This window comes from Chryseobacterium indologenes (genome assembly GCA_016025055.1).
Classification (GTDB): domain Bacteria; phylum Bacteroidota; class Bacteroidia; order Flavobacteriales; family Weeksellaceae; genus Chryseobacterium; species Chryseobacterium indologenes.
The window spans coordinates 3460287-3517957 of sequence record CP065590.1; the positions used below are offsets into that span (position 1 = coordinate 3460287).

Below are 57671 nucleotides of genomic sequence, written 5' to 3' on the forward strand. Positions count from 1 at the left end.
TTGGATATTGTAACAATGGTCTATGCCGGGGGAATCAATAAAAATATCGTAGAAAAGCTTCAGCAGAAAAAATGCAATGCCATTGGCTTTTCCGGTGCAGACGGAAACCTGATCAAAGCTAAAAAAAGAGAACATCCTGAAATTGATTTCGGATTTGTAGGGGATATCAATAAAAAAAGTGTGAACAGGAAACTGGTTTCAAAACTTATCAAGCTGGATCTTGTGCCGGTATTTTCGGCCATAACACATGATAAAAAGGGTAATCTTTTCAATACCAATGCTGATACAATTGCCTCTGTAATGGCGCAGGCATTGTCTGAAAAATATGAAGTGGAATTATTGTACTGCTTTGATAAGGAAGGAGTGCTGGAAGACGTGAATGACCCTGAATCATTAATCAAAACGGTTTCTGAAGAAGAATTTACCGTATTAAAGGAAGAAGGAAAACTGCACAAAGGGATTTTACCCAAACTTGAAAATGCTCTTGGAGCGATAAAAAATAATGTAGATAAAGTGTTTCTGATTAAAGAAACAGAATTAAAAAACCATATAGAGAATCATCATGCAGGAACTGAAATCTGTTTATAATAAAGAAGAATTATTGAATAATGCGGTCGGATTGCTTAAAAATTTGATTGAGATTCCTTCATTCAGTAAAGATGAATTCAATACTTCGGTAGAAATTGAGAACTTTTTTAAAAAGCATCAGATTCCGACGAAGCGTTTTAAAAATAACATCTGGGCGGTGAATAAGAACTTTGACGTGTTCAAGCCGTCTGTCTTATTAAACACCCATCATGATACGGTAAAGCCAAATAAAGCGTACACCCTTGATCCGTTTGTACCCGTAGAAAAAGATGGAAAGTTGTATGGACTGGGAAGTAATGATGCAGGAGCTTCTCTGGTTTCTATGGCGCAGGTTTTTTTATATTTTTATCATAAAGAAGATTTACAATATAATTTAGTTATTGCTTTGACGGCAGAGGAGGAGATCTCAGGATTTGATGGAATCGAAGCTTTATTTCCGCAGCTACCCAATGTAGAACTCGCTATTGTAGGAGAACCCACGCAGATGAATCTGGCGATTGCAGAAAAAGGTCTTTTGGTGATTGATGGAGAAATGAAAGGTACTCCTTCTCATGCCGCTCATCCTAATGATGACAATTCGATTGTGAAATGCATGCAGGATTTGCAGAATATTTTAAACTTTAAATTTCCAAAAGTTTCGGAATATCTGGGTGAAGTTAAAATTACTTTATCAGGAATTCACGCAGGAGTCCAGCACAACGTTGTTCCTGAGTCATGTAATTTCACATTGGATGTAAGGGTAACGGATGAGTATTCCAACCAGGAAGCCTTTGAAATCATTCAGTCTCAAATGAAATCTACCCTTACGGCGAGGTCTTTCAGGCTGAATTCCTCAAAAATTGAAATGGATCACCCGTTTGTAAAAGCAGGTCTTGAAATCGGAAGGACAACTTATGGTTCGCCTACCTCCTCAGATCAGGCCATTATTCCATGTACATCGGTGAAAATAGGCCCCGGAGACAGTAGGCGCTCTCACACGGCGGATGAATTCATCTATATCAATGAAATAGAAGAAGGGATAGAAATCTATATCCGGATTTTAGAAAAAGTGTTATAAAGATATCAGAAACCGGACATCAGGTATCAGATGAGAATAAAAAGTCTGATGTCTGATATCTGGATTCTGGAGTCAACAATATGTTTTGACTACGCTCAGCAGGCAGTAAAGTTGATGTTTTTAATAAAGATTTATGCAAGAATTACCATTAGAAATGAGACTTTGAATAAGGAGATGTTTTTTTATAGTTAATAATAAGGATGCTTTGCTGAGCATGTCAAAACCAATTAATAAATCATATGTTATGAAAAAAATATGGCAGAAGGATGACCTTGCCACCAATATATTAGTCAATAACTTTACCGTAGGAAAAGATCTTGACTTCGACGAACGTTTAGCGAAATATGATGTTAAAGGTTCTATGGCCCATTGTAAAATGCTGTCAGAAACAGGGATTATTTCTCAGGAAGAATCCGAACAAATGTTATACGTTTTAAGTACAATCCTTGATACAATTGAAGATGGTAGTTTTGAAATTGATAAAGAAGCTGAGGATATCCATTCTCAGATAGAAGCAATTCTCATTGAAGAACTGGGAGATACAGGAAAGAAAATTCATACCGCAAGATCAAGAAATGACCAGGTTTTATTGGATATTAAATTGTATCTTCTGGATGAGATCCGTGAAATAACAGCATTGACAGATGAGTTTTTTCAGATTTTAATCAAATTGGCAGATCAGCATAAAAATGTTCTGCTTCCGGGATATACGCATTTGCAGATTGCCATGCCTTCGTCTTTCGGATTGTGGTTTGGAGCGTATGCAGAAGCTTTGTTAGACGATGTTGAAATGTTGTTTTCCACAAAGAATATTATCAACAAAAATCCATTAGGTTCAGCGGCAGGGTATGGTTCTTCTTTCCCGATTAACCGTGAAAGTACGACATACAACTTAGGTTTCCAGTCGATGAATTATAATTCGGTATATGCACAGATGACGCGTGGAAAATCAGAGAAATTACTTTCAATGGCAATGGCAACATTGGCAGGAACGCTGGGCAAATTTGCATATGATGTTTGTCTGTATTTAAATCAGAATTTTGACTTCATCAGTTTCCCTAAAGAATTTACCACGGGAAGCAGCATCATGCCTCATAAGAAAAATCCTGATATTTTTGAGCTGGTTCGTGCACGGTGCAATAGAATCCAGGCTCTACCGAATGAGCTTATTTTGCTGACCAATAATCTTCCTTCAGGATATCACAGAGACGTACAGTTAACCAAAGAAATTCTTTTCCCTGCCATCGACTCCTTAAAAGAATGTCTGGAAATTGTAAGCTATACTTTACCGAATATCCAGGTTAAAGACGGAATTCTTGAGGACGAAAAATATAAATATCTTTTCAGTGTAGAGAAGATTAATCAGGAAGTGAAAAATGGAAGTTCGTTCCGTGACGCTTATGTAAAAGTAGGGCAGGAGATCGAAAACAATGAATTTGAATTCGAACCCGGAAATCTTGATCACACCCACCAGGGAAGTTTAGGGAACCTTTGCCTGGATAAAATAGAATATCAGTTTAATAAACTGAAAAATAAATTATTGGGTTAGAATCTAAACCATTAAGATTATAGACATACTTGAGCCGGATCAGTAGAAGCTTAAAAAGTTTTTTTTAGCCCGCTGTCTTTTTCGTTGTGAAATAAATCCTTAATCTTAATAAATCTTAACGGCTTAAGGTATCTTAATGGTTGGATTTTATTCCGCTCTTTGACTTCAATGGTTGATTTTTAATACTGACTAAGGTTGAAAATTGAGATTAAATACTGCTAAAATTTATCGGAGATAAATCCTTTTGCACCTTCATGTATAAGAACAAATGGTCTAAAATGAAAAAATTACTCCAGATCAATTTTGAATTTAGTAGATTTTTTAACCTCATGAAGCACGATTGAACTGTGGTATTGCCCGATATTGGGAAGGTTTGAAATAACGTTCACCGCAAATTCATTGTAAGAATTAATGTCTTTGGCAATAATCTTCAACATATAATCGTACTCTCCGGAAAGACTGATGATTTCCTGTACCTCGTCATACTTTCCGATGTGCTTCTCAAAAGTCTCCAATACTTTCTTGGATTGCTCCTTAAGACGCACATTACAATAGACGACAATATTCAGACCCAGTTTTTCACGGTTTAAAAGACCTACGTATTTTTCAATGATCCCCTGCTTCTCCAGTTGTTTGATCCTTTCATACGTTGGAGTAAAGGTAAGACCTATCTTTTCTGATATTTCCTTTACTGATAAGGTAGAGTCTTCCTGAATAATGCTGAGAATCATTTTGTCTTTTAAATCCATAGAACTGATTTGAGTTGTAACAAAAATATTAATTTTAAATGAGAATAAGGAAATCCCGAAGTTTTTAATTTATTTTAAAATTAATTTTTGCACGTTCATAAATTTGTTGTATCTTTGCACCTAATGAATAAAAAAGCATTTATATCATTAGATTTACCGGGCGAAAGCGCCCTTTACGATATTTATTGTTATTAAGCGAAGATAGTTGTCTTCGCTTTTTTTATGCCCAAAAATAAGAATTATGTTTACGATTACAGAACTAAGCACCGAGAGAATCAACAGTATACTGACAGAAGCGCTGGCTTTTGCAAATGGTAAAACTGCCAAAATTGAAGGAGAAGTTTTTTGCTCAAACCTTTTCTTCGAAGACAGCACAAGAACGAAAACAAGTTTTGATCTTGCAGAAAGAAAACTGGGACTACAGGTTGTTCCTTTTGATGCCTCTCACAGTTCGGTAAACAAAGGAGAAAGCCTTTATGACACGGTGAAAACGATTGAAAGTATCGGAGTCAACTTAGTCGTGATCCGCGATAAGAAAGACAGATACTTTGAAGAATTAAAAAATATTAATATTCCCGTAATCAACGGAGGAGATGGAACGGGAAATCACCCTTCACAATGTATGCTGGATTTGCTGACCATCTATCAGGAATTCGGAACATTTGAAGGATTAAAGGTAGGAATTGTAGGAGACGTAAAACATAGCCGCGTAGCCAACTCTAATGCTGAAGCCTTAAGAAGACTGGGCGCTAAAGTATACTTCTCAGGACCGGAACAATGGTTTGACGAAGGAGCTCTGATCAACGGAACTTATATGTCAGTAGATGAATTGATCGGTGAAGTAGATGTTCTGATGCTGTTAAGAATCCAGCATGAAAGACATGATGCTGCCATGAGCTTTACCGCTTCAGAATATCATAAAAGATATGGCCTGACTAAAGAAAGGGAACACGTAATGAAAAAAGAAGCCATCATTATGCACCCGGCACCGATCAACAGAGGAGTGGAAATAGATTCAGACCTTGTAGAATGTGAAAGATCAAGAGTATTTAAACAAATGCAAAACGGAGTCTTCGCAAGAATGGCCATTTTAAAGGAGGCGTTAGAAAGCAAAGGTTATACTTTTAAATAAGATCCAAGTTAAAAGTAAAAAAGCAAAGAGCCTCGTAGAGGCGACCTGTTAATAGCCACAGGGTAAAACCCCTGGAAGATAATAAAGACAATAGTTGTGTAAGCCCTGTAAGGGCGACCTATTAATAACCATGGGTGAAACCCTTGGGAAAAAAGAAAAGTCTTGTAGGATCGACCTGTTAATAAAAAATAGAAAATCTAAATAGAAAAAATGAAGAAAAAATTAATACTGGAGTCCGGTGAAGTGTTTCATGGAGAAGGTTTCGGAGCAGATTTGGAAACTGCAGGAGAAGTAGTTTTCAATACCGGAATGACAGGGTATCAGGAATTGATTTCTGACCCGTCTTACTGTGGTCAGATAGTTTGTATGACCTATCCGCTGATCGGAAATTATGGTATTAACCGTGATGATTATGAAAGTATCGAGCCGGCAATCAAAGGGCTTATCGTAAAAGAATTGTGCGATCTTCCTTCCAATTTCCGTACTCAGATCACTTTAGATGAATTGTTTAAAAAGAAAAACCTTTCAGGAATTTCAGGAATAGACACAAGAAGGCTCACAAGAGTCCTTCGTAACCATGGAGTTGTGAAAGGAAAAATCGTGAATGCTGACGCTGATGAAGCAGCAGTTGCCACAGAACTGAAAGGAACAAGCTTCCCGACCAATCAGGTGGAAGAAGTTTCTACAAAAACACCTTATGCCAACCCAAACAGAGGTTTCAAAGTAGTGTTGGTAGACTTCGGGGCAAAACTGGGAATTATCAGAGAATTATCTCAAAGAAACTGTGATATCATCGTGGTTTCTCAGGATACTACAGCTGAAGAAATCTTATTGATGAACCCGGACGGAATCATGCTGTCAAACGGTCCTGGTGACCCGGAAGATGTACCACACGCTTTAGACATGATCAGAGGATTATTAGGAAAAGTTCCCATCTTCGGAATCTGTTTAGGACACCAGTTAATCGGTCTTGCTTGTGGAGCAAAAACATTTAAACTGAAATTCGGACACAGAGGAGGAAACCATCCTGTACTGGATTTAGAGAAAAATACAGTAGCCATCACTTCCCAAAACCACGGATATGCAGTAGATCAGGAAAGTCTGAAAGGAACAGACCTTATCGAAACGCACATCGCTTTGAACGACAGAACCAACGAAGGATTAAAACACAAAGTCCACCCTTGCTTCTCTGTTCAGTATCACCCGGAAGCGAGCCCTGGTCCTGAAGATGCAAACTACCTGTTTGATGAGTTCATTCAATTGATGGAGGATTTTAAAAAGTAAGATTCAAGAGTGGAGAACCAAGAACCAAGAGTCAAGACTTAAGATAAAAATATATGCACAACTTTGAAAATCTACTTTTCTGGCAGAAATCTATTGCATTGGCAAAAAATATATACATTATTTGTCAGGAGATCAGTAGTGATGAAAAGTATGGTTTAATCTCACAGATTAAAAGGTGTACTGTTTCTATTCCGTCTAATATTGCTGAAGGTTCTGGAAGAAATAGCAGTAAAGAGTTTAATCATTTTCTTGCTATTGCTTTAGGTTCTGCATTTGAACTACAAACTCAATTGATTTTGGTTAAAGAGTTAAATCTTTTACCAGAAGAAAAAGTAAACATCTTACTAAAGGAAGTTTCCGAAATTCAAAGAATGATTTATTCATTCAAAAATAAATTAAAATAAAGTCCGATAATCTTGGCTCCTGGCTCTAGAATCTTGACTCTAATAAAAAAAGAAAAATGGCAAAACGTACAGATATAAAAACAATTTTAGTAATCGGTTCAGGACCAATCATCATCGGTCAGGCAGCTGAATTTGATTACGCAGGAACGCAGGCTTGTCTGTCTTTGAAAGAAGAAGGCTACAAGGTAATTTTGATCAACTCAAACCCTGCAACAATCATGACAGATGTGGAAATCGCTGATAAAGTATATATCGAGCCGATTTCATTACAGTTTGTAAGCCACATCATCAGAAAAGAACGTCCGGATGCTTTACTTCCAACGCTTGGAGGGCAGACGGGTCTGAATATGGCAGTTGAGTTGGAAAAATCAGGGATCCTTGAAGAATGCAAAGTAGAAGTATTGGGAACAAAGCTTTCTGCCATCAACAGAGCAGAAGACAGAGATCTTTTCCGTGAGTTGATGAGAGAACTGAACGAACCGGTTCCTGAATCTGATATCGTAAACACAGTAGAAGGAGCTCTTGCCTTTGCAGATAATATCGGATATCCGGTGATTGTTCGTCCTGCCTTTACCATGGGAGGAACAGGAGGAGGTATCGCCTCTACTGAAGCTGAATTGAAAGAAATTGCAGAATTGGGTCTTAAGCATAGCCCGGTGACACAGTGTCTTATCGAAAAATCAATTGCAGGTTTCAAAGAAATTGAATACGAAGTAATGCGTGATGCAAACGACAACGCCATTGTAGTTTGTAACATGGAAAATATAGACCCGGTAGGAGTTCACACCGGAGACTCTATCGTAGTAGCACCTTCTCAGACTCTTTCAGACAGAGAGTATCAGTTGTTGAGAAATGCTTCTTTAAAAATCATCAGAGCCTTAGGTATTGAGGGAGGATGTAACGTACAGTTGGCTTTGGATCCACACTCATTCGACTATTATATCATTGAGGTAAACCCAAGAGTTTCCCGTTCATCTGCACTAGCGAGTAAAGCAACAGGATATCCGATTGCAAAGATCGCTGCAAAAATTGCGGTAGGATTAACGCTTGATGAAATCATGAACCCGGTAACAGGAAAAACATATGCATGCTTTGAGCCGGCCCTTGATTACGTGGTAACAAAATTCCCAAGATTCCCATTCGATAAATTCGAAACGGCAGACAGAAGACTTTCTACTCAGATGAAGGCGACAGGAGAAGTAATGGCGATCGGAAGAAACCTTGAAGAATCTCTACAGAAAGCGATCCGTTCATTAGAAACAGGAATCAAGCATTTAGGATTAAAAACCAAGCAAGCTCAGGCTCTTACTGCTGAAGAAATCGAAAGAAGAATCAGAGTATGTGATGATGAGAGATTATTCATCATCGGAGATGCTTTAAGAAGAGGATACGACTGGGAACAGATTGTAGAATGGAGTAAAATCGACAAATTCTTTATCTGGAAACTTAAAAAACTGGTTGATTTCGAAAAAGTAATCGCTGAAAATAAATTTGATAAAGAAACATTAATTGAAGCGAAGAGACTAGGTTTCGCAGATATCAATATCGCAGTTCTTTGGGATGTAAAAGAACGTGAGGTGTTCAATTTCAGAAAAGAAAACGGAGTAATGCCTGTTTACAAAATGGTAGACACCTGCGCCGCAGAATTTGAAAGTGAAACTCCATACTTCTACGGTACTTACGAAGAAGAAAATGAAAGTGTGGTTTCTGATAAAGAAAAGATCATCGTATTGGGTTCAGGACCTATCAGAATCGGACAAGGGGTGGAATTCGACTACGCTACTGTTCACTCTGTTTGGGCAATTAAAGAAATGGGGTACGAAGCGATCATCATCAACAACAACCCTGAAACAGTTTCTACAGACTTCTCAATCTCTGATAAACTATACTTCGAGCCTTTGACAGAAGAAGATGTAATGAACATTATCGAGCTTGAAAAACCAAAAGGAGTAGTCGTACAGTTTGGAGGACAGACTGCGATCAACCTTGCAGATAAATTAGCCTCTCACGGAGTACAGATCTTAGGAACTTCATTAGAAGACCTTGACAGAGCTGAAAACAGAGATAAATTTGAAAAAGCACTTCAGGAAATGGGAATTCCTCAACCAAAAGGAAGAACATCCACTTCAAAAGAAGAAGCCATTAAAATTGCCAACGAAATCGGATATCCGGTATTGGTACGTCCAAGTTACGTTCTGGGAGGTAGAGCAATGGAAATTGTATATGCAGAAGTAGAACTGGCTTACTATATGGAGCATGCAGTAGACGCAAGCCCTGAACACCCTGTTTTGGTCGACAAATACATGGTAGGAAAGGAAATCGAAGTAGATGCGATATGCGACGGTGAAACAGTGGTAATTCCAGGAATTATGGAACATATCGAAAGAGCGGGAGTTCACTCCGGAGACTCTATCGCGGTATATCCGCCACAGAATATCTCCCAAAGCGAAATCGACACTTTGGTAGACTATACAAAGAGATTGGCAAAAGGGCTGAATGTAATCGGATTAATGAACATCCAGTACGTTCTTTTCGAAGGAAATGTATATGTCATCGAAGTAAACCCACGTTCTTCAAGAACAGTTCCTTTCTTATCTAAAATCACTGAAGTTCCTATGGCTAACCTTGCTACAAAAGCAATTTTAGGACAAAAGCTGAAAGATCTTGGATACGAACACGGACTGGTACCCAACAAAGAAGGCGTATTTGTGAAAGTTCCTGTGTTCTCTTTCTCTAAACTAACGAAGGTTGACATCTCTTTAGGCCCAGAAATGAAATCTACAGGAGAGGTTATGGGGAAAGATACAACACTTGAAAAGGCCCTTTACAAAGGATTGGTAGCAGCAGGAAGAAAAGTTCCGATGCACGGATCGATCTTGTTCACAGTGGCAGACAAACATAAAGAAGAAGCAGCTGATCTGGCAGCAAGATTCCATGAAGTAGGATTCAGAATCTGGGCAACGGAAGGAACAGCAAAATTCTTCGAAGAAAAAGGAATTCCTTGCAAAATAGGATACAAAATCGGAGAAGAAGATGTAAATCTTATCGACCTGATCCAGAAAGGGAAAGTTCAGTACGTTGTAAATACTACCACAAAAGGTAAACAAGCTGAAAGAGACGGATTCCAGATCAGAAGAATGAGTGTGGAAAACGGTGTTCCTTGTTTAACATCAATGGATACAGTAGAAGCCATCCTGAAAGTAATCGAAAGCATGAGCTTCAAAATGGAGACGATGTAATTTCGAAAAATAAAAATTCCAAATCCCGTAAGTTTTTCTTGCGGGATTTTTTTATGTAAATAATTGAGATCTAAAGATTTTGTTTTGCTTAAAAGTTTTTAAATTAGTCAGGGAAATTCATTCAGGTTAACGAATGTTGAATTTAGTGTGTAGATTGATTTTCAGATTTAACAATACCATATCCAGGTTAAAACCTTTGAAAACAAAATATGCTTTCAGCCAAACTGAAAGTCGAGTTGATTGCTCACCTATCGAATAATTGTTGGTGTAATTCTCAATTACTTCTTTAAAGTAAAGTAATATGAACTTCAAAATGGAGACGATCTAAATGGACATTTTGGAAAATGCCGTTTCTAAATAAATTTCCAACTTAAACCTAACGGGTTTCGAAAATCTGTTAGGTTTAAGTCAATAAATACCACAAAAGGGTGATTGACCGGTAATCTTTTATCTAGTATTTTTGAACAGTTAAAGTTGCAATATATTTTAATAAACAGTGTCCTAATTACAATCGGAAGAGCCGAACACCGTATCAAAAAGTAGGCATCCAAAAAATAATTTTATGTGTAGTTGCGAAGTTGTATCTCAAAGTGGCAATTATTTTAATGTGAATTGTCAAGGCCCCAATGGAAACCGGTTTTATTCGGTTCAGGCATCTAATAAAATAGAAGCTTTACAGATTGCTCGGGATCTTTGTACCAATGAAGTTTCTGCAGAGCAGGTTACTGAAAGGATTTCTGATGTTGAGTCTGAAGGATTAAAAAAATACTCGGAAGATTTAAGTAACTTAACTGATGAATATAAACCATTATTTACCAATTGTATCATAAATAAAGAAGGTAAATGCGGGGATTATGGTTTTGGTAGTGTAGATTATCTCGTAAATTCCAGTGGAACACAAAAATATAGAGTTTTGGTACGAACAGTTGGTAACTATGGAAGTGTAGTACCCAAAGACGATGTCTATATTGTTGATCCATGGAGCCGAATTAAACTTGGTTGTGATCAAGTTCCTGGCTCAACTCCTACAATACGGCTAACCCGAATGATTGTCGGAGAAGTAGCTATATAAACTGTTGAGTAGTAAACATGCTAAGAGATTATCCAAACTAAGTTTTGATAAGAAGTCCCGTAAGTAAGATTTATGGGATTTTTTATTTGATTAAAAACAGTATTATTTTTTTGCTGAATTATTTATAAATTAGAGCGTTATAAACCAGCCCGGTAAAACTACTTAAAAACTGATAAAATTTCACCAAATTAAAAACAACCATGGCAGAATATTATGCAAAATCAAAAAACACTTTATCTTTTGAAGTCACGCGCAGCGAGCAATTAGTCGGCAAATTGTCTTACGAAAGCTGGTTTACATTCAATGCTGTTATAGAAATTGCAAATTCACAGTATCAGGTTGAGCCGAAGGGATTTTGGGGAACAACAATTGAATTAAAGGAAGGAGAAAAAGTTCTTTTAAAGTTCAGGATGAACTGGAACGGGGAAATTGTGGTCCAGACTTATTTTAACGGAATAAAGCAGGGCTATCTTTTTAAACACCGTGGTATTTTTAAAGACTCCTTTGTTCTTACCGATCAGGAAGGAATTGAATTGATGGTCATCAAGCCTCATCTTCAATGGAATATTATGAATTATGAGTATAACTTCACAACTTCCGATGCTTTTGAAACCTTTCCGGATAAAGAAATCGTATTGATCAACGCTTTGCATTGTGCCAATTATTATATGTCGATGATGATGCCTGCGGTTATTTAATCATGTTGGTCAGCAGAAACTAAAATAGACCTCAATCATATAAATTCCGGAAAAGAACTTGCTTAAGTTTGGGCTAAAGCCGATGAATGTTTACAAATTAAAAAACGGGCTAAAGCCCGTTCCAATTGATATTATTTGAGTGATGCACAAAGATGTTCTTTTAATGTACCCTTCTTTCTATCTTAGTGCCTGTTATCACAATTAACTGTGAAATCTTTCTCATTCCTATTTAAAAAACTGATGCTGGGGCAGCCGAAATAAGGAGCAATAAAACCAAAGAATACAGGTGGTTTTCCCTTAAAGAGATAACCTGTCCATTGAAGGGTATTGGCACCATCGGTATCGATTCCGTTAAGAGGAGCTAGTTCTGCATCCATGCCTGCTGTTGTAATGGTTTTTTCAAATATTTTTTCGTTACGATCATTCACAACTACCAGTTGGCGTTCACCGACCATACCATCTATCAGATAGTTTCGCAGATAATAGGTGAAATTCTCATAGGTTGCCTGGTAGCTTTGGGCTACCTTAAGTTTCGAATGGCTAAAGTATTTTTCGGAAGCAGCCGCATCTGTTTTTTTCCATTTGATGGCTTGCATCTTATTTTCGATGAAAGGGTTTTTATTCCCGAAATAAGCTATTGCATTCTCATATTTGCTTCCGATGTCCTGTGGTTTTTGAGCTTCAATCTGAAATCCGACCATGTACGAGCTCGGATCCGCTTCTTCTCCCTCCATCGAATAAAAATCTAAATAGGCAACCGCCTTCAGTTTGTTTAATGGGACCTTCTGCAATGTATTGAACTGATAATTATAAAGATATAGAGAGTCGTTCTCAGTAAGCTTGAGACCGTCTAACATTTTTTTCCTGTGCTGAGGATCAAGTTCAATATAACGCATCTCATCAGGAGAAACATTTTTTTTGTTTTTAAAGGCTTCTTCCTGTATCGGCTGTGGATCTTTGTAGATGTCTGATACGGAAACAAATACATCTAATAATACATCCTTTTGCCCCGAAGAACTGATTGTGATATTATAAATAGTAAAATCTTTATAATCAAATTTTTCTTCCGCAGCTTTTGTAGTCTTTACCGAATCATTTGAAGTGGTAACTACTGTTTCCGCCGTTTTTTTCTCATCCTTTTTGCAGCTGATAACCGCTAGTTGCGAAAATAAAAGCGCAAAACCAATCGTAATTTTCTTCTTCATAAGTTGTATTCCTAATGTTTAATTTATTTTGTAATATGGTTCTGAATAGTATCTGCTGGGTTTAATATAAGCCGTTTTTCTCTCTGCATCAAAGATCCAGACGAATCGACGAAGCATGTCGGCCCCGAAGTAGCTTACATTTTGGGTTTTGAGTTCTCCCGCAAAAAAACCGACCGATATATTTTTGAAGACAAAATCTCCCAGCTTAAAGAAGGGAAGAATGGCCTGTTTGGTAATAATACTTTGTCCGGCAGAGTTTTTCAAAGTTTTTTCCCCGATCACTTTCAGTTTTTTGTCAAGCTCTTTTTCCTCTGCAAAATCATTGCTGTAGAGTATTCCTCCTGAATATCCTGATTGCAGTGCAAAATATCCTTCCTGTTGTTGATGCCCGTCAACAACATTATCTGCCACGATATAGAACGCATCATGATCATAAAAAACAGGAACCGGCTGATATCCTTTCACATCAGGTAACGTATCATAAACCACAAATTGGTTATTATCGTAATCAATTTTAAAAGATTTTCCCTCAAAAGGGCTGTTCCTATCTTTCCGTCTGCCCCTTGTCCTGCCAATTGATTATCAGTAAAACGAATGTTTTGTACAGATAATTTTCCAAGTTCAACCGTATTTCCATCACTGATTTCATCTTTGTTGAAAATGATGTGATCCGTTTTTCGTTGTTTTTCAGGAGAGATTGCTCCATCTTTCATGGCAATCTGAAACATCAGATCCAGTGAATCCTTTTTATTGACCAGGGTTTTTAGAATGATATTGTTACTTTTTGTGATCCTGAAGGGGATCGTCTGCTGGGCATTTATACCGAGAAATGCGGCCGAAAGTAAAACTAGGAGACTTGTTTTTTTGAGCATTATTGGGTGATTAGTGTATTAAAACCTTAAAATTACCCATTATCTTTGGAAAAGCAAATAATATAACAAAATGGTTGAAAAAAACGTTGAAAATTACTTCGGAAACTATTTTTATAAAAATCGTAGCTGATGCTTCGGATTGCTGGTCTATCATAATAAATGGTATACTGTACAGGCAAAAAAGTTATAAAAACTGTTTAAAGCGGAAAATGATTTTCAAAAATTGACTACTTTTAAACTAATGAAAACCATCCATCAAAAAACGATACAAACTCCGCTGGGAGATATGATTGCCTGTGCAGTTGATGAGGGAATATGCCTGCTTGAGTTTACGGACAGGAAGAATATTGAAAAGCAGTTAAAATCTCTTTCAAAAACTTTACAGGCCGACATTACAGAAAAAGATCACCCTCATTTTGTACAGCTGGAAGAAGAACTGAAAGAATATTTCGATGGGAAAAGGAATCGTTTTGAAGTTCCTCTGCATACTACCGGAACCGAATTTCAGGAGAAAGTCTGGCAGCTGCTCCGGGAAATTCCTATGGGAGAGATAAGAACCTATAAACAGCAATCTGAGTTTTTGGGTAACCCAAAAGCAATCCGTGCTGTCGGAACGGCCAACGGAATCAATAAAATTGCTATTTTGATCCCATGTCACCGCGTGATAGGGTCTAATGGCGAGCTGATAGGATATGCAGGAGGAATCTGGAGAAAGCAAAAATTATTGGAACTAGAGAAAGCTATTTTATTTTGATTTTTGTAATTTTAAGCAAAAATTTACACGTGAAAAAGTTATTAGCAGCAATTTGCATATCAGTTTCAGCATTCAGCTTTGCACAGGATTACTCCGTACCTGCAGCAAGTCCACGCCAGAAAGTGGAACAGCAGTTTTCCATGTCTAAAATCTCTATCGACTACGGTAGACCCGGAGTGAAAGGACGTAAAATATTTGGGGACCTTGTTCCTTATGGTCAGGTTTGGAGAGCAGGAGCTAACTCTTCCACAAAAATCACATTTGGCCAGGCCGTGAATTTTGGCGGAAAGACAGTTCCGGCAGGAACTTACGGATTATTCATCGTTCCTACAGAAAAAGAATGGAAAGTGATCTTGAATAAAGATTTCCAGCAATGGGGAGCGTATACCTATGACCCTAAACAGGATGTTGTAGATGTTACCGTACCGGTGAGCAAATTAGCCGACAAACAGGAATGGTTTGAAATTACCCTGAATCCTACAGACGAAAATTCCGGAAACCTAGTGATCAAATGGGATATGGCACAGGCAGAAGTTCCATTGAAGCCAAATAAATTGGATACCGTTATTAAGATTTCTGATAAACTGAAAGAAATCAAGAAAATAGAATCAGATTCTACTAAAAAAAGCTAAATAATGAATTTTTCTATTCAGCCTGTTTTAGAGAATGATAAATTTCAATTAATCCCCTTACAGCAAGGGGATTTTGAATCATTATACGAAGTAGCTTCCGATCCGAAAGTCTGGGAACAGCATCCCAATAAAGATCGGTATAAAAGAGAGGTCTTTGAAAGTTTTTTTCAGGGAGCGATGGAAAGTAAAGGGGCTTTTAAGATTATTGATAAAGCAACCGGAGACGTATTGGGAAGCAGTCGCTACTATAACTTCGATGAAAATGACAGCCATATTTTTATAGGATATACTTTTTATGGAACAAAATCCTGGGGAAAAGGAATCAATCCGCAGGTGAAAAAACTGATGCTGGATTATATCTTTCAGTTTGTCGATAAAGTTCATTTTCACATCGGGAAAGAAAATTTCCGCTCGCAAACAGCCCTGGAAAGGTTGGGAGGAAAAAAAATTGCCGAAGAAGAAGTCGCTTATTTTGCAGAACCTACCCGGACTAATTTTGTCTACGAAATAAAAAAGGAAGATTGGAATGAAAAAATATAAAATTCAGCAATCTCCATTTATAGTTCCCACCACCGATGGAAAACTGATTGAAGAGCACTGGGGGAATTCCACCGGAAATGCTAATGTTTCTATTGCCCATATGGTAGCACCTCCCGATTGGAGCGAGCCTCACCAGACTCCTGAGTTTGATGAATTCACTTATATTATTTCAGGAAAAAAGCAATTTGAAATAGACGGAGAAATAGTAGTTCTTGAAAAAGGCCAAAGTATATGGATTGAAAAAGGAGCAAGAATAAGGTACAGTAACCCGTTTGCAGAACCCTGTGAATACCTTGCCATCTGTCTTCCTGCCTTTTCTATGGAATTGGTTAACAGGGAAGTGGAAGGAGTAGATTAACTAAAAGAATACAAAAGATCGGATCTGAAAACCGGTAAAACCCGCCTTTTATAAAAAATAGCCATCAGCAGTGAAATGATGGAATGATAAAAAGCAATCTCAAAGCTGAGGTTGCTTTTTTATTTGAATGCCGATAAATACTATGTTTTTTGGCAAAATTAGTGCATGTGGTATATAATTATTTTGTAAGTTCGCGCACTTAAAATTTAGCTTAAAAAAATTATGAAAAACAATCTATCAATTGTGTTATTACTTGGGATTTCGCTTTCTGCAACTTCATGCGCAACCATTTTTACAGGCTCTAAAGATGCTATATCTTTTTCTTCTGCTCCCGAAGGTGCAAAAGTGATTCATAAGGGAATCGAAAAATGTGTGACACCATGTACTGCTGATATCTCCAGATCATTGAGCAGGCAAACGGTCACCTTTGAAAAAGAAGGCTTGGTTACCAAAGAGGTAAAGCTTACAAAGACCTTTAATCCGGTAACGCTATTGAATATTCTTTTTGGTGGGGCAATAGGAGTCGGAATTGATGCAGCCACAGGTTCGCTTACCAAATATTCACCTAAAAAATATAATGTTGAGATGGAGGCTCAGCCGGCATCTATTCAGTAAAAATAAAGAAGGCAAATTCGCTGGGTGCTGAATTTGCCTTTTACATTTTGAGTGCGGTTATTTCAGGGTGTTTACCTTCGAGGCATCATTGCTTATTTCAGGATTTCCTTTAAAAATAATAAAGTATGATTCCATGCTCTTTTAGCCATAACTTCATTATAGTCGGGAGATTTAGGATCTGTAAAAGTATGTTTTGAATGGGCATACGTAATGATCTGCCAGTCGGCATTACCTTCATTCATTTCTTTGATGAGGTTGTCGTAATCCTGCTGTGAGACACTTTTGTCATCGGCTGGATTTTCCACTAAAATTTTAGCGTTCAGTTTCTCGTTTTTCCTTGTCTGGTCTTTCCCCAGGCTACCGTGGATGGAAACAACGCCTACAACGGGAAGTCCGCCTCTGGCAGATTCCAGAGCTCCTGTACCACCAAAACAATATCCGATGACTGCTGTCTTGTCAGCTATTGCTCCGTTTTTCTTTAGCTGCTCCAATGCCAGGGAGATCCTTTTCTGGTATTCCTGATAATTTTGCTTGTAATACCCTGAAGTTTTCGCGGCAGAATCATTGTCGGCAGGGATCTTTCCTTCCCCGTAAATGTCAGCAATAAAGGCAATGTATCCTTGTTTTTCGAGCTCTACAGCTGCCGTTTTTGCTTCCTCATCAATTCCTTTCCAGGCCGGAAGAATCAACACTCCCGGAAGCTTTTTGCCTGCATTGGAAGTGATTAAACCATTTAATTTTTGTGCGCCGTCCTGATAGGAAACGGTCTTAAGTTTTTGACCGAAAACTGTTCCTGAGGCCATAAGAATTGCGGTTAATAAAATTGAACGTATCATATTTTTTATTTTGTGTTGGGTTTTGCAACTTTCTTTAGTATCTGGATCAAGTTGAGCGGTATTGTTTTTTTATTGCGGAGCTAATTAATTGACTTCACAGTAACGGAAAAAAATATCTGATCAACAAAAAATCCTCAACTAAATTAATGAAAAATAATGTAATTGAGGATCTTACTATTTTGCGAAAAATACATTAAATTTTTATCCCAAGACCTGTCAGTTCCTTTTCCAGATCAGTATCGGGCAGAACATGAATGGTATTAAAACCTAATGACTCTGCCATCTCGATATTTTTTTGATTGTCGTCTATAAATACCGATTCTTCAGCTTTTATCTGGTATCTTTCCAATAAGACATGCCAGATTTTCGGATCAGGTTTAATGAGTTTTTCCGTTCCTGAAACCACTATCTTTCCGTCAAACAATTGAAAAAAATCATAATTTTCCAGAGCATAGGGAAACGTTTCTTCAGACCAGTTGGTTAATCCGAATAAGTGATAATCTGTTTTTCTGAGTTTCCTCAGGACTTCCACATTTTGAGGGATATCACTTTTTAGCATCACGGTCCAGTTGTCATAGAAAGCTCTGATCTCTTTTTCCCACTCAGGAAATTTCTTTACCTGGATTTCGGTTCCTTCTGCTAGGCTTCTTCCCCGGTCCTGTTCGATATTCCATTCGTCCTGGGCAATATTTTCCAGGAAATATTCCATTTTTTCATCATCATTAAAGTAGTCTTTAAAGAAATATCTGGGGTTCCAATCCATCAGAACGCCTCCGAAATCGAAAATGATGTTTTTTATATTCATAATAATTAATATTGTTGTGAGTTACTGCTATTTTTTATGAACCACCCCGTCAAAAATTTTGTAAATTTTCGCCACCCCTCCAGAGGAGGGGAATGATCACGTCTTCAGTTGTAATCGTTGTGAAAACGGAAGTGATTTTATTTTTTATTTATTCCGGTCTGTAAAACTGATACTGTCCGTCTTCATAATAAGCATTGATATGCTGAAGTCCATTGGTAAGAATAATTTCCTTTGCTCCGATGATGGAGTTGTACCGGGCGGTCTGTTCAAATGTTTTCTCCGTCAGTTTGATATGGGGAGCTTTGCATTCAATCAGAATGACAGGTTCGGCTTTCTCCGTGATCAGAAGGTCAACTCTCTTTGTCAGTCCGTTTAAAACAATTTTTTTTTTCGGTGATCATTGCCGATGCAGAGTAGGATTTTACCGTAAGATAATAGTGTATCCAGTGTTGTCTTACCCATTCTTCAGGCGTGAGCAGAAGATAAGTTTTACGAACCAAATCATAAATAAAAAACTTATCTTTGTCTTTCTTGAATTTAAAATCAAAAGTTTCCTGAAAATTCAGTTTTGGAAGTTCCATTAATAAGATGAAAGAATTAGATTTAATCCTCAAAAATATTAAAAATAAAGAAGTTTTACCGATTTATTTTTTTCACGGAGATGAACCTTACTTTATTGATATCGCTGTAAAAGCCCTTGAGCACAACTTTCTGGAAGAAGATGAAAAAGCCTTCAACCAGACCGTTACCTATGGAAAAGATACCTCATACCAGGAGGTTCTTTCACTGGCAAGGCAGTTTCCGATGATGGGGGATAAGCAGGTGATCATTGTGAAAGAAGCACAGGATCTTAAGTTCAATGAAGAGGAAAACAGGATTCTGGAATCTTATGTAGAAAACCCTGTACCTTCCACGGTATTGGTTTTTGCCCATAAACATAAAAAACTGGACAGCAGAAAAAAAGCCGCCAAATCTCTGGATAAAGCCAAAGCATTATTTCTTAGCGAATCTGTAAAGGATAATAACCTTCCGAAATGGATTGCTGATGAATGTACTAAACTTGGCATCAAAACGGCACCTAATATTTCCCATCTTTTAGCAGAATACCTTGGCAATGATCTTTCCAGAATTGCTAATGAACTGAATAAGCTGAAAATTATTCTTAAAGAAGGGGAGGTTCTTGACGGTGCCATTGTAGAAAATCATATCGGAATCAGTAAAGAATACAATGTTTTTGAACTTCAAAAAGCATTGGGAACAAAAAATGCCAATGCCGCCTTTAAAATTGCCCACTTTATGGGTAAGAATCCCAAAAACAATCCGTTTGTGATGATGCTGGCAAGCCTTTACAATTACTTTTCAAATGTTATTATTTATCAGACCATGGCCGGGCAGCCGCCACAGGTTATTGCTTCCCAAATGGGCGTGAATCCTTATTTTATAAAGGATTATGCAGAAAGTGCCAGATTATATCCTTTAAAACATGCGACAAGGGTCATTTCTATCTTACGGGAGTTTGATATGAAAGGAAAAGGACTTGGCGCAGTGAATATGAGCGAAGCAGAATTGATTAAAGAGCTGGTATATAAGATCATTAATGTGGACAAGATTAAAATGAAAGTTTAATTGAAGTGGAAAATGGAGAAGTGAAAGTTGAAAATGACTAGGAGATGGGATAGAGTATAAGGCTGTGTAAGCAACATTTTGATCTCTTATACTTTGAGCGCTAGGCTTTTAATTTTCGCATATAAAACTCAATTGAGAATTCGCATATCTCTTATTGACAAGTATCATTAAAATAACTTTAAAAAGCAATTAAAAATTACGAAATTAGCAGTCTTAATTTAATTAAATCTTTTTCGAACAAGTACATTATGGAGCAAAACATTTTAGATTGTGTGATCGTTGGATCTGGGCCTTCTGGTTTCACAGCTGCCATCTATGCAGCAAGAGCAGACTTAAAACCTGAGCTATATACAGGTTTGGAGCCGGGCGGACAATTAACTACCACTACTGAAGTAGATAACTTCCCAGGATATCCGGCAGGAATTACAGGTCCAGAAATGATGATGGATCTGCAAAAACAAGCAGAAAGATTTGATACCAAAGTTCATTACGAGATGATCACTAAAGCCGAGTTTTCCAAAGAAGTCGGCGGTGTTCATAAACTATATGCAGGAAACAAAGAAATTTTAGCAAAATCTGTCATTATTTCTACGGGAGCTACAGCAAAGTATCTTGGGCTTGATGACGAAAAGAAATATGCAGGAGGAGGCGTTTCAGCCTGTGCGACATGCGACGGGTTTTTCTACAGAGGAAAAGATGTTGTCGTTGTAGGGGCAGGAGATACGGCAGCTGAAGAGGCTACTTATCTTGCAAAATTATGCAGAAAGGTAACGTTATTAGTAAGAAAAGATGTGTTCAGAGCTTCAAAAGCGATGGTACACAGGGTAGAAAATACTCCAAATATTGAAGTGAAATTCCACCACGAGTTAATTGCTATTGAAGGAGAAAACAGCTTGGTAGAAAGAGCCGTAGTGATCAACAACCAAACTCAGGAAACTTCTAAGATCGATGTTGAAGGGATTTTCATTGCTATCGGTCACAAACCGAATACAGATATCTTCGCAGGCCAGGTAGATCTTGACGAAAACGGATATATCTTGACTGAAAAAGGTTCTTCAAGAACGAATCTTCCGGGAGTTTTCGCGGCAGGAGATGTTCAGGATCATATCTACAGACAGGCTATTACCGCTGCAGGAAGCGGGTGTATGGCTGCAATGGATGCAGAAAAATATCTGGCTGAATTACATTAATATTCAGCTTCTAATCATACAAAGCGTACCATAGGGTACGCTTTTTTGTTTTCCTGTACTCACAATAAAGAAAACGTGGAGACCGCTTTTTTTGCCACGAATGCACGAATAATTAAAAGGATTCGTGCATTCGTGGCCTTTTAAAATTATACCTTTAATAAGCAAAAGCAAAAACAGCTTCCATTGAAACTGTTTTTTATGTGTATCACGGCAAGATTATCCCCTTTTTATCTTTATACCTAAAGGAAAATCTCTAAATTTAGCACCCTAATCTAAAATAATATGGAAACAAAAATCATCAAAATAACACACGTTACCGGAACCTACATCATTGAAGCTCCCCAGGGGAAACTAAACGACCTGAAAACCCAACTGGACAAATGCCTGAACGATGAGCAGGGTGCTATTGTTGTAAAGGGAGATAATGGGGATCAGTTTGTGTATCCGTCTGATCTTTTAAAAAACAGCTTCATTAAAATAGTAGACCGCGAATAGGATAGGACCCTCAACAATACTTCTCTTTTCTGGACAGCAACAATTCATGGAATTTCTGATGGGTATTTTCCCACGAAATTCTTGTCCAAAATCACTCCGGCCTGTTATGAACGGTCGCCAGATACTTGCAATACCGTCTCTAATGGGTTTATGGACGGTCTACAGGCACTTCGGAGCAGGTAGTATGCCCTTGGTGAAGACGCTTTACCCCCTTGGGTAAGGGGGGTATCGGGGCTTATAGTACGGCCTCCCGACCGTTGTGAAAGTGGCTGTAGAGGCTTTAGGATTCCTTAAAGGGGCTTTGGATGGTTATATAATAGAAAACGGCTTCCGTTGGAAGCCGTTTCTGTATATTCTTGATATTCTTGAAAAGATTATTTCTTTTTAAGCTTAGCATTTTCTGCTTTTAAAATCTCAATTTGTTCTTTCAGAAGCTTAATATACTCTTGCTGGCTTTCCAGCAAATATTCAGGTATATTGCAATATTGATTATAATTACCAGACTGATTACTGGTGTTAGAGCTGCTATCATTGAAAGTCAGATTCTGTACAACTGTTGCTGCTCTTTCTTCTTTAATATCTTCTACAGAAACATCTAATGCATGAGCCAGTTTTTCCCACTCGTCATCGTATATTCTCACGTCACCACTTTCTTTTCTGCCGTAGTTGGAGACATCAGTTGCAATAATATCAGCAATCTGCTGCTGTGTAAGGCCTTTCTGCTTTCTTATAGTTCTTAGCTTTTCCATTGTCATAGGATACCTGTGTTTTTACAAATGTAGTGAAAAATATGTGTGTTTGTAAATACAGCCGGAAAGTTTTTGCATTACCGTAAACCTTAGTGTTTATGTAGAAATATTGTAGATATCTGTAAGTAAAACAATGGGTATTGATTTAAAATTTTAATCGATCTTGTAGGAAGTATATGGAAGTCGTGGAGTATTTTTTATCATTCATATCATTGGCAGTACTGCTTTAGCCTACGGCCAATACGGGGTTTAGCCTTTTTAAATGAAAAATAATTCCCTTGATTTCTAGTCTATTATTAAGTTTTGTTAAAATTTGTTCCGCAAAAGTTTTGCAGAAATTAAAAATCGTTCTATATTTGCACCACTGAAAACAACGATACAATCGGAGTTTAAGGAGAGTTGGCAGAGTGGTCGATTGCGGCAGTCTTGAAAACTGTTGACTGTAACAGGTCCGGGGGTTCGAATCCCTCACTCTCCGCTGAGAGGGTCTTCATCAAGAAGACCCTCTTTTTTTCGTATATAAGCAATCCTTTTCGGATCAGGTGCCAACTTGGAGGCTACTCAAAAAGCTTGGTTAATCTGGAAATAAAAAATGTTCTATCTTTTATCCTCTAAGAGGAAAAAGTTCTATCCTTTACTCCTATAAGTTACATTCTAAAGCTTCACAAAACGCAAAAGCAAGATGCGATTCCTTATTGAGAAGGGAGCTATGAAAGCGACAAAGTCGCTGATGAGGCTTTATGGATGTGCATGCGCTTGGAAAGGATCTATGAAGTTGGTTCCAATCTTTGCTTGCTCAAAATATCTATTTTAAATAATATAGTTATAAATATTCTACATTTCCCAGTTTTCGACACTGATCCATACCTGTAACACATCAAGAGTCTAAAAACGGTTCAGAATTATAAATTGGAACGCAGTTTTGTTTTTAAATGACTTGTTTTCATGTCGTTGTGGTGTTTTCGTTTAATAGGTTCACATTTATCATGTGGAACATTTCAGGCCTTCTCCAAGTATAATTTTGCATTATAAGTATTTCCATGATGAATGCAAAAAAAACTCTTGATGTATCAAAATCCATTTCGGGCCTTCGTTGTACATCGAAAGGAAAACTTATAAAGGAAGTTGTTAATTTTTTAAAAAAATAAGTTCAATGAAAACATGTATGATTTTGTTACTGACGCTGCCTGGCTATTTTCAACCCCATATTGCAACACCCACCGATAAAGAATATCTGCATTATTCTATTATAAAAGATGATAAAACCATCGGTAATATCCATGTGGAACGTTCTTTGAAAAACGGTATCACTGAATATGTTTTCGAATCGCGGGCTAAAGTAAGAATTCTCTACAATATTGAGATTTACGACAAAATGGGTGTCACTTTTAAACAAAATATTCTACAACAGGCAAAGCTTTACCGCACAATGAACGGGAGGCTAAAAGTGAACAATACCGCCACCCGGAATGGGCATTTTTATGATCTTTCGGATAAAAATGGTGCCAATGGCCTTCTAAAACAGTCTGTTTTCTGCACTACTGCAAGTCTCTATTTTAACGAGCCGGGAAATGTAAAATCTGTTTTTTCGGAAAGATTCCAGAAAATGGTCCCTCTTCAGAAGATTGATTCCAAAAAATACAGAATCGATCTGCCGAACGGAAATACTACTACTTATACCTACAACAGCGGAATTTGCACTTTGGTTGAAGCTGATACGGACTTTGCAAAACTAAAATTTGTTTTAAATATGAATTCTAACAAAAACCCGTAGTATCAATCACAATCCACCTGTTTTTTTTAGTTGATTTTTTAAAATGCCCGGCAGTAATCCCTTTCAGTCTGCAAAAGAGCATTAGAATCCATCATACTGTACAAAATCTGGAAAACCAAATCAAAATATACAGCTATTTATTATTTATTTTTTTTTCAGAATAATGAATTTTATGATTCCAACATGCTCCTACGGCCAACCCTTTTTACTTCTCATTTGAAAAAATCTATTCTGTAAGGTTATTCAATAATCCTTCCTATATTTGTTCAAAATTACACAACATGAAAAAAAGGTGGTGCTCATTCAGGAGAATGAAGTGATCCTGGATATAATGGATGAAGTGCTTGAGGATGAGGGTTTTGATGTAACGCCGTCTTTGACGACTGAACCCATTGAAAATATCGAAGATATTGATCCCGATGTAGTCATCGTAGACGATCACATCAAAGGAGATAAAAAAGGATCAGAAGTTATCAGGGAGCTTAAATCTGATCCGGATACAGAAGATGTTTCTTCCGTTCTCACCTCTACGGCCCATAATATTGAGAAAACTGCAAAAGACTGTCTGGCCGATGATTTTATTCAAAAACCTTTTGATATAGACCATATGATTGATGTGGTAAAGAAAAATGCCGAATAAACGCTTACAAAACAAGACCAAAGGGATTGTCTTTTGTGTACAATAGAAAAAATACTTCAGGCAGGTCTCTTATTTTTCGATGACAAAAGCTTCCAGTTCCACCATTTTATGATCCCTGAATCGCCATATATCACAATAAGAATAGTCCCTCATTTTTCCTCCAGTATCTTTCATACTTATCTGGCCTGTAGCGATTACATAATCCTTTTCAGCAACTATTTTGTCTACAAAAAACTTGGGGGGGCTCCAAATAAGTCCGGGCCATATATTCTCGTACGGCTTCCTTTCCGGTGAGGGTCTGGTCTCCTACAAAAATCCATGTCACATCATCCGAACAAAAAGATAAAAAACCTTCGTAATCTCCTTTTGTAATGGCAGAATTTGCGCTTTCAAGAATTTCTTTATTTTGTGTACTCATGGCATCGGATAGTTTATGCAGGTAAGGGGTAGATGTATCGTGATCACAGATACAAAAAAGCCTTATAATCAGAGATCATAAGGCCTTAAAATTTTTAACTCAATATATCACACGGTGCTATACACAACACCCACGGACATCTTTTGATTCCCGGAGGAGGGCAACATGCTTCGGAGCAGCCTGCCGGTGCTCCACCATTGACCTTCTTCAGCTGGTCCCTGGAAATTTTCTTGTAATTTTTCATAAGGCAGCATGTAGATTAAGGCTGGTTTCCACCACCACATCCGTCGAATGGCATACATTGCCATTTGCCGCCGATCATACAAATCTGGCCACCAGGACAGTTGATTCCTCCTTTGATTGATTTTAACTCTTGTCTTTCGATTTTCTTTAAATTTTTCATAATATTTAGGTTTAGTACTTTTCGAAATTAATCAATTTTTCCTAACTAAAGTATAATTATTATAAAATATTTATTGTGAAATGATTTTATTATTTTGTATTCCTCTTTAAATACCTGAAATAAAGCAGAATGTAATAAATGCGATCTCATCTTTGAATACTGTTGTAATGAAAGCTATAACACTTTCTTTTCTTTCTGTAAATCTTGTCCTGTGACAAGTTTATTTTTCTGAAAACCAGGTAATTTTGAATAAAAGTTTTAATAAACCAAATCTATACCCATTATGAAAAATATTCTGACAACAGCATTGCTGATCTTGATTCTCTTTTTTACAGGATCAGCATTCTACGCACAAAAACTGAAACCTTCTGAAAGCGGATATGCCGCTGTAAACGGAACCAAAACCTATTATGAGGTCTATGGACAAGGCCGGCCGGTTATTTTGCTGCACGGAGCCTTTATGACCATTGATATGAACTGGGGACAATTAATCCCGGAACTCTCAAAAAACAGAAAAGTCATTGCGCTGGAACTACAGGGGCACGGTCATTCGCCATTTTCAGAGAGAAAACTTTCATACCCAACCCTGGCAGGTGATGTGGAAGCAGTTATGGATCAACTGAAAATTGAAACAGCTGATCTTGTAGGATATAGTTTTGGTGGTGCTATAGCTTATCAGTTTGCAGTTCAAAGTCCGAAACGGCTGAAAAATCTCGTTATCATCTCTGCCACGTATAAAAATACCGGATGGCTTCCTGAGGTGAACAATACTTTTAAATCAATGAAGCCCGAGATGTTTGACAAGAGTCCGCTGCATGATGCCTATAATGCTGTTGCGCCGGATAAGACGAAATGGACAAAATTTTTGGAACAGATGATGGCTACTGTTAAAACACCATCTGATCTGGGTGATTCTAATATTGCTAAAATCTCCTCACCCGTATTAATCATATCCGGTGACAACGATGGCCTTGACAAAACCGAGCTGGCAAAAACCTATAAACTGCTGGGTGGGGATGTCTCTGCAGATCTTTCTCCTATGCCGAAATCCCAGCTGGCTATTGTTCCCGGACAAAGCCATGTAAGCCTTATGATGCAGACGGTAACCATTCTTACATACCTGAATAATTTTTTAAAATAACTCATCAAAATAATACTACCTGTCATGAGAAAGATAACAGTTTTATCAATGATTACAATGGATGGTGTCATGCAGGCACCCGGTGGTCCGGACGAGGATAGATCAGGAGGTTTTAAATACGGAGGCTGGACGTTTTCCTATAGTGATGATCTTCTGGGAAAGATCACGCGGGAAGAGCTGAAATCTTCTGATTATCTGTTGGGAAGAAAAACATTCGACATTTTTGCGGCTTACTGGCCCTCTCATGCTGATTTTTGGCCCTCCATCAATGAAGGAACAAAATATGTTTTGTCTCAAACTATGGAAACATCAGACTGGAAGCATAGTGTTTTCCTGAAAGACATAGAGGATATCAAGGCCCTCAAAGAATCAGAAGGTCCCGAGATTCAGGTCTGGGGAAGTAGTGAGCTCATTCACTTGTTGCTACTACATGATCTTGTGGATGAGATCCGGCTCAAAATTTTTCCACTCATCCTCGGTGAAGGGAAAAAATTATTCGATCAGAATGCTGTTCCCGGAGCCTTTGTTTTAAAGGAAAATCATATTACTTCCAAAGGCGTGATCATAGCGCGTTATCAGCGTGCAGGTGAAGTTGTAACCGGAGAAATTGAAATTTAAAAACAATGATATATGGAGGTGAAATTTGAGGCCGGGATTAATATTGCCCTAAAAATTCCCAAAAACAAATATGAAAAGACGGTCGCTTTTTACAGAGATATTTTAAAGTTGCAGGTGGAAGAAAAACCTATTACTAATCCTACCGTTTCCAGAACTCATGAAGTGAAATTCGGACATAATATTATCTGGCTCGACTGTGTAGATAATTATACCCATTCTGAAACCTGGCTGCAGCTTACAGTACCCCATGTGGAAGAAGCTACAAAATACCTTGAATCAAATGGCGTGGAAACCTGTGACGAAATTGAACAACTTCCCGAAAATATGCACTGGATTACCGATCCTGCGGGCACAGTGTTTAATCTACAAGAAAAAAAATAAAGAAAATACGAGGAAAAAAAAGCAGAAATCAACCGGTTTCTGCTTTTTTTATGGCTGCTGAATATGGAGCTGTTTCTTATCATGTTTTAGTCGCTTCATAAACAATATTAACAGTGCTTTTTCGAATGTCATATTGTACTTCTTAAAGTGGAGTTAAATCTCAGAAAAAGGAAATATTTATCAATTTTAATCTTACTTTTTAGAATATAATTAATTAAATGAACGCGTTGAAGTGATTTTTTTTATAAAATGTCACTCAGATAAGAATTATTTTATTTAATTTTAGCCCACATCAAAAAACTGAAATCATGGATTATACCTTTCTTATTATGGGCATTTTCTTATTGATGACTGGTATCGCATTACGGTACTGGATCAACAGAAGAAGATTCAACAGACGTAATGCTGCAGGACTGGAAGGCTTTACTACCTATGAACATGCCACGGTCATTATGTTTATAGAAGGCATTGGAAAGTTGATCTCTTATACAGTAATCATGGTAGGGTTTTTATTTTTACTCATTCATTGGCAGGATAAAAAACGAATCGAAAGGGAGGCTCGGAACAAAGAATCAATATCTGCCCGTACTTTGTTTTTTAAAAAGACAGAGTAAAACTTTCCCTGGGAAAAGATAAAAGCTGATGTTGAATAAACTTCTTACGATCTTCCAATTTCCTGTACAAGAATAAAAGTAAATATAGAGTGCATTTTTTCAAGTGCTGCATTCTTTATTGTCCTTCTGTCTTTGATCATAGCTGTCTTTTCACTTACGGAATATATTGAGAATGACTGTAGCCGCTTTTTCAATAAAGCATACTTCAATATTGGTATTAAAGACCGTAGTAAACGAATCAAATCTGAAATCTCTTAAACTAATATCTAAAATGAGTACCATCCATTATCCATTACATCCCGCACAGCGAGATATTTTTATTGATCAGGTCATGAACCCGGCCAGCCTACGCTACAGCCAGGGTTGTTACGTACTATTAAAAGACATCGTGAATAAAAGTCTTTTTTTGTCACCTGTTAAGCAAATGCTGTTTGCCCATGATGTTTTCCGCTTACAGTTTGATGCTGATGAGCCGGATTTCCCGGCAGTGCTTGTATCTGAGCTTCCATCAACGATTTTTCTGGAAAAAGACTTTAGTGATAAGTCAGAGGAAGAAGCTTTGATATGGATGCATGAGCAGCTAAACACACCAATACTACTCAAGCCGGGAAATTTTCCACACCAACATTATTTCCTGAAGTTGAGTGATGACACGTATTGTTATTTTGTGCACTATCATCACATTATTTTAGATGGTTTAGGCTTATCCAATTGGTTTAAAGACGTGGCTGAATGCTATCAGGCGCTTGCCAATGATGTGTACTCACGCCAGGAAAAGCCATCCTATGTTTCGATAATGAAAACAGCAGACGAAGAGTACAATTCTTCTGTTTATGAACAGACTATGAACTACTGGAAACAAAAATTCACAAAACCCCTGCCGTCACTTCTTGAAAAGAAATATCCGATAACGGGTGAGGGTACCAGCGAATTATATACCGTAGCACTAAATAAGAAGCAGATTGATTGTTTAGCTTCTTTACAAAAGAATACCGGTGCCGGTTTATCTGCACTTTCCCTTGCTGTACTCAATATTTATTTTGGACATATAACCGGAGAATCTCAGTTTGCACTGGGAGTAACAGTTCATAAACGCAGAAGTAATTGGGAACGTTCCTCTGCAGGAATGTTTTCCGGTGTTTTACCATTTCCGGGTCAATATGATCCGGAGAAGACCGTTCGGGAATTGATGGCTGAGATCAGAGCAGCTCAGAAAGAAAGCTACCCGTATTATAAGTACTTGGTTTCCGACTTTAATGCTCTGTTTCCCGGTAAAGAAGATGGGGCACCACCTTTTGGGATTATTGTGAATCACGGCCGGCTTGATTTTAGGCTTGATTTTGGGCAAAATATATTTTCAGACCTGAAGCTGGTAAGAAATAATCATCAATCATTTCCGTTGGAAATATTCTGGCAGGAATTTGGTGAAAATCAACCGTTGCAAATAGAATTTATTTATCATAAAGCCTATTTTTCTCCCGAAGAAATGCAGCTTTTTGCCGATCGTTTTTTACATATTCTGGTACAATGTTCATTGAAGCCTGAGACTCAACTGAAGAATTTCGAAATATTGCCGCCGGAGGAATTATCATTGCTGGAACAATTTTCCAATAGCAAGGAAATATATTCTTCAGATGACACCATTATTTCCATGTTTGCCAGACAGGTTAAGGAAAGCCCCGATTCAGTTGCCCTTATCTCTGATGATGAAAAAATAACCTACTCGAAACTGGCAATGCTTTCTGATGCTCTGGCTTTTCAGCTTCAGAAAAAAGGAGTGATTCAGGGTATGCCTGTACTGCTGAGTATGGAACGTACCCCTCAGCTGATGATTTCTATTCTAGGGATCCTTAAAGCAGGAGCCGCTTATGTACCTGTCGAACCGGATCTTCCTACTGACCGGTTGGCAATATTAATGGAGGAAGTTGATGCTGAGATTGTAGTAACGACCAATGTGTATGCTTCCAGGTTTACTGATGCAGAAGTTGTATGTTTAGATACTTTAGAGCTGTTTTCGGAACAGGTAACCGATGTTTCTGTTAAAAGTACAGATTGTGCATATGTAATGTTTACATCAGGGTCTACGGGTAAGCCTAAAGGAGTAATGGTAACTCATCGTAATGTGGTAAGCCTGGTAAAAGCGGGAGATTATTTTCCGATTACATCCGATGATAAGATATTGGCTGCAGGTTCTTTTGCCTTTGATGCCAGTACTTTCGAATATTGGGGAGCTCTATTGAACGGAGGAACTTTGGTGATGGCTACCAAAGCAGAATTAATGGATACGGCAAAACTGAAATCCATTATCCGGACACAGAAAGTTACCAAAATGTTTTTTACAACAGGATGGTTTAACCTGCTGGCTGATACAGATGTTTCCGTATTTGAAACATTAAGTGCAGTAATTGTGGGAGGTGAACGTTTTTCGGCTCAGCATGGTAAAAAGGTGAGGAAGCATTATCCTGATATACACATTGTAAATGGCTACGGGCCAACTGAAAATACAACGTTCTCTTTAGCTTATTTAACTAATAATTCTTTGTCTGATGAGATTCCGGTGGGAATGCCACTTAATTATCGAAGTGCATATATCCTCAACAAAGATCAGAAACAGGTCCCTATAGGTATTACAGGAGAATTATATGTAGGAGGAGCAGGATTGAGTGACGGCTATTATAAACAACAGGAGCTTACTGCTACTTCCTTTATTTCACATTTATTCAAAGAAAATGATATAGAAAAGCTTTACAAAACAGGTGACCTGGTCCGTTGGCTGCCTGATGGAAATATTGTTTTTGTGGGCCGTGCTGATGATCAGGTGAAAATAAGGGGTTTCCGTATAGAGCCCGCAGAAATAACGACCGTATTGCTACAGTCTCCGATGATACAACAGGCTATGGTTGTCGCCCGGCCTGATCCTACCGGAGTTCTTCAGTTGATTGCGTACGTTGTGGATTCGGAAAATGCTTATGACAAAGATATTCTTCTGCAATGGCTTGAAACCAAATTACCTGGGTATATGATTCCTGCTCATATCATGTTGCTGAATGAGCTTCCTCTTAATGCCAATGGTAAAGTAGACCGAAATGCACTACCGGATCCGGAAAATACAGTGTCTGGGAAGATTGAGAATCCCCGTAACGAAATAGAAAATAAATTGGCAGAAGCATGGAAGGATCTTCTGCGGATACCTGAAGTGGGTATCAGAGATAATTTCTTTCATTTGGGAGGGCATTCCCTGATGGCAATGCGGGTAAGTGCTTTTATTAAAAATGAATGGAAACTTCGTGTAGCTCCTACCGTATTGTTTACCTGTAAAACCATTGAACGCCTGGCTGCCCATATCATAGAATTGCAGGGACAGAATATTTCAGATCCTGAGATCATTTCTGATGACCATCATACAGGTAATCTGCCACTATCATTCGGGCAGGAAAGAATGTGGTTCCTTGATCGTCTGCATGGATCAGTGCAGTACCACATTATTTCAGTTTTCAGGCTCACCGGTGAGCTGGATGTAGTATCTCTGGAAAAAGCATTGGCTTATATTGTTGACCGCCACGAGCCGTTACATACCGTAATAAGGCAGGAAGACGGAGTTCCTTATCAACATCTACTGGAGGCGGGCACCTGGAAAATGGATACGTATGGAGAAGATTCTTTGGCACTTGATGATGAAAGTATTCAGTCGGCCATCGATGAGTTGGCCATAATGCCTTTTGATTTGTCTGCTGAGCATATGCTTCGTGCACATCTTATTCCATTATCTTCTCATGAACATATATTAGTGGTCAATATTCATCATATTGCAGCTGATGGATGGTCTTTGTCCGTTTTATCCAGAGAACTTGAAACCTGTTATGAAGCTTTTCTTAACGGTAAAGAACCGGCATTGCCGATGTTGACAATACAATATAAAGATTACTCTGTCTGGCAACGCCAAAGTGAATCACTTATTAGTAAAAAACTTGATTATTGGAAACATAAGCTGAATGGGATAGCTTCATTGAATATGCCTGCAGATTATGCCCGTTCGCCTAAACAGAGTGTACAGGGAGATTCCATGAAATTCAAAGTGAATAAGATATTGACAGAACAATTGAAGGCATTCTCTTTAAAGGAAGATGTGACACTGTATATGACTTTACTGACAGCGTTTAAAGTACTGCTGCATCGATATAGCTCTCAGGATGATATTTGCGTCGGAGGTGCTATTTCCGGGCGTTTGCAGCAGGAGTTTGAACCTTTAATCGGATTTTTTGTGAATACCCTTGCTTTGCGCACGGACTTGGGAGGGCAGCCGGATTTCCGTGAAGCATTACACCGGGTCAAAGAAACACTTCTGGAAGCGTATGATCACCAGGAGGTTCCTTTTGAGAGAATTGTAGGGCAGGTGCAGGGAGATCGCGATACAAGCAAAAATCCTCTTTTCCAGATTGTATTTGTATTACAGAATGCACCGGATGTTGAGGTGAGTGCCCTTGGGGAGGTAAAGATTGAACCTATACCTCACCACTACCGCACGAGCCAGTTTGATCTGCATTTTTCAATCAACGAAACACCTGATGGTTTGCAGGCAGATGTAGTATATTGTACTGACCTTTTCAAAACGTCTACCATTGAAAGATTGGTTGGGCATTTTGAAACTCTGTTACATTCCGTAGTGTCTGCTGCAGATGTACCGATCAACAGAATGACCATGTTGAGTACAGCTGAAACAGAGGAATTATTATATTCATTCAGTGGAACCCCGGCTACTTATCCTACGGAACAAACGATTGTGGGCTTGTTTAGAGAACAGGCGATTCGTACCCCGGATAATATCGCAGTCAGTTTTGAGGGAGAACATCTATCCTACAGATCCCTTGACGAGCAATCCACAGCGTTAGCTATTCGCCTTAAAAAGGAAGGGGTTGAAAAAGGGAGTTTAGTGCCGATATGTACAGGACATTGCCTGGAAATGATGGTGGGAATTTTAGGGATTTTAAAAGCCGGCGGAGTATATATTCCTGTAGATCCGGAATATCCCGAAGACCGTATTCACTTTATCCTGACAGATATCAATGCTCCGGTTGTGTTAGTCATGGAAAATACGTTTCCGGTTGTAAAGAAAATATATGAATCAAAACTAATAACCCTGGACGGTGACTGGACGATGACAGGAGAATCCGTTGAACTTCCTGCCTGTGATCCTGAGCAGCCTGCTTATATTATTTACACTTCCGGTTCTACCGGCCGCCCGAAAGGAGTAATTATTCCTCATCGTAATGTCGTCCGCTTGTTTATAACTTCCGATCCGTTATTTGATTTTAATGAAAATGATGTATGGACAATGTTCCATTCCTATTGTTTTGATTTTTCTGTTTGGGAAATGTATGGTGCTCTTTTTTACGGAGGACGTGTGGTGATCGTTCCACGTTCAATAGCACGCGATACTATTGCTTTTACAACATTATTGGTGAATGAGGGAGTCACTGTTCTGAATCAGACGCCTTCAGCATTTTATGTTTTACAGGAGTATATTTCATTAAATCCGGTTTCGCTACAGGTTCGTTATGTAATTTTTGGAGGAGAGGCATTGCATCCGATGCGTCTGAAAGCATGGCATAAGATATTCCTATCCTGCAAGCTGATCAATATGTACGGAATCACGGAAACCACGGTACATGTAACTTATCAGGAAATTACAGAAAAAGAAATGAATGGCAGTGGGAGTATTATCGGTAAACCCATTCCTACCTTACGTGCTTACATTTTAGATAAAGATTTACAGCCGGTCCCGGTCGGGGTGCCCGGAGAATTGTGTATTGCAGGGGAAGGGGTCGCTACCGGGTATTTAAATAGAGAAGAACTCACAGCAGAACGGTTTGTAAAAGATCCGTTCAGTAAAAACGAATACGAAAAGCTGTACAGGGCCGGTGACTTGGGTAAATGGCTGGAAGACGGAACAATTGAATATCTTGGCCGTATTGATCACCAGGTGAAAATAAGAGGGTATCGCATTGAGCTTGGTGAGATTGAACACGCAGTAAATACATTAGCTGAGGTAGCAGAAAATTGTGTGGTTGTAAAAAATTCAAAAGATCAGTCAGATAAAAAACTCGTGTGTTATTATGTTCCTGAAACAAGTTCGGTACAACATCTTGAAAAGTCTCTTTTTGCTGATCAGGTGAATCACCTTAATAACCGGAATGATGAGGTTATGGTGATGATGGAAAAACAGATTCGTAAGGCGCTGGCCAATATCATTCCCGAATATATGATACCTACGGATATCATTGCTCTGGAACAAATGCCTGTGACCTCAAACGGAAAAACAGACCGTGGACTTCTTTCAAAGCTTGAAGACCAGGAAAGAAAAAGAAGCACCGGATATGAAGCACCCGTTTCTGAAATGGAAGTTGCAATTACCGGTATATGGCAGGAATTACTTGGTATAGAACGCATCGGTGTTCTGGATAATTTCTTTGAAATTGGCGGGGATTCTATCCGTGTCGTAAAAGTAGCTGCCCGCATTAAGAATAGGCTAGGAGTAGAAATTGGGGTAGCTGATATTTACGGAGCTCGTACAGTGCGTGATTTAGCATCATTATTAGAAAACAGCACCCGGGATAACGGAAATGAAATACATTCTGAAATTATCAGAGAGCTCGTTGAGCTCGAACAAAAATACTTACCATTGCTGAATATCCATAATCAGCTGGAATCTGTTTATCCTATGACCAGCATTCAGAACGGGATGATCTATGCGTCATTGCGTGATCCGGATTCTGCAGTGTATCATGACCAGTTCCTTTATCCGGTTAACCGAAAGATAGATAAGCTGGTTTTTGAAAAAGCTTTAAAGCTAATGGTTGATAAACATGAGACCTTCAGGACTACTTTCCATCTTGGACTACATGAAACAGGATTACAGGCTGTATCACGTCATATACCCGTGATGGTTGAAGAATTTGATTTGTCTGGTCAGGATATAAATGGGGTAAAGCAATACCTAAAGGTCTATTTGGAAAAAGAGCGTATCATTTCTTTTGATATTCAGGAGGGGCCGTTGTGGCGGGCTGCTCTCCTACACTGGAATGAGGGTACTGTTTTTATTTTGCAATTTCATCATGCTATCCTGGATGGCTGGAGTGTAGCTGCTTTTAATACGGAATTATTTAACCTTTATCTTCAATTGGAAAAAAATGCAGATTATCAGTTGCTTCCACGATTAAATGGGCACTATCGTGACTTTGTGAAAGAAGAATTGGCAAGAAAAAAACAGGGATCGGATCATGCTTTCTGGAAGGCTGAAATGGAAGATCATCAGAGGCTTGATATTTTTACATCCGAAGAAATCTATGAAAATACTGTGGTAGGATATAATGTCGAGGTCCTTCATCATCTGAAAGATGTGGCTAAAGATTATGGATTGTCATTAAAGTCTGTATTTCTCGGTATTAGTCTCTATGTTACAAGTATGCTCAGCTACCGACGCAAGATTACCATCGGGCTGGTTGCTAATAACCGGCCAATTGTAGAAGACGGAGATAAGTTGCTGGGATGTTTTCTCAACACTATTCCGTTTGTATTCGATATGCCAGAGCCGGGTGAATCCTGGATCAATTATTTTAAAAAAATAGACGAAAAATTAAAGCAGCTGGAAATTCATGACCGTACACCTTTGGCGGAGATCGCCCGGATCAACGGAGAATCTTCACCTAAGGAAAATCCTTTTTTGATGTTTTGTTTAATTTTATCAATTTCCATATTTATGACGAACTCGAAAAAGATCTTGTCAATGTACAGCTCGGAAAAGAATCGCTTACCGATACAAGCTTTGGAGTTGCCAATACTTTTCTAAACTTTTCCATCAGCCTTACCGGAGATGATATGAAAGTTGTCTTTTCTCTTTCCAGAATGCTTCAAAGTGGGAAGACAACTAAAGATCTGCAATATTATTTCGATTATATATTAAATTGTTTCCGCTATCGGGCAGAGCAAGAAGTAGATAAACAATTACTTTTACCGGCTACAGAACAAGAATACCTGATCAAAAAGCTCAATGATACTGATGCTGGCTTTTCAAAAGAAGCTACCCTTACCTCTTGTTTTGATAAAACCGCAGAAGCATATCCTGATAAAATTGCTTTGGTAGCACTGGATAAGGAGTATTCCTATTATACATTACAAAGATGGGTAGACCGGATAGCAACCTTATTAAGTAATGCCGGTGTCAGTCCGGGGATGTATGTTCCGCTGATGGCGGATCGTACGGCAAATACGGTTGCAAGTATTTTAGCGATTATGAAACTAGGGGCCGCTTACGTTCCTATTGATCCTAAGATGCCTGAAAACAGGGTTGCCATGATTTTGAATGATACCGGTGCGACGATCGTTGTTGGTCATCAATTGCCAGTGTTTGAGTTTTCTTCTGAAATTATATTTGTCAATACCACTGAAGCTTCCCATGTTACGGTAATTGAGGAATTTCCTGAGTGGTCTTCTTCTTCCTGTGCTTATGTAATCTATACTTCCGGCTCTACAGGAGTGCCAAAAGGAGTGCCTGTAAAACACAGGTCCGTTGTTAATCTTATTGAAGGGTGCAGTCAACAGCTTGGTTTCACAGCAGATGAGCGAGCATTACAGTTTACCAATTTTACTTTTGACGACGTCAGTAGAAGTCATGTTTTTATCCCTATTGAACGGATCAACTTTGGTATTGCCGGAAGATGAAGTATTGCATGATCCGGATCTTTTCTCCCGGCTTATAAAGACGGAACAGATCAGTCATCTGGTTCTCACTCCGGGCTTCCTGCAGAGTCTTGGGCATATCAGATTGTCTACTTCCCTGAAAAGGATTGTTGTTGGTGGAGAAGAGTGCCCACCTGCTTTGGCCTCTTACTGGTCTCAGTATGTGGATTTTTATAATGAATATGGTCCTACCGAAACTACAGTTACAGCCACAAGGTATAAGTATATCCAACCTTTAAAGAAGACGCCAATAGGCAAACCAATACAGAATGTCTCTATATTTGTTTTAGATGAACTACAGCAATTACTTCCTGCAGGAGTACAGGGTGAAATTTGCATTAGTGGAGAAGGAGTGACGGATGGATATCTGCACCGCCCGGACCTGACGGCACACAGATTTATACCAAACGAATTCAATACTGTTTCAGGTTCTGTTATGTATAGAACCGGAGATATAGGAAGATGGCTTCCGGATGGTAATCTGGAATACGAACACCGCGCAGATAACCAGGTAAAAGTACGTGGTTACCGTATAGAGCCGGGTGAAATTGAATCTGTTTTGCTTCAACATCCGGACATAAAACAGGCTGCAGTCCTGGTGCAAAAAGACAAGCATCATGATAATCGTCTGATCGCTTATGTCTCAGTAACCGACGAGTTGCCGGAAGAACAAATTATTTCTTATCTCAGAACGCAGCTGCCTTATTATATGATACCGGCTTATGTGCAGGTGTTGCCACAAATTCCCCTTACTATTTCAGGCAAAGTAGACCGAAATGCCTTGAGTATTGATTCTCCCAAAGAGTCAGAATCTCACAGGATTATTCTTCCTGTGAATGTCATGGAAAAAATGCTTAAAGATATATGGGTAGAGCTGCTCGGTACCAATGAAATAAGTACCGACGATGACTTTTTTGCGTTGGGAGGCCACTCTCTCACTACGTTACAACTGCTAAGCCGTATCCGCTCGGAAGGATATGAGGTGCAGTTGAAGGAGATCCTTTCTCATACCACAATTGCCGGACAGGCAGCTTTTCTTATGAATGACCATAAAGATCTTATAAAACCTGAAAAAATAGTACATAATGAGCATATCAGGTTGCTTAACAGGAGCAGTCATTCACAAAAAATATTCTTATTGCCGGGATCTAATGGAAATTGTGATGGATATGACGAGCTGGCTGATGCTTTGTCTCCTATGGGAGCGGTATATGGCATTCAGATGATGGGGGTACTGGAGGGTGAAAGACCACTGGATAATATGAGAGAAATTGCAGAAATTCAACTGAATTGGATCAAGGAAATACAGCCCACCGGACCTTATCAGTTTATTGCTCACTCTTTTGGAGGACATGCATTGTTTGAAATGATTAAACAACTGGAGCAAGCCGGAGAAAAAGTAGAAATGGCCGCAATACTTGATATTTCGACAACTTTACCAGAATCTTTTTATGATGCGGCGTATGTCATGAATTTTGTAATCGGCTCATTGATTAAATATAGATTGTTAACCACTTCAGAGCCGGAATGGAAAGATGACTTTCAGCATGAATTGTCAACCTTGATAGCTCAGAAAAAAATCCCGAATATTTCAGAAATGATGCAGAGCCGAACACTTGAAGACCTTGAAACTAAAGGATTAATACTCCGCATTATCGATTTGAATATTGCTAATATGATGCTTCATTATACCATCGAAGGCCGTGTTGATGCTCCTTTCATCTTAATAAAAGCAATGCAGGAGCGCGTTCCTCATGAGTTTCCGGCATTGGGATGGGAAAATCACACAAGATCGTTACAGGTGGAAGAGATTGACGGAGGACATTTTACTATGCTGTACAAAAATTTCGCAACAGAAATAGCTTTACTATTGCAGCAATTTATTGTTGAATTAACCGAGTAAATATAGTATCACTTCCCAAAAGTTCCTAAAGCCTGCAGTTTTTAATTGCAGGCTTTTTTTAATCATCAGACAATTTGGTCAATATATCAGAGTTATAAGGAAATTTGTAATTTGGTGTTCCGAAAATGTAGAGAGATCATCCACCGGTATGTTTGATTTGCAGGTGTTCGGAAAATATAATAGCAGAGGTAGCGCTTCAGTTTTTACATTCACATTCATACAGTGTTAGGTATTGTCAATCAGTGGTTTTTGGCCAGTGGTGCAGAGACGTTAATCAGGGTAATAGAAAAAGAATGTACAGCATTAAACTGCCTGCTAAAAATTTAAATTTAACATTCAGGGAATGGAGGACTTCAATGACTTTCAGGTTTGTGAAGTTTTAAAAGAATTATCAGAAAAATAAACGGTATGGAAAATATGAAAAAATGGTTAAGAGCAAACTGGTCTACCGCTCTTTTAATGGTAGTGTTTATTATTCTTCTGGTCAATAAAGATGCAAAAGCGTGGCTGATGAGACAGGTAGCCTCTACAGGACTTCTCAATTCTTCATTTTCAGGTTCTAAAGATAAAAATAAGAAGATTACCTCTGTCGAAAACATGAATTTATCTCTTAAAAAAGACGATGGTTCTGTGATCAATACTGCCGGTTTGAAAGGGAAGGTAGTCTTTATCAATTTCTGGGCTTCCTGGTGCCCTCCATGTCGGGCTGAATTTCCTTCGATACAGGAATTTTACGACCAATATAAATCCAATCCGGACATGGTATTTCTGACGGTAAATCTTGATGATGATTCGGAATTGGGCAAAGTGTATATGAAACAGAAGAATTTTACACTTCCTTTTGTAATTCCCGCAGGTCATATTCCAACCCCATATTTCAGTGGATCTCTTCCCACTACCGTTGTACTTGATAAAAAAGGAAAGGTTCAGCTTCATCATCAGGGGCTGGCCGATTACAGTAAAGAATCATTTTATCATGAGATTGATGCCTTATTATCGGAAACTAACTAAAGCTTAAGGTACCGGAATTTTTTCTGTAAACGGCAAACCCTGCCAGAATAGGTAGGGTTTGCCGGGCATTATCTTATTTTGGTTGCTGTTGTGTTACACAATGTACCATTCCGCCGTTGGCAAATAAATTTCGGCAATCAATTCCTACGACCTTTTTATCCGGATACAGGTTTTGGATCATCTGGTTGGCCATTGCATCATTAGGATCATTGTAGTTGGGAACCAATACACGGTTATTAGCAATATAATAATTGATGTATGAGGCCTTGCCTACATTTTTTCCATAGGTAGTAATAACGTCTTTTTGAGTTAAAGGAATCTTTACAAACTGATATGGAGCACCATTTTTTCTGGTGGCACTGTACAACCGGTCAATATCAGCATCCGGTACCTGCCAGTAGGCAAGGTTATCAGGATTCATCGTAATAATTGTTGATGAATTGGCAAATCTTGCAAAACCGTCAATGTGCATGTCGGTAATATCCAGTCCGGCTTTTCCGTCAAGCCAGATAAATTTGGTAACGCCCAGATTTTTGGTAAATATTGCTTCTGCCTGCTGTTGCGTCATTCCGGGGTTTCTGTTGTTGTTCAGGACAGAACTTTTACAGGCCATCAAAACTCCGTCTCCATCAATTTCCACACTGCCACCTTCGTTGATCATTACAGAATTGAGATCGATTTTGGGCGTATTAGTAGCCGTGGCAATCTTGGAAGGTATGGCGTTACAATGATTAAAAGCTGCCTTATTTCCCCAGCCATTAAATCCCCAATCCTGAATAAACAATTTTCCACTTTGATCCTTTACATAAATAGGTCCGTTATCTCTTACCCAAAAGTCATCAGTCTCATAAAGCTTAAAATCAATATTATTCAAAGAAACACCTGCGTTGTTCAGTAGATCGGTTATACGATCTTTTTCGTAGCGGTCGTAAGCGATGATGTGAACTTTTTCACTTTGTACAAGTTCTTTGGTCATCGCCACCCATGTAGGGTCAAGCCGATTGCGGTACGTTGTGCCATACTGATATTCGTGAGGCCATTGAAGCCAGGTTCCTTCGTGCGGAGCGGATTCTTCGGGCATGGTATACACCACAGATCCCGGTGTAGGATTCGGGTTACCTGATGGATCTGATATATCTCCCTGACTACAGGAGAGCAGAATAGCTGGTAATAGTGAAAATAAGATTTTCTTTTTTTGCATAATGATCTATTTTGATAAGGGCAAAATTAGATTCATTTGTACATTGAAAGTTGTCCCAAATTGACAATCTACTTTAAGGGTAATAAAATATACGTGAGTTGTTCTTCTTCATTACCGGCAATGGCTGCATGTCTTTCATATTTTTCTATAATAGGGGAATGCGAAAATTCAAGACCGGAGTTGAAAATCCAGCGGGAATAAATTTTGGTATAGGTCTCATCAATCGTGTCATAGCTTCCCGTATGGATAAACCGGGCGTATTTGCCTCCTAAAATCGTTTTGGAAGGCAGTTTTTTATTACTTGCCTGCACACTCACACAGGCATCATACCGGCAGCTGATTTCAGTCTTGATCAGGGGTTCATCTGCAATAATTCCAAAGTAAACCGCATCAGAAGCCTCAAATTTATTTTCCAGAAAATTTTCCCATAGCAGTTCAATTTCTGCATTATTATAATGGGTATGCACGCTTTGATAAAAGACCTGGACCGGTTTCAGGTATATAATTTCGGGCTCCAGAAGGACACCTGAGGTTATCGGAACCAGCTCTGGGCCGCAAAGTAATCTTTCTTTACTGAGCTTGGCTTCCTTGGGAGAAATTCCAAAATGCTGTTTGAAAGCCTTGGAAAAAGATGCGATATTGGCAAATCCTACTTCAATACCGATGCTTGTAAGATTTTCTGTGGTATAGAGGATCCGTTTATAAGCGTTTTCCAACTTCAGCCTTTGCTGGAAAGCACCAATGGTCTCACCGCAACTGTATTTAAAAATACGCTGGATATTCCTGTATGAATAATGTGAAACGTCTTCCAGATCCTTTACTGAGATCTGTTGATCATAATTTTTCTCTATAAAATGAATGACTTTATAAATGCAGTTCAGGTTATCTTCCATAAACGGGTTACTTTCAGAGACAAACGATCCGGAGTAGACTGCAAATGTAAATAAAAAGGTCTACTTATTTTGGGTAGACCTTTTGTTTTCTGTTAAATTAGAATAGCATTTAGTTTCTTAAAAACTGTCCTATTCCTGTTGCATCAAAGGTAAATGCCGATTGATTCTCAGATTTATCGATTTTGCTGCTGATGGTTAATGCCCATAATACCAGTTCTTTGCAGAAGTTTTGATCTTCTGTGCCCAGTTCAGATGCATTTTCTTGAACGAGAGTCACTAAAGGAGAAATTTTATTCAGTTTCGCGTAAAATTCCTCATCCGTGTCATTGTAGTTGAGTTGAAGGTGGTTTTTATTAAACCATCTGATCAGATCGGTATAGGGTGTCTTAATATCTTCTTTTTCCAGTTTAGGAATGCGGGGAAACAGGCTTTCAAACTGTATCATCACAGCCTTATCAATTAAAATTTTTGCTACATAGTCGGCACCTTCCTGTTCACCTTCATACACCAGTTCAATTTTTCCTGTAATAGAAGGGATAATTGACATAAAATCAAGCAAGCGAACGGTAGTTTTTTCCGAGCCGGATTCGATAAGCCGTAATTTTGCTGCTGCAACCAGGTTTTCCATGGCGCTGATCGTTAAACGGGCACTCACCCCGCTTTTGGCATCCACGTATTCGCTGTCACGGGCCACGAAAGCTACTTCTTCCAGAAGATCTTTAGCCAGGTCAGGGATTTGAATCTGAGATCTGTCTTCCGCTGAAATCATGGCTTCCTGCTCAGTAATCTGGCGGGCCAAAGCAATGGTTTTAGGGTAGTGTGTGAAAATCTGAGATCCGATTCTGTCTTTCAAAGGAGTTACAATACTGCCACGGTTGGTATAGTCTTCAGGATTTGCAGTAAAGATAAATTGAATATCCAGCGGCATTCTCAATTGGAACCCGCGGATCTGAACGTCTCCTTCCTGCAAAATATTAAACAATGAAACCTGAATTCTGGCCTGCAGGTCGGGTAATTCATTCAGTACAAATATAGAACGATTGGCGCGGGGAATCATTCCGTAATGCAGAACCCGTTCATCAGAATAGGGTAATTTAAGCGTAGCCGCTTTGATAGGGTCTATATCACCGATAAGATCGGCAACATTGACATCAGGGGTCGCCAGTTTTTCAAAGAAGCGGTTGGAACGATGTACCCAGGAGATCGGAGTTTCATCACCCAATTCGGCAATGAGATCTCTGGCATATTTTGAAATAGGATGAAATGGGCTGTCGTTGATCTCAGATCCTTTTACCACGGGCATATATTCATCAAGCAGGTCAACCATACTTCTGGCAATTCTGGTTTTTGCCTGTCCGCGAAGACCCAATAAATTGATGTGGTGACCGGCAAGAATTGCTTTTTTCAACTGAGGAATAACAGTGTTTTCGTAGCCCCAGAGACCTTCAAATACGGGTTCTTTAGCCTTAATTCTCGAAATTAAATTGGCCTGAATTTCCTCGCTGATCGTTTTATCAGTATAGCCTGAGTCTTTTAATTCTTTAAATGTAATATCGTTTTTCATTTTCTTTTAAATACTAATTATCTGGATGAGATGTTTTTAGAGAGATGCTTTAGGGCAAATCTCACTATATTCTCTTTATTCTGTTTTTTTCGTAATCTTCAAAAATCATTTGTCCTAGACCTGAAAGGCCTGTCAGAAAGGCTTTTCCTTTATTCTGTGCGGTAAATGCTTCTACAAACTGACGCAGATAGGGATCCTGAGCGATCATAAACGTAGTAATCGGAATCTTTAGCTTCCGGGCCTGTGCGGCTCTGTTGAGACATTGGTTGACAATCATCTCATCCAGACCATAGCTGTTCATGTAAAATTCACCGGTTGGCAGCTGGATGCAGCTCGGTTTTCCATCGGTAATCATAAAAATCTGCTTATTGGTATTCCTTTTTCTGCGGAGAATATCCATGGCAAGTTCCAGGCCTGCAACCGTGTTGGTATGGTAGGGCCCTACTTTCAGATAAGGAAGGTCTTTGATTTTAATGGGCCATGCCTCATTTCCGAAAACAATAATATCGATGGAATCTTTTGGATATTTTCTCTTAATTAATTCCACTAAAGCCATCGCAACTTTTTTAGCCGGAGTAATGCGGTCTTCACCATATAAAATCATGGAATGGCTGATATCTATCATCAGTACAGTACTCATCTGGGCCTTGTGTCTGGTTTCCTCTATGATAAGGTCATCCTCTGTCAGTCGTAAATCTGAGATACCGTTGTTGACCTGAGCGTTCTTTAGACTTTCCGTCATATTGACTGTTGAGATATCATCTCCATATTGGAAAGACCGGTTTTCACCCTCACGTTCATCACCAATACCCGTTTTGGTTGTACGATGATTTCCTATACCGCTTTTTTCAGTTTTCCGAAAATCTGTTCCAGGGCGTATTCGCGTAATGCGGCTTCCAGTTTAGGAGTCAGTATATTTTTACCTTTTCCTGCTCCGGAATTACCATCTTCAGGGTCTTCTTCCTTGATATATCCTCTTTTCTTCAGATCCTCTTCAAAGTCGTGAATGGTATATTCATCATCAAAAATATCATATTCCTTATCCAGCATGTCAAGCCATTCGAAGGCCTCTTCAAGATCTCCGGAGGTATGGGTAAGTAAATCTCTGAAAATATCAAAAACCCTGTCAAAATTTGATAATTCTTCCGGAATATGTTTACTGAATGTAAAGCCATTCTGAAAATTAAGATTTTTGTTTTTCATAAAAAATGAAGCTGTTTGCTGTTATCTGATTTTGAATACCTGGTCATCCTTCCATCAGAAGTTTTCCGATCAAATTCATCAAAGTATTCAGAATTTTTTACTTTTTTAAATGATACAAGTTAGGAAATAATCATATCAAGATCCCGGATGATAAATAGAAAATACTAATGACTGCGATACGAAATGAATATATAAGGGGTTATCCTGCTTTCATTAATTTCTGATTTTACTGGGAATAATATTATATTTTCTCTTGAAAGCGGTGGAAAAATGTCTCGGATTTTTATAACCCATTCTTTCAGAAACCTCGTTGACATTTAATTCTCCGCTGATAAGTAATTTTTTCGCTTCTTCCATTTTGAGATCATTCCAGAAATTAAAGACGGTTGTTCCAAATAATTCTTTAAAGCCCTTTTTTAGGGTAAACTCATTGGTTCCTACCTGATGGGCAAGATCTGTGAGCGTACAATTTTTACTGAGATTAGCCACGATATAATCGCGGACTGCATGTATTTTTTCTTCATTCCGTTTGGAAACAGTTGATATTGAATCTTTAGTGCTGAAAAACTGTTCAAGCTGCAAAAGGAGCAGTTCTGTAATTTTGGCTTCGAGATAGATGCGTTTGAAAGTCCCTTTTCTGTTACAATGCATAATGTCAGTAAGGATCTGGTACATTTCTATACTTATCCGTCGGTGTTCAGGAACAATCAGGCACGAATTCCGGTCTTCAATAGCAGTTCTGAATGCCTCAAACAAACCAGAGTTTTCAGGAAGAAATTTTTTGAAAAAACCGGGAGCCAGGTTAATTTCCAGGATTTGCATATCATGTCCGTCGAACTCCATCTTGCCACACATCTGATGAGCATAGATAATATTGTGCTGATCGTTTTCAAAACAAATGATTTTCTGGAAATTTTCCGACTGCGCTGCGCTCTTACCACTGATCGTAAAATGCATTTCAACGCTGTCAAAATCACTTTCTATATACAGCATAAGCCGGCGGGCCAGAGAAACGTTTCCAAAACCAATATGAACATTCTCAAAACAAATCTCATGATAAAAACCATTTCCGATAGGAGGTTTTATATGAATAACTGATTCCCGGATCTGCCCGTCATTTTGGAAGAACGCGTCCGGGTATTCCTTTTCAATCAATGTCTGTTCCGTCTTTGCATCGTATAATCTTAATGTCATTGTTCTGGTGTTGGGTTAAAGTTTCCGTTTCGCGGACTTTTTATTCCGTTTCACATCCTCTCATATCCGGATTTACCTGATACTTTTGCACAAAGATAATTTTATTTAGAATTATTCTTAATAATAGAATTGCTTTTTATGAAAATTCATATAACGTGAAAAGAATATTGAGATAAAAAATAAGTGTAATACCAGATACGGATGATCATTGTTTGTAACAAACGTTATCGTATCATGCTTGGAAATTAAAGTATCAATGACTATCAAAACAAATAATTAATACATAATATGAAATATTCACAAAAAATAAACTGGTCTTTTGCCGCTGCCATTATCGTATCTCTTTGCTGGCTGATAGGCGATATATTTGTAGCAGGATTTGATCCTGATCCTGCTGATTATCCCTTATTTTCAAAAACGTATGCCGATCAGGCGGATGTAGAATTTGCCACTTTAATGTTGGAGGGTTCGGCATCACGGCTGATGTTTGGAGCTCTGATCGGAGCGCTTACAGGTCCGTTACTGTTGCCGGCAACCTGGCTGGTATATCAGTTTTTTAAGGACACTAAAAAATGGTATGCCGTCTTTGTCTATTGGGTTTTATTGGTAGGAGCGGTTTTATCTCCTTTAGGGCATGCAGGATTCTTTTATGTGGGAGAAATCTATAAAGCAGTATACCATACCGATCCCGTGGCGCATTCTTATCTTTTGGAAACGGGAAGAAACTTTATGAAAATGCTGAACATAGCCTGGGGAGCTGCGATTGGTGTCCTTGCTATCGGCTGGATTTCATTTGCAGTGTGTATTTTACTGAATAAAACCCTGCTTCCGAGATGGATGGCATTACTGACTCCTTTTATTCTGACTTTAATGATTATTCCGTTAAAAGGACTGTTACCACTTCCTTACTCAGGATGGGTGGGAGGAGCGATTTTCAATATCGCTTACACGATTTTCTTCAGTACATTGCTGTTTCTGTTCAGAAAAAGATTGGTTCATCGGTAGAACCTTTTCAAAAAATATTTGCTGAGAATGCAGGGTTTAAACATCTGATTGTCTCATTGTTATTGTTTTTTTTGTTATCGCATTGACTTTGATCTGATGAAAATGATACTTACAATATGGATAAAAAAGTTGTTAGTTTTGAGGAAGTAGGTCGTTGTAAAATGACGGGGATAAGCGTGCAGCAGGATAAAGTTCCTGATAAAAAATAGTGACATTGTCAAATATTTGATAGGCCCCAACTTTTGCCATCAATCTAAAAATATACCTATACACTAGGAAATTTTAAAACTTTAATTGAATTTTAATGTAAAAAAGAATTAAAATTTGTAAGTTTTATCTCATATTTACTATTATGACAAGACAAAAATTACTTTAACTTTGCTAATTAAATGATATACATTGATTAATGCAATTTAATTAATGATATTATATTATTTGGAATTAATAATAAACGAACTGAAGTAATTAAGAAATTAATTTAGCATATAAGTAAATATGGCCTACAAATTCTTAAATTTTAAATTGAGAAAGATTGTTCATTACTCATTAATTCTCTGTATTTTATTGATACAGGGGATTATTGCAATATTTTTTTATAACGAGTTTGTCAATGAAAAGAAACTGAAGTTTATTAAGACCCAGCTGGAGGAAAGCCGTGCGTTAGGCGGATTGACAGACAATTCGAGGAAAGATTTCATGGATGCGCAGGATCACCTCCAAAAATACATGATCAATCAGGATAATAAAGAGCTTGATCTGTATTTTCAATCACTCAGAAAACTTAAGAATAATTTTGACAAAATCGGGGAATATGAAAAGGCAAGTCCAAGGCTAAAAAATACTCTGGCTAAGCAGAAAATAGATACCCTGAAAGTGACCAGACTTAAAAGTCTCATGGATTCTGTGTACAAAACTTCTCTGAAGCCGCCGGTAAAGATGGATGAAAAGCCTTATGAACCTGAAAAATACAAAAATAATTTTGAAAACCTCAATATCCAGACTCGTACGTATGCAGATACGATAAAAAAGAAAGGATTCATGGGGCGTTTGAAAGATGCTATCACCGGTAAAGTAAATGTTCAGAAGGAAAGTACTGTGGTTACTTTAACGAATAATAAAACGGTTGACCTGTCTAATCTTAAATCGGAAGTGAGCAATGTGATGAAGTCTATGGACAAGCATTATGCTGCCGAAGTGAAGAAAGTACAGCTATACGCGGCCAGGAACCAGAGAAATAATATTCAGTTTTATAGTAATTTCAGCAAATTGCTAGTCTACAGTAACGGGCTTATTGATGTATACGAAAATGCAATCAGGGATTTTAAGTCGGAACTGGAAAAGGAATACAGCAAGCAGAGCTCTGCCAATAATAAAATAAGAACGTATCTCGTATTAGGGCTGATGGTCTTAATGTTTATCGTCTCTATTCTGATCATGTACTTTACCAGAGTTGCCTTTATCTATGAACGTAAGCTTAATGCTGAGAACGAAGAGATTAAAAATAACCTGAGTTTTAAAAACAGAATACTGGGAATGCTGAGCCATGATCTAAGGTCTCCGTTGAAAATCATCAATATCTTTATTGACAAAATTTACCGGACTACAGATGATGAGACCATAAAAGACTACCTGAAGTCGATCAAATTTACCAACAGTACGTTACTTCTGCAGTCTAATCAGATTCTGGAGTATACAAAGAATCAGGATGCAGAAAAAAAACTTATTAATACAGTTTTTAATCTTAAAGATGAAATCAGTTCTATTGTAAAGGTAATTACGCCGTATATAGAAACAAGGAATAATAAATTTGTTGTGACAGACAGAATTCCGGAAGGAACTATGGTCAATTCCGACAGTATCAGGATGAATCAGATCTTTATGAATATTCTGGGAAATGCTAATAAGTTTACAGAAAACGGACAGATTGATCTTACCATGATTACAGAAACCATTGGCGAGCACAAGATTGCTTTTACAACAACAGTGGCCGACACGGGAATCGGGATATCGGAGTCTGATCTGAAGAAAATCTTTGAACCCTATTATCAGGGAACAGTATCTGATGAGGTAGATAATCTCGGGGCAGGTCTGGGACTTAATCTTTGCAAGGAAATTGTAGAGCTTTTCGATGGTGATATATCCATCTCCAGTAAGCTGCACAAAGGTACGAAGATAACATTCAAGTTAATTTTAAATACTAATAATAATGGAGTTACCAATTGAAAATAGAGAAATAATTTTTCTTTTAGCAGATGATCATAGTATTGTGCGACAGGGAATGGAGATTGTAATCAGCGATATAGCTCCCAATGCGAAGGTGTACCATACATCATCGTTACAGCAGATCACAGAACTGGTGGAGTCTAAAGATATTGAAATGGCTGTCATTGATGCCCATTTTCCGGATGGGAACAGCCTGCATATTATTCCTGAAATCAAAAAAGTAAATCCGGCTATTAAAATTTTGATTTTTACCGGACTTGAAGAGGATCTGTATGCCTTAAAATTTATCAAAGCCGGAGCTAATGGGTATCTTAGTAAATTAAGCGAAGAAGAAGAGGTAAGGGAAGGTCTCACACAGTTTATCAAAAAAGGAGAATATTTCTCTGATACAGTCCGAAAATTGTTGGTACAATTTATCTACAATCCTGATCTGATAAGTCCGCTGAGTCCTTTAACCAAACGGGAACTGGAAATTGCAGAAATTTATGCCGATGGATACGGAAACCTTGAGATCGCCAATCAACTGAATATAAAGCAGAATACCGTAAGTACCATCAAGAAAAATATATTTGAGAAATTAAAAATAGAAAACCTGGTGGAGCTCATAGACCTCATTAAAACACATCATAAAATATAAATTTCCACGTCTTTTATCAGACTTTTTTTTTCGTCAAAATTTCAGCATCGATAAATATCTATAAGGTGTCCGACATGTATCGAGTGGTATTATAGGGGATCATATGCTCTAATGTCGTTACTTTGTATTATAAAATTTACCAAATGAGAAAAACGCAAAATTAAAAGTATATTTTACTTATTTGCAATCAGGTAAATCATTATGACTATACAAATAATAAACTATAGTAATATACGACTACAAATGATGAAAAAAATAAATAAAAGCGTATAAAACACAAAAAGAAGTTAAAAAACAGGCCTTATAAGTCAAGTTCCTAAAAAAGGAGGCGGGAGAGGCCTCCTTTTTTTATGTCTATATTTTTGCTCATCCAATTCTCTTTTTTATCAAATGATAAACAATATTGAAACATATCTCTTTAGCTTTGCAACAAAAAAATGGCTGGAGAAACAGATTTGGCGGTATTGCTTCAACATATGGAACCCGTATTGAATCCGGGAGAGTATGTGTTCTGCAACATGGAGAACCTGGACAGAATTCCCGGTATGGATGAGATATTATTTTTCTTTCGGGAAAAGGAGGCGGTTACAGTTGTGTTGAAAAAGAAACTGCCGACCAACGGAATCTTCAATATAGCTATATTTCCTCATGGATAACTTTAAGTATTCATTCTTCGCTAGAAGCTGTAGGGCTAACAGCAGCTTTTGCCAACGCTCTGAAACATCAAAACATTAGTTGTAATGTTGTGGCAGCGTATTTCCATGATCATATTTTTGTTGCGAAAGCAGATGCTGAAAAGGCGATGGAGGCTTTACATAAGCTGAGCAAACCATAATGTTATTCAACGTTGCTACAGAAAATTCAAATCATAAGATTGGAAATTGTATCCACTCGGCATTTAATTTTTTCAAAATAATTTTCAGCTTTCCTAATGTCTGATTAAATCCCGGATATGTCCTGTTTAACCTGTTTGTAGATGTTTTGCCTGTTGGCAGAGACTATGTTTGCACTATCAATTAAAAATAAACAACAATGAAAGCAATCAGAAAAATCTCCGTCGCAAGCATGTTATGTTTAACTCTTTTCACGGTAGTGACAATGTCCTGCAGGGAAGAAAATGAACCTCCCACGATTCAGGAGGTACAGGGTGACAGCCATCAAACCGCCAAAACCAGATATGTAGAGGTAAAGGGAAATGCATTTGCCTACCGTATTCTGGGGAAAGATCAGGGAATTCCTATCGTTTTATTACCGGGGCTGGGAGGATCCATGGACGACTGGGATCCTGCCGTAACAGACGGCCTGGCCAAAGAGTACAAAGTCATTTTGTTTGATAATAAAGGAGTCGCGGCTTCAAAGGGAGTTACCCCGAATACAATTCAGGGAATGGCAGATGATGCTATCGATTTTATGAAAGCTCTGAATTTGGCTAAAGTAAATATCATGGGCTTTTCAATGGGGGGATTTGTGGCACAGAGAATTGTTTTAACTGAACCTTCGCTTATCAATAAGGTAATTTTAACGGGTACCGGCCCAAAAGGTGCTATAGGACTAGCCAATTTACCGAATATTATCGCCGGAACAGCAGGATTAAGTGCTGAAGAATCGTTCCTGAAATTCGGATTCACAGAATCTGCGCAGAGTATTGCAGCCGGGAAAGCTTCTTTTGCAAGGGTTCAGCGTCGTATGATTGACAGGGATCTTCCTTTAAGTGATGCCACATCCAATTCTCAGTTTGCCGCTGTTTTAAATTGGGCACAACCTGACGCCAATGCACTGAATGAAATAAAAAACATCAAGCAACCTGTATTGATTGCTCACGGTGAAAATGACCTTCCCATATCGGTGCAAAATGCTAAAAATATGAATCAGAATTTAGAACATTCGGAGCTTGTGATATTTCCGGATTCCGGACATGCTTCTTTCTTTCAGAACCATGAGGCGTTTGTAGCGAAAGTGAACACATTCTTAAGTAAATAATCGATTACAAATTATAATTACATACAAACAGCCCTCCACTAGGATAGGCTGTTTTATGGTTTTAAGCCCCTTATTATGATTGAGCAGAGGACTTTTCTTCCTATTTTCGAAGGTAGGTATTCTAGTTCAGCTCAATAAACAAATCTTCGCAGGACCTTGCTTATTCACTTTCTCCTGTCATCTTTCAAGTATTTCTTATTTATCCTCACAAAGTTGCAGCCCCTCAGTTATAAAATCAGTATAGTAAAGTTTCAGCCCGGCATGTTCAGGATCATCAAGCCATATTTCTTCAATTTTACTGATCGATGGGTCATTTTGTGAAATACCTTTTGCTGTGCCATTTAATGCATAGGTTTTTCCATTATTGGCTTTGCAGTAAACTCCTTTGTAGCCTGTGCAATACACTTCAATTTCATCAACTGCAAACGGCCAGATACCCATGTAGTCTTGTTTTTTAAATGTTAGGCTGTTTTTATGAGTGTTACCACTGCAAGATATCATTAAAAGAATGATTGATAGGCTGTGTAATATTTTCATAGATTAGATTTCCTTTCGCAAATGTACTATTGATGATTTTATAGGTATTATGGGTTTCCGTAAAGAGCAATTATTGTATGTACTTCAAAAACATTTCATCGTTTCCGTGTTTCTACTCAATTCACCATTTGGTTATTTATACGCTAGAATTTCTTTTGGTTTCTTCGTTACTTTGGGGTATTCAAGGATTGAAAACTAAAACCCGATATCATGAAAACAATCACCATTACCTTGCCTGTATCTCCGGATTATCACAATAAATCTGCAGAGCTGCAAAAAACAGAGTATACCTTAACTTTTGACCTTCAAAACGGAACACATCGTGTGGAAACCACTCCTGTACCGGTCGGAAAACTAATATATCTTGAGAATACCAACCTCATGGCACAGCTTTCTTTTACCTATACGTATGAAGAAGAAAATAATGTGATTACGATCAGCGGCCCGGACTACACCGCAGAAGATGCTGTGTGCCTCACCACTTTTCCCGAAGGTACTGCAGAATATGCTTACCAGAGAGGGTCAGAAATCAAAATCAGTACTGAAAAAGCACTGTATAATCCCAACTGGAACTACAATACGCCAATGACGCCCCAATTAGAGCAGCTTTTTACAAATACTGTGAAGGATGCAAGCCAGGTTTTGATCGATGCTTTTGTAAAGGAAGATCTGACTGTTCAGGTGAAGACACAACCGCCTGTTCTGACTTCCGAGGAACACGAAGACCTTAAAATCGTGTATCAAAATGGTGTATTTGCCGGTTTTTACAACCCACAGGAGCAGTACGGTGATGAGTTTGTTGTAAAATCTATTTATTCCGTATGGGGTGGGGAAGTAACGTTCAGTAAAAATGAAAATTTTGCCAATGTCATCGGAAGTACCAATGATCCCAAGATTGCCAGTAAATCCTGGCTTCAGCTCTGGGCAGACCAGTACGGCTATCCTTCCTGCTGCACTTCCTTAAATTACAGTCCCGTTACCTGTACCAGCAGTCTCGTTGGTGGCCATGTTATTCTTGGTAGGAAAGCGCAGAAAGTGGCGACAGGTTCCAACAGTGTATACATTATGCCGATTTGCAAAGCTCATAATAACAATGATAATGTATATATGGCGGCAATTATTTACCAGAAAGGAGTCTGGTTAAAAAATTATATGAATTAACTACTTATTTCAGAAACAACCAAAAACATCAAAATATGGTACATTTAACTTTGCAGTCCGTCGAACAATGTATTACGGCTGCGTACAACAAATTCCTGACAGGACAGGGTGGAAACATTACCTGTGCAACTACAGATAATGGAAACGTAGTCATTCAGACCGTCATCAGAGGCGATCAGTTTGATTGTGGTTTTGCCGGTTATGATATGAATAGAAATGATAAAGCGGGCCTTAGGAACTGGTGCACCACGCATCCGGGAGGAGGCTGGGTTTTCGGATTCAGAGATACAGATCCTGCCCATCCGGATAATGTGAATGTTATTCTGAGAACTCCGGCTCTTTTTTTCAATTTTCACGTTTATCTTTATTAAAAAGATCGGCGTAAGTTTTTTTTAATAAATATCTTACTTAAATTTTTGAATCGCTTCAACACTTACAGGTGTGAAAAAATTAATCAGATTACCATCAGGATCACGGAACAGCAATGACCGGTTTCCCCAGGGCATTGTAGTCGGTTCCTGAACAACATGGTCGGTAAGGCCTTTAATTTTCTCGTATTCCCTATCAACATCGGCCACCAGAAACTCTATAATTGTGCTTTGATATCCCTCAGATCCGGTAATATTTTCGCCAAACATTTTCATCGTACGTGTACTTCCGATGGCAATGGTAATAGTGCTGGTTGAGAGTTCTGCAAAATCTTCTGTGTACCATTGAGGAGTTACACCAATTGCCTTTTCATAAAACTGGACGCACTGTTTGATGTCTTTGCTGATAATTCTTAGAGAAGTAAGTTTCATATTGTTAAAATTTTATTGTTGAATAATTTTAGACAAAGGTAACAGGGAGTAGCGACAGCAGTATGTCAGTAGGGTTTAACAATTTAGTCTGTGACTTTTTTGCGGAATATTCTTGTAAATTTGTCCGTAACGATAATCGCTCCAACTTGTATGAAAGAAAATGCTTTACTCAAGAATATTTCCAGATATATTACCTTAACAGAGGAAGAGGTTGAAATTTTTAAAAGTTTCTGGACGGAAAAAACATTGGAGAAAGGAGAGTACCTTTTAAGGAACGGGAATGTCTGCCGCTATGATAATTATGTGGTTTCAGGTTTATTAAAGGCATTTTACATCAATGCTGAAAACGGGAACGAAGAAATTCTTTATTTCTCAATAGATGACTGGTGGGCCAGTGATATCGATAGTTTTTCTAAACAGAGAGTTTCTGTTTATAATATTCAAGCTCTTGAGAAAACAACTGTATTGCAAATTAGCTATCATTCATTTCAAAAGCTTTTGCTTAGAATTCCGCGATTGGAACGCTATTTTCGCCTTATTCTCGAAGGTTATCTCGGAGTACTGCAGAAAAGGATCATTTACAACAATATCTATGATGCGGAATACAGGTATTTTGATTTTCTGAAAAAATATCCGGATATCGCTGCCAGAGTTCCTCAATATCTGATCGCTTCCTACCTTGGAGTGTCCGCCGAGTTGATCAGCAGATTGAGAAAAAAAAATAAATCCTCTTGAACTAGATCAATTTTTTAGCCTTAAATAATCAGGAATTTTGCTTCATCATAATAACGAAGCATATGAAAAAAGTATTGATCATCAACGCAAGTGTCAGAAATGAGAGATCTTACAGCCGAAAGTTGTCACAGCTTTTTGTAGAGAACCGGAAATCAAAACATCCAACAGATGTATTTACCTATCGCGAAGTAGGAACTCAGCCCATTCCCGGTATTGATGAATCCTGGATCGCCGGCGCTTTCATTAAACCGGCAGACAGAACTGAAGCCAGTCGCAAAGCATTGAAATTAAGTGATGAACTTGTTGCCGAGCTGCACGAACATGACATCTATGTAATTGCAACACCCATGTATAACTGGTCTCTTCCCAGCGGATTAAAGGCATATATTGATCAGATAATGAGGTTTAATAAAACCTGGAAATTCAGGTCGGGAGTTCCCGATGGCGACTATGTCGGTCTGCTCGAAAATAAAAAACTTTTTGTATTATCAAGCAGGGGAGATACAGGCTATGGAGAAGGAGAGAAAAATGAACACATGAATTTTCAGACCACTTATCTGAAATTTATTTTTGGGATCATGGGAGTAAAGGATATCAGTTTGTTTTCTCTGGATAATGAAGAATTTGGAGGCGAAATATTTGAAAGATCCAAGAAAGAAATCTTTGACAGAATGAGGTTAATAGAATAAAACGGAGACTTAAAATTGCAGCTGATTATTGAGTTATTCTAAAAACCATAACTCAAAGTTGCTTCCCTTTTCCCGGGCCTGATAATTGAGATAGCCGCCATGAGCTTCCATGATACTTTTCGTTAGTGTCAATCCTATTCCGGAGCCATTGGCCCTTGTCGTGAAAAAAGGAAGGAAAATTTTGTCTTTAATTTCGGAAGTGATACCGCTACCACTATCAATGATACTGATAATAATCCTTTTGTTATGCGATCTTACTATTGTTTTGATCACTTTATCCTCCGTTTCAGAGACGGCATATATGGCATTCAGATAAAGATTAATAAGGCTGCGTTCTATCATTTTCTCATCCGCAGATACCCTGAAATCGTCTATTTCTGTACTGACAAATATTTTTTGTTTTTCAAATTCAGGTTTTAAAAAAATAATTGCAGATTCAATCACCTTTTTCAGTGAGACGGAAGCCAGTACAGGTTTGGGTAATTCGGCGACCTGTCGGTAATCATCCACAAAGCTCAGGAGCTGTTTTGATTTGGAATTAATGATCATCAGGCTTTCTTTCATTTCTTCCTGATCATCTTTGCTTACCGTTTCCTGGTTGCTGATGTATTCAAGGTTTTGAATCAGGCTGTTGACCGGAGTAAGTGTATTGAGAAGCTCGTGAGAAATCACCTTCATCAGGTTATGCCATGCGAGTTTCTCTTTTTGTTCAATGATTTTCTGCACAGATTCCAATGTGATGATATAAAAACGATGCTGAGGGTTTTTCACCTGTTTGGTTCGTAATGAAAAAGACTGCTTGGAATTGCCCTGAACAGAAATATCGAAAAATTCCTGTGAACTGTTGTAACCGGTATTCTCAATAATATTATAAAACTCAGGTACTTTCGATGCATACAGGTCCCATTTGTTGTATTTGGGGATTCGTAAGCTGTTAAGAAAAGCTTCATTTACGTAGAACACTTCCCAGTTTTCATTTTCGTCCGAAAGGATCATGAGCCCTGTTTCCATATGGTCTAGGATGCTTTCGTAGAGAAGCTTATACGAAGATAAAGACAGCTGTTCATCCTTACATTGATAATAAAGCTCGATGCTGCTATTCAGAAGAGTTTTTCCTTCTTCTTTTCCAGGAAATAATGAAAAATCTTTTCTCCGGATAGAAGAGATTACTTTTTCTGTTTTAGAAGCCTGGGCATGTACTGACGAGTACATCAAAGCAATAAAAGCGATAGCCAGCCCGCTGAACACAAAGGCATTGAACCATTTCCCTTCTGAATAAAAATGATAAGCAGTTATTCCACTCACCATGGCAAGCAGATTGTACAGCAGCCACCTATATTTTCTGTTTTTCATGAGTCTTTTTTAGTATTGATAATGCTCCGCACAGCTTAGGCTCCATTTATAAACCAAATTTTTCCATTCTGCGATACAGTGCTGCCCGTGAAAGCCCCAGATCTTCTGCCGCTAAAGAAATATTTCCCGTATGTTTTTTTAAGGCCTTTCTGATCAGTACTTCTTCCATTTCTTCAATATTAAGATTGAAGACCGTATTTTCCATTTCTTCCAGTTGAGGTATAAGCAGCTGAAGCTTGCTGTCACCGGACAGAATAATGCTTCTTTCCAGGCAGTGATCAAGCTCCCGGATGTTTCCGGGCCATGGGAAGTGGGTAAGGCTGGCGACTGATTCATCGGTAAGTTGCAGATCTGGCTTATGATACTTGTGTTTGTATCTGTCCAGAAAGTATTGTGCCAGCAATCCGA

Annotated in this window: 49 protein-coding genes, 1 tRNA gene and 6 pseudogenes (2 of these 56 cut by a window edge); 37 read left to right on the plus strand and 19 right to left on the minus strand. The window is 38.3% G+C overall.

Annotation, left to right across the window (positions count from 1 at the left end; translation table 11 throughout):
* The 3 genes from argB to argH form a co-directional block, all read left to right on the plus strand.
* Positions 1 to 588, plus strand: partial view of an acetylglutamate kinase gene (gene argB / locus H3Z85_15885; protein ID QPQ50857.1) — the 3' portion only. It extends 207 nt beyond the left edge of the window; the window shows 588 of its 795 coding nt (coding positions 208-795); its start codon lies off the left edge, out of view; its stop codon occupies positions 586 to 588.
* Positions 563 to 1645, plus strand: coding sequence for a M20 family metallo-hydrolase (locus H3Z85_15890; protein ID QPQ50858.1), 1083 nt, complete (start codon positions 563 to 565; stop codon positions 1643 to 1645). Before argB ends, H3Z85_15890 begins: the two co-directional genes overlap by 26 nt.
* Before the next feature lie 244 nt (positions 1646 to 1889).
* Entirely contained in the window at positions 1890 to 3194 is a 1305-nt protein-coding gene (argH, locus tag H3Z85_15895) for an argininosuccinate lyase (protein QPQ50859.1), read from the plus strand.
* A 287-nt stretch (positions 3195 to 3481) separates the two neighbouring features.
* Here argH and H3Z85_15900 read toward each other — a convergent pair whose 3' ends face one another.
* On the minus strand, positions 3482 to 3943 hold the full coding sequence (locus tag H3Z85_15900) for an Lrp/AsnC family transcriptional regulator (GenBank protein QPQ50860.1): 462 nt from the start codon (positions 3941 to 3943) through the stop codon (positions 3482 to 3484).
* A gap of 232 nt (positions 3944 to 4175) precedes the next feature.
* Between H3Z85_15900 and H3Z85_15905 the strand changes: the two genes are divergently transcribed.
* From H3Z85_15905 to H3Z85_15930, 6 genes are all read left to right on the plus strand, one after another.
* Positions 4176 to 5075, plus strand: coding sequence for an aspartate carbamoyltransferase catalytic subunit (locus H3Z85_15905; GenBank protein QPQ53921.1), 900 nt, complete (start codon positions 4176 to 4178; stop codon positions 5073 to 5075).
* A gap of 210 nt (positions 5076 to 5285) precedes the next feature.
* Positions 5286 to 6359, plus strand: a complete 1074-nt coding sequence (gene carA / locus H3Z85_15910; GenBank protein ID QPQ50861.1) for a glutamine-hydrolyzing carbamoyl-phosphate synthase small subunit — start codon at positions 5286 to 5288, stop codon at positions 6357 to 6359.
* 53 nt (positions 6360 to 6412) lie between these two features.
* Positions 6413 to 6763, plus strand: coding sequence for a four helix bundle protein (locus tag H3Z85_15915; GenBank protein ID QPQ50862.1), 351 nt, complete (start codon positions 6413 to 6415; stop codon positions 6761 to 6763).
* A 56-nt stretch (positions 6764 to 6819) separates the two neighbouring features.
* Complete coding sequence (carB, locus tag H3Z85_15920) at positions 6820 to 10002, plus strand: carbamoyl-phosphate synthase large subunit (protein QPQ50863.1); 3183 nt, start codon at positions 6820 to 6822, stop codon at positions 10000 to 10002.
* A 607-nt stretch (positions 10003 to 10609) separates the two neighbouring features.
* Positions 10610 to 11074, plus strand: a complete 465-nt coding sequence (locus H3Z85_15925; protein ID QPQ50864.1) for a hypothetical protein — start codon at positions 10610 to 10612, stop codon at positions 11072 to 11074.
* Between the two features lie 200 nt (positions 11075 to 11274).
* Positions 11275 to 11772 (plus strand): hypothetical protein, encoded by a 498-nt coding sequence (locus tag H3Z85_15930; protein ID QPQ50865.1) that lies wholly within the window; start codon positions 11275 to 11277, stop codon positions 11770 to 11772.
* A gap of 182 nt (positions 11773 to 11954) precedes the next feature.
* On the opposite strand, the gene H3Z85_15935 is transcribed toward H3Z85_15930, so the two are convergent.
* Together H3Z85_15935 and H3Z85_15940 are read right to left on the minus strand one after the other, a co-directional pair.
* Positions 11955 to 12977: a hypothetical protein gene (locus tag H3Z85_15935; protein ID QPQ50866.1), complete on the minus strand. Its 1023-nt coding sequence runs from the start codon at positions 12975 to 12977 to the stop codon at positions 11955 to 11957.
* Between the two features lie 18 nt (positions 12978 to 12995).
* Positions 12996 to 13849 (minus strand): annotated as a pseudogene (locus H3Z85_15940) (hypothetical protein).
* A gap of 241 nt (positions 13850 to 14090) precedes the next feature.
* Between H3Z85_15940 and H3Z85_15945 the strand changes: the two are divergent.
* The 5 genes from H3Z85_15945 to H3Z85_15965 all read left to right on the plus strand — a co-directional run bounded on the left by H3Z85_15945 (position 14091) and on the right by H3Z85_15965 (position 16748).
* Positions 14091 to 14603, plus strand: a complete 513-nt coding sequence (locus H3Z85_15945) for a methylated-DNA--[protein]-cysteine S-methyltransferase (protein QPQ50867.1) — start codon at positions 14091 to 14093, stop codon at positions 14601 to 14603.
* Positions 14604 to 14632: 29 nt separating this feature from the next.
* Positions 14633 to 15235: a DUF2911 domain-containing protein gene (locus H3Z85_15950; GenBank protein QPQ50868.1), complete on the plus strand. Its 603-nt coding sequence runs from the start codon at positions 14633 to 14635 to the stop codon at positions 15233 to 15235.
* A gap of 3 nt (positions 15236 to 15238) precedes the next feature.
* Entirely contained in the window at positions 15239 to 15775 is a 537-nt protein-coding gene (locus H3Z85_15955) for a GNAT family N-acetyltransferase (GenBank protein ID QPQ50869.1), read from the plus strand.
* Complete coding sequence (locus H3Z85_15960) at positions 15762 to 16133, plus strand: cupin domain-containing protein (protein QPQ50870.1); 372 nt, start codon at positions 15762 to 15764, stop codon at positions 16131 to 16133. Before H3Z85_15955 ends, H3Z85_15960 begins: the two co-directional genes overlap by 14 nt.
* 222 nt (positions 16134 to 16355) lie before the next feature.
* A complete protein-coding gene (locus H3Z85_15965) occupies positions 16356 to 16748 on the plus strand; it encodes a PEGA domain-containing protein (protein ID QPQ50871.1) in 393 nt (130 codons plus the stop codon).
* Between the two features lie 92 nt (positions 16749 to 16840).
* On the opposite strand, the gene H3Z85_15970 is transcribed toward H3Z85_15965, so the two are convergent.
* The 3 genes and pseudogenes from H3Z85_15970 to H3Z85_15980 form a co-directional block, all read right to left on the minus strand.
* Complete coding sequence (locus tag H3Z85_15970; protein ID QPQ50872.1) at positions 16841 to 17584, minus strand: dienelactone hydrolase family protein; 744 nt, start codon at positions 17582 to 17584, stop codon at positions 16841 to 16843.
* 193 nt (positions 17585 to 17777) lie between these two features.
* Complete coding sequence (locus H3Z85_15975; GenBank protein QPQ50873.1) at positions 17778 to 18389, minus strand: HAD family phosphatase; 612 nt, start codon at positions 18387 to 18389, stop codon at positions 17778 to 17780.
* 148 nt (positions 18390 to 18537) lie between these two features.
* Positions 18538 to 18970 (minus strand): annotated as a pseudogene (locus tag H3Z85_15980) (type I restriction enzyme HsdR N-terminal domain-containing protein).
* A gap of 7 nt (positions 18971 to 18977) precedes the next feature.
* Here H3Z85_15980 and holA point away from each other — a divergent pair.
* The 3 genes from holA (at position 18978) to H3Z85_15995 (ending at position 21700) form a co-directional block, all read left to right on the plus strand.
* Positions 18978 to 20015, plus strand: coding sequence for a DNA polymerase III subunit delta (holA, locus tag H3Z85_15985; protein QPQ50874.1), 1038 nt, complete (start codon positions 18978 to 18980; stop codon positions 20013 to 20015).
* A gap of 248 nt (positions 20016 to 20263) precedes the next feature.
* Positions 20264 to 21205: a thioredoxin-disulfide reductase gene (trxB, locus tag H3Z85_15990; protein ID QPQ50875.1), complete on the plus strand. Its 942-nt coding sequence runs from the start codon at positions 20264 to 20266 to the stop codon at positions 21203 to 21205.
* Between the two features lie 282 nt (positions 21206 to 21487).
* On the plus strand, positions 21488 to 21700 hold the full coding sequence (locus tag H3Z85_15995) for a glyceraldehyde-3-phosphate dehydrogenase (protein ID QPQ50876.1): 213 nt from the start codon (positions 21488 to 21490) through the stop codon (positions 21698 to 21700).
* A 374-nt stretch (positions 21701 to 22074) separates the two neighbouring features.
* Here H3Z85_15995 and H3Z85_16000 read toward each other — a convergent pair whose 3' ends face one another.
* A complete protein-coding gene (locus tag H3Z85_16000; GenBank protein QPQ50877.1) occupies positions 22075 to 22455 on the minus strand; it encodes a helix-turn-helix transcriptional regulator in 381 nt (126 codons plus the stop codon).
* A 387-nt stretch (positions 22456 to 22842) separates the two neighbouring features.
* Here H3Z85_16000 and H3Z85_16005 point away from each other — a divergent pair.
* The 3 genes from H3Z85_16005 (at position 22843) to H3Z85_16015 (ending at position 24863) form a co-directional block, all read left to right on the plus strand.
* Positions 22843 to 22927, plus strand: a tRNA-Ser gene (locus tag H3Z85_16005).
* A gap of 675 nt (positions 22928 to 23602) precedes the next feature.
* Positions 23603 to 24223, plus strand: a complete 621-nt coding sequence (locus H3Z85_16010; protein ID QPQ50878.1) for a hypothetical protein — start codon at positions 23603 to 23605, stop codon at positions 24221 to 24223.
* Positions 24224 to 24485: 262 nt separating this feature from the next.
* Complete coding sequence (locus H3Z85_16015; GenBank protein QPQ50879.1) at positions 24486 to 24863, plus strand: response regulator; 378 nt, start codon at positions 24486 to 24488, stop codon at positions 24861 to 24863.
* A 69-nt stretch (positions 24864 to 24932) separates the two neighbouring features.
* Here the strand turns inward: H3Z85_16015 and H3Z85_16020 are convergent.
* The 3 genes and pseudogenes from H3Z85_16020 to H3Z85_16030 all read right to left on the minus strand — a co-directional run bounded on the left by H3Z85_16020 (position 24933) and on the right by H3Z85_16030 (position 25684).
* Positions 24933 to 25281 (minus strand): annotated as a pseudogene (locus H3Z85_16020) (nuclear transport factor 2 family protein).
* 94 nt (positions 25282 to 25375) lie between these two features.
* Positions 25376 to 25525, minus strand: a complete 150-nt coding sequence (locus H3Z85_16025; GenBank protein ID QPQ50880.1) for a hypothetical protein — start codon at positions 25523 to 25525, stop codon at positions 25376 to 25378.
* A 15-nt stretch (positions 25526 to 25540) separates the two neighbouring features.
* Positions 25541 to 25684, minus strand: coding sequence for a hypothetical protein (locus H3Z85_16030; GenBank protein QPQ50881.1), 144 nt, complete (start codon positions 25682 to 25684; stop codon positions 25541 to 25543).
* Between the two features lie 283 nt (positions 25685 to 25967).
* On the opposite strand from H3Z85_16030, the gene H3Z85_16035 reads away from it, so the two are divergent.
* The 8 genes from H3Z85_16035 (at position 25968) to H3Z85_16070 (ending at position 40088) form a co-directional block, all read left to right on the plus strand.
* Complete coding sequence (locus tag H3Z85_16035; GenBank protein QPQ50882.1) at positions 25968 to 26825, plus strand: alpha/beta hydrolase; 858 nt, start codon at positions 25968 to 25970, stop codon at positions 26823 to 26825.
* 24 nt (positions 26826 to 26849) lie between these two features.
* Positions 26850 to 27443 (plus strand): dihydrofolate reductase family protein, encoded by a 594-nt coding sequence (locus tag H3Z85_16040; GenBank protein QPQ50883.1) that lies wholly within the window; start codon positions 26850 to 26852, stop codon positions 27441 to 27443.
* 12 nt (positions 27444 to 27455) lie between these two features.
* Complete coding sequence (locus H3Z85_16045) at positions 27456 to 27824, plus strand: VOC family protein (GenBank protein QPQ50884.1); 369 nt, start codon at positions 27456 to 27458, stop codon at positions 27822 to 27824.
* Positions 27825 to 28132: 308 nt separating this feature from the next.
* Positions 28133 to 28438, plus strand: coding sequence for a molybdenum ABC transporter permease (locus tag H3Z85_16050; protein QPQ50885.1), 306 nt, complete (start codon positions 28133 to 28135; stop codon positions 28436 to 28438).
* A 271-nt stretch (positions 28439 to 28709) separates the two neighbouring features.
* A complete protein-coding gene (locus H3Z85_16055) occupies positions 28710 to 36284 on the plus strand; it encodes an amino acid adenylation domain-containing protein (GenBank protein QPQ50886.1) in 7575 nt (2524 codons plus the stop codon).
* On the plus strand, positions 36167 to 37156 hold the full coding sequence (locus tag H3Z85_16060) for an AMP-binding protein (GenBank protein ID QPQ50887.1): 990 nt from the start codon (positions 36167 to 36169) through the stop codon (positions 37154 to 37156). The genes H3Z85_16055 and H3Z85_16060 overlap by 118 nt, the downstream gene beginning before the upstream one ends.
* Entirely contained in the window at positions 37053 to 39077 is a 2025-nt protein-coding gene (locus tag H3Z85_16065; protein ID QPQ50888.1) for an AMP-binding protein, read from the plus strand. The genes H3Z85_16060 and H3Z85_16065 overlap by 104 nt, the downstream gene beginning before the upstream one ends.
* A gap of 408 nt (positions 39078 to 39485) precedes the next feature.
* Positions 39486 to 40088, plus strand: coding sequence for a TlpA family protein disulfide reductase (locus H3Z85_16070; GenBank protein ID QPQ50889.1), 603 nt, complete (start codon positions 39486 to 39488; stop codon positions 40086 to 40088).
* A 73-nt stretch (positions 40089 to 40161) separates the two neighbouring features.
* Here the strand turns inward: H3Z85_16070 and H3Z85_16075 are convergent, their stop codons facing one another.
* From H3Z85_16075 to H3Z85_16095, 5 genes and pseudogenes are all read right to left on the minus strand, one after another.
* Entirely contained in the window at positions 40162 to 41289 is a 1128-nt protein-coding gene (locus H3Z85_16075) for an agmatine deiminase family protein (GenBank protein QPQ50890.1), read from the minus strand.
* Between the two features lie 68 nt (positions 41290 to 41357).
* Complete coding sequence (locus tag H3Z85_16080; GenBank protein QPQ50891.1) at positions 41358 to 42182, minus strand: AraC family transcriptional regulator; 825 nt, start codon at positions 42180 to 42182, stop codon at positions 41358 to 41360.
* A 109-nt stretch (positions 42183 to 42291) separates the two neighbouring features.
* Positions 42292 to 43746 carry a sigma 54-interacting transcriptional regulator gene (locus H3Z85_16085; GenBank protein QPQ50892.1) on the minus strand — a complete coding sequence of 485 codons (1455 nt, stop codon included), beginning with the start codon at positions 43744 to 43746 and terminating at the stop codon, positions 42292 to 42294.
* A gap of 64 nt (positions 43747 to 43810) precedes the next feature.
* A pseudogene (locus H3Z85_16090) lies at positions 43811 to 44949 on the minus strand (hypothetical protein).
* 213 nt (positions 44950 to 45162) lie between these two features.
* Positions 45163 to 46143: a helix-turn-helix transcriptional regulator gene (locus H3Z85_16095; protein ID QPQ50893.1), complete on the minus strand. Its 981-nt coding sequence runs from the start codon at positions 46141 to 46143 to the stop codon at positions 45163 to 45165.
* Between the two features lie 288 nt (positions 46144 to 46431).
* Between H3Z85_16095 and H3Z85_16100 the strand changes: the two genes are divergently transcribed.
* The 5 genes and pseudogenes from H3Z85_16100 to H3Z85_16120 all read left to right on the plus strand — a co-directional run bounded on the left by H3Z85_16100 (position 46432) and on the right by H3Z85_16120 (position 51988).
* Entirely contained in the window at positions 46432 to 47148 is a 717-nt protein-coding gene (locus tag H3Z85_16100; GenBank protein ID QPQ50894.1) for a hypothetical protein, read from the plus strand.
* 495 nt (positions 47149 to 47643) lie between these two features.
* A complete protein-coding gene (locus tag H3Z85_16105; protein QPQ50895.1) occupies positions 47644 to 49371 on the plus strand; it encodes a HAMP domain-containing histidine kinase in 1728 nt (575 codons plus the stop codon).
* Positions 49355 to 50008 carry a response regulator transcription factor gene (locus tag H3Z85_16110; GenBank protein QPQ50896.1) on the plus strand — a complete coding sequence of 218 codons (654 nt, stop codon included), beginning with the start codon at positions 49355 to 49357 and terminating at the stop codon, positions 50006 to 50008. Before H3Z85_16105 ends, H3Z85_16110 begins: the two co-directional genes overlap by 17 nt.
* A gap of 437 nt (positions 50009 to 50445) precedes the next feature.
* Positions 50446 to 50843: pseudogene (locus tag H3Z85_16115) on the plus strand (ACT domain-containing protein).
* 197 nt (positions 50844 to 51040) lie between these two features.
* Complete coding sequence (locus tag H3Z85_16120) at positions 51041 to 51988, plus strand: alpha/beta hydrolase (GenBank protein QPQ50897.1); 948 nt, start codon at positions 51041 to 51043, stop codon at positions 51986 to 51988.
* 195 nt (positions 51989 to 52183) lie between these two features.
* Here H3Z85_16120 and H3Z85_16125 read toward each other — a convergent pair whose 3' ends face one another.
* A complete protein-coding gene (locus H3Z85_16125) occupies positions 52184 to 52525 on the minus strand; it encodes a DUF2511 domain-containing protein (protein ID QPQ50898.1) in 342 nt (113 codons plus the stop codon).
* A gap of 210 nt (positions 52526 to 52735) precedes the next feature.
* Here H3Z85_16125 and H3Z85_16130 point away from each other — a divergent pair, with 210 nt between their 5' ends.
* Both H3Z85_16130 and H3Z85_16135 read left to right on the plus strand, forming a co-directional pair.
* Complete coding sequence (locus H3Z85_16130) at positions 52736 to 53686, plus strand: hypothetical protein (protein ID QPQ50899.1); 951 nt, start codon at positions 52736 to 52738, stop codon at positions 53684 to 53686.
* Between the two features lie 35 nt (positions 53687 to 53721).
* A complete protein-coding gene (locus H3Z85_16135; GenBank protein QPQ50900.1) occupies positions 53722 to 54057 on the plus strand; it encodes a hypothetical protein in 336 nt (111 codons plus the stop codon).
* Positions 54058 to 54090: 33 nt separating this feature from the next.
* Here H3Z85_16135 and H3Z85_16140 read toward each other — a convergent pair whose 3' ends face one another.
* Positions 54091 to 54486, minus strand: coding sequence for a VOC family protein (locus H3Z85_16140; GenBank protein QPQ50901.1), 396 nt, complete (start codon positions 54484 to 54486; stop codon positions 54091 to 54093).
* Between the two features lie 150 nt (positions 54487 to 54636).
* Here H3Z85_16140 and H3Z85_16145 point away from each other — a divergent pair, with 150 nt between their 5' ends.
* The gene (locus H3Z85_16145; GenBank protein ID QPQ50902.1) at positions 54637 to 55221 is read left to right on the plus strand and encodes a Crp/Fnr family transcriptional regulator; all 585 of its coding nucleotides are present in this window, start codon (positions 54637 to 54639) and stop codon (positions 55219 to 55221) included.
* A gap of 62 nt (positions 55222 to 55283) precedes the next feature.
* Positions 55284 to 55910, plus strand: a complete 627-nt coding sequence (locus H3Z85_16150) for an NAD(P)H-dependent oxidoreductase (GenBank protein QPQ50903.1) — start codon at positions 55284 to 55286, stop codon at positions 55908 to 55910.
* Positions 55911 to 55943: 33 nt separating this feature from the next.
* Here the strand turns inward: H3Z85_16150 and H3Z85_16155 are convergent, their stop codons facing one another.
* Positions 55944 to 57263 carry a GHKL domain-containing protein gene (locus H3Z85_16155; protein QPQ50904.1) on the minus strand — a complete coding sequence of 440 codons (1320 nt, stop codon included), beginning with the start codon at positions 57261 to 57263 and terminating at the stop codon, positions 55944 to 55946.
* Between the two features lie 46 nt (positions 57264 to 57309).
* Positions 57310 to 57671, minus strand: a pseudogene (locus H3Z85_16160) (sigma-54-dependent Fis family transcriptional regulator) (it continues 962 nt past the right edge of the window).

Bases quoted from the DNA above. Each gene is read 5' to 3' on its own strand.
- H3Z85_16130 (QPQ50899.1), top strand. From the start codon at position 52,736: ATGAAAACAATCACCATTACCTTGCCTGTATCTCCGGATTATCACAAT.
- H3Z85_16145 (QPQ50902.1), top strand. From the start codon at position 54,637: ATGAAAGAAAATGCTTTACTCAAGAATATTTCCAGATATATTACCTTA.
- H3Z85_15930 (QPQ50865.1), top strand. From the start codon at position 11,275: ATGGCAGAATATTATGCAAAATCAAAAAACACTTTATCTTTTGAAGTC.
- H3Z85_16010 (QPQ50878.1), top strand. From the start codon at position 23,603: ATGAAAACATGTATGATTTTGTTACTGACGCTGCCTGGCTATTTTCAA.
- H3Z85_16055 (QPQ50886.1), top strand. From the start codon at position 28,710: ATGAGTACCATCCATTATCCATTACATCCCGCACAGCGAGATATTTTT.
- holA (QPQ50874.1), top strand. From the start codon at position 18,978: ATGAAAGAATTAGATTTAATCCTCAAAAATATTAAAAATAAAGAAGTT.
- H3Z85_15970 (QPQ50872.1), bottom strand. From the start codon at position 17,584: ATGATACGTTCAATTTTATTAACCGCAATTCTTATGGCCTCAGGAACA.
- H3Z85_15945 (QPQ50867.1), top strand. From the start codon at position 14,091: ATGAAAACCATCCATCAAAAAACGATACAAACTCCGCTGGGAGATATG.
- H3Z85_16100 (QPQ50894.1), top strand. From the start codon at position 46,432: ATGAAATATTCACAAAAAATAAACTGGTCTTTTGCCGCTGCCATTATC.
- H3Z85_16085 (QPQ50892.1), bottom strand. From the start codon at position 43,746: ATGAAAAACGATATTACATTTAAAGAATTAAAAGACTCAGGCTATACT.
- H3Z85_15955 (QPQ50869.1), top strand. From the start codon at position 15,239: ATGAATTTTTCTATTCAGCCTGTTTTAGAGAATGATAAATTTCAATTA.
- H3Z85_16050 (QPQ50885.1), top strand. From the start codon at position 28,133: ATGGATTATACCTTTCTTATTATGGGCATTTTCTTATTGATGACTGGT.
- H3Z85_16040 (QPQ50883.1), top strand. From the start codon at position 26,850: ATGAGAAAGATAACAGTTTTATCAATGATTACAATGGATGGTGTCATG.
- H3Z85_15935 (QPQ50866.1), bottom strand. From the start codon at position 12,977: ATGAAGAAGAAAATTACGATTGGTTTTGCGCTTTTATTTTCGCAACTA.
- H3Z85_16155 (QPQ50904.1), bottom strand. From the start codon at position 57,263: ATGAAAAACAGAAAATATAGGTGGCTGCTGTACAATCTGCTTGCCATG.
- H3Z85_16025 (QPQ50880.1), bottom strand. From the start codon at position 25,525: ATGAAAAATTACAAGAAAATTTCCAGGGACCAGCTGAAGAAGGTCAAT.
- H3Z85_16065 (QPQ50888.1), top strand. From the start codon at position 37,053: ATGAGCGAGCATTACAGTTTACCAATTTTACTTTTGACGACGTCAGTA.
- H3Z85_16045 (QPQ50884.1), top strand. From the start codon at position 27,456: ATGGAGGTGAAATTTGAGGCCGGGATTAATATTGCCCTAAAAATTCCC.
- H3Z85_16000 (QPQ50877.1), bottom strand. From the start codon at position 22,455: ATGACAATGGAAAAGCTAAGAACTATAAGAAAGCAGAAAGGCCTTACA.
- H3Z85_15900 (QPQ50860.1), bottom strand. From the start codon at position 3,943: ATGGATTTAAAAGACAAAATGATTCTCAGCATTATTCAGGAAGACTCT.
- H3Z85_16030 (QPQ50881.1), bottom strand. From the start codon at position 25,684: ATGAAAAATTTAAAGAAAATCGAAAGACAAGAGTTAAAATCAATCAAA.
- argH (QPQ50859.1), top strand. From the start codon at position 1,890: ATGAAAAAAATATGGCAGAAGGATGACCTTGCCACCAATATATTAGTC.
- H3Z85_16105 (QPQ50895.1), top strand. From the start codon at position 47,644: ATGGCCTACAAATTCTTAAATTTTAAATTGAGAAAGATTGTTCATTAC.
- H3Z85_16035 (QPQ50882.1), top strand. From the start codon at position 25,968: ATGAAAAATATTCTGACAACAGCATTGCTGATCTTGATTCTCTTTTTT.
- H3Z85_15960 (QPQ50870.1), top strand. From the start codon at position 15,762: ATGAAAAAATATAAAATTCAGCAATCTCCATTTATAGTTCCCACCACC.
- H3Z85_16125 (QPQ50898.1), bottom strand. From the start codon at position 52,525: ATGAAAATATTACACAGCCTATCAATCATTCTTTTAATGATATCTTGC.
- H3Z85_16135 (QPQ50900.1), top strand. From the start codon at position 53,722: ATGGTACATTTAACTTTGCAGTCCGTCGAACAATGTATTACGGCTGCG.
- H3Z85_16095 (QPQ50893.1), bottom strand. From the start codon at position 46,143: ATGACATTAAGATTATACGATGCAAAGACGGAACAGACATTGATTGAA.
- H3Z85_15915 (QPQ50862.1), top strand. From the start codon at position 6,413: ATGCACAACTTTGAAAATCTACTTTTCTGGCAGAAATCTATTGCATTG.
- trxB (QPQ50875.1), top strand. From the start codon at position 20,264: ATGGAGCAAAACATTTTAGATTGTGTGATCGTTGGATCTGGGCCTTCT.
- H3Z85_16120 (QPQ50897.1), top strand. From the start codon at position 51,041: ATGAAAGCAATCAGAAAAATCTCCGTCGCAAGCATGTTATGTTTAACT.
- H3Z85_15975 (QPQ50873.1), bottom strand. From the start codon at position 18,389: ATGAATATAAAAAACATCATTTTCGATTTCGGAGGCGTTCTGATGGAT.
- H3Z85_16080 (QPQ50891.1), bottom strand. From the start codon at position 42,182: ATGGAAGATAACCTGAACTGCATTTATAAAGTCATTCATTTTATAGAG.
- carB (QPQ50863.1), top strand. From the start codon at position 6,820: ATGGCAAAACGTACAGATATAAAAACAATTTTAGTAATCGGTTCAGGA.
- H3Z85_16150 (QPQ50903.1), top strand. From the start codon at position 55,284: ATGAAAAAAGTATTGATCATCAACGCAAGTGTCAGAAATGAGAGATCT.
- H3Z85_16140 (QPQ50901.1), bottom strand. From the start codon at position 54,486: ATGAAACTTACTTCTCTAAGAATTATCAGCAAAGACATCAAACAGTGC.
- H3Z85_16110 (QPQ50896.1), top strand. From the start codon at position 49,355: ATGGAGTTACCAATTGAAAATAGAGAAATAATTTTTCTTTTAGCAGAT.
- H3Z85_16070 (QPQ50889.1), top strand. From the start codon at position 39,486: ATGGAAAATATGAAAAAATGGTTAAGAGCAAACTGGTCTACCGCTCTT.
- H3Z85_15965 (QPQ50871.1), top strand. From the start codon at position 16,356: ATGAAAAACAATCTATCAATTGTGTTATTACTTGGGATTTCGCTTTCT.
- H3Z85_16075 (QPQ50890.1), bottom strand. From the start codon at position 41,289: ATGCAAAAAAAGAAAATCTTATTTTCACTATTACCAGCTATTCTGCTC.
- H3Z85_15890 (QPQ50858.1), top strand. From the start codon at position 563: ATGCAGGAACTGAAATCTGTTTATAATAAAGAAGAATTATTGAATAAT.
- carA (QPQ50861.1), top strand. From the start codon at position 5,286: ATGAAGAAAAAATTAATACTGGAGTCCGGTGAAGTGTTTCATGGAGAA.
- H3Z85_15995 (QPQ50876.1), top strand. From the start codon at position 21,488: ATGGAAACAAAAATCATCAAAATAACACACGTTACCGGAACCTACATC.